Source organism: Burkholderia metallica (assembly GCF_902832845.1).
In the GTDB taxonomy this organism is placed as follows: domain Bacteria; phylum Pseudomonadota; class Gammaproteobacteria; order Burkholderiales; family Burkholderiaceae; genus Burkholderia; species Burkholderia metallica.
Genome location: NZ_CADFDB010000013.1, coordinates 1 through 57,671 on the forward strand (window position 1 = coordinate 1; position 57,671 = coordinate 57,671).

The 57,671-nt window shown below is 67.0% G+C and carries 47 protein-coding genes (1 of these 47 running past the window's edge); 16 read left to right on the forward strand and 31 right to left on the reverse strand.

Going from position 1 to position 57,671, the window contains the following annotated elements; translation table 11 throughout:
• Both HWX08_RS28810 and HWX08_RS28815 read right to left on the reverse strand, forming a co-directional pair.
• Positions 1-94: acyl-CoA dehydrogenase N-terminal domain-containing protein (locus HWX08_RS28810; RefSeq protein WP_175807155.1), on the reverse strand; the 94-nt coding region annotated here is incomplete at its 3' end.
• A gap of 428 nt (positions 95-522) precedes the next feature.
• Positions 523-1,530: an SDR family NAD(P)-dependent oxidoreductase gene (locus HWX08_RS28815; protein WP_174920839.1), complete on the reverse strand. Its 1,008-nt coding sequence runs from the start codon at positions 1,528-1,530 to the stop codon at positions 523-525.
• A 127-nt stretch (positions 1,531-1,657) separates the two neighbouring features.
• Here HWX08_RS28815 and HWX08_RS28820 point away from each other — a divergent pair, with 127 nt between their 5' ends.
• Positions 1,658-2,272: a TetR/AcrR family transcriptional regulator gene (locus HWX08_RS28820; RefSeq protein ID WP_069258301.1), complete on the forward strand. Its 615-nt coding sequence runs from the start codon at positions 1,658-1,660 to the stop codon at positions 2,270-2,272.
• Between the two features lie 395 nt (positions 2,273-2,667).
• Positions 2,668-3,927, forward strand: a complete 1,260-nt coding sequence (locus HWX08_RS28825; protein ID WP_174920838.1) for a tetratricopeptide repeat protein — start codon at positions 2,668-2,670, stop codon at positions 3,925-3,927.
• A gap of 114 nt (positions 3,928-4,041) precedes the next feature.
• On the opposite strand, the gene HWX08_RS28830 is transcribed toward HWX08_RS28825, so the two are convergent.
• The 7 genes from HWX08_RS28830 to HWX08_RS28860 form a co-directional block, all read right to left on the reverse strand.
• Positions 4,042-5,025, reverse strand: a complete 984-nt coding sequence (locus HWX08_RS28830; protein ID WP_174920837.1) for an alpha/beta hydrolase family protein — start codon at positions 5,023-5,025, stop codon at positions 4,042-4,044.
• Positions 5,026-5,140: 115 nt separating this feature from the next.
• Positions 5,141-5,866: a hypothetical protein gene (locus HWX08_RS28835; protein WP_174920836.1), complete on the reverse strand. Its 726-nt coding sequence runs from the start codon at positions 5,864-5,866 to the stop codon at positions 5,141-5,143.
• 249 nt (positions 5,867-6,115) lie between these two features.
• A complete protein-coding gene (locus tag HWX08_RS28840) occupies positions 6,116-7,804 on the reverse strand; it encodes a long-chain fatty acid--CoA ligase (RefSeq protein WP_174920835.1) in 1,689 nt (562 codons plus the stop codon).
• A 107-nt stretch (positions 7,805-7,911) separates the two neighbouring features.
• Positions 7,912-9,582 carry a GMC family oxidoreductase gene (locus tag HWX08_RS28845; protein WP_174920834.1) on the reverse strand — a complete coding sequence of 557 codons (1,671 nt, stop codon included), beginning with the start codon at positions 9,580-9,582 and terminating at the stop codon, positions 7,912-7,914.
• A gap of 29 nt (positions 9,583-9,611) precedes the next feature.
• On the reverse strand, positions 9,612-11,033 hold the full coding sequence (locus HWX08_RS28850; RefSeq protein ID WP_174920833.1) for a coniferyl aldehyde dehydrogenase: 1,422 nt from the start codon (positions 11,031-11,033) through the stop codon (positions 9,612-9,614).
• 166 nt (positions 11,034-11,199) lie between these two features.
• Positions 11,200-12,156, reverse strand: a complete 957-nt coding sequence (locus tag HWX08_RS28855) for an alpha/beta fold hydrolase (RefSeq protein ID WP_174920832.1) — start codon at positions 12,154-12,156, stop codon at positions 11,200-11,202.
• Positions 12,157-12,158: 2 nt separating this feature from the next.
• The gene (locus tag HWX08_RS28860) at positions 12,159-13,685 is read right to left on the reverse strand and encodes a flavin-containing monooxygenase (RefSeq protein WP_174920831.1); all 1,527 of its coding nucleotides are present in this window, start codon (positions 13,683-13,685) and stop codon (positions 12,159-12,161) included.
• Between the two features lie 139 nt (positions 13,686-13,824).
• Between HWX08_RS28860 and HWX08_RS28865 the strand changes: the two genes are divergently transcribed.
• Positions 13,825-15,069: a PucR family transcriptional regulator gene (locus HWX08_RS28865; RefSeq protein WP_208454965.1), complete on the forward strand. Its 1,245-nt coding sequence runs from the start codon at positions 13,825-13,827 to the stop codon at positions 15,067-15,069.
• A 36-nt stretch (positions 15,070-15,105) separates the two neighbouring features.
• On the opposite strand, the gene HWX08_RS28870 is transcribed toward HWX08_RS28865, so the two are convergent.
• From HWX08_RS28870 to HWX08_RS28945, 16 genes are all read right to left on the reverse strand, one after another.
• The gene (locus HWX08_RS28870) at positions 15,106-15,768 is read right to left on the reverse strand and encodes a TetR/AcrR family transcriptional regulator (RefSeq protein ID WP_174920830.1); all 663 of its coding nucleotides are present in this window, start codon (positions 15,766-15,768) and stop codon (positions 15,106-15,108) included.
• 76 nt (positions 15,769-15,844) lie between these two features.
• Entirely contained in the window at positions 15,845-17,227 is a 1,383-nt protein-coding gene (locus tag HWX08_RS28875) for an NAD(P)/FAD-dependent oxidoreductase (protein ID WP_425128478.1), read from the reverse strand.
• Between the two features lie 74 nt (positions 17,228-17,301).
• On the reverse strand, positions 17,302-18,270 hold the full coding sequence (locus HWX08_RS28880) for a WD40/YVTN/BNR-like repeat-containing protein (protein WP_174920828.1): 969 nt from the start codon (positions 18,268-18,270) through the stop codon (positions 17,302-17,304).
• 29 nt (positions 18,271-18,299) lie between these two features.
• Positions 18,300-20,660, reverse strand: a complete 2,361-nt coding sequence (locus HWX08_RS28885; RefSeq protein ID WP_174920827.1) for an efflux RND transporter permease subunit — start codon at positions 20,658-20,660, stop codon at positions 18,300-18,302.
• A gap of 63 nt (positions 20,661-20,723) precedes the next feature.
• The gene (locus HWX08_RS28890; protein ID WP_174920826.1) at positions 20,724-22,565 is read right to left on the reverse strand and encodes a DUF1302 domain-containing protein; all 1,842 of its coding nucleotides are present in this window, start codon (positions 22,563-22,565) and stop codon (positions 20,724-20,726) included.
• A gap of 75 nt (positions 22,566-22,640) precedes the next feature.
• Entirely contained in the window at positions 22,641-24,005 is a 1,365-nt protein-coding gene (locus tag HWX08_RS28895) for a DUF1329 domain-containing protein (RefSeq protein ID WP_174920825.1), read from the reverse strand.
• A 275-nt stretch (positions 24,006-24,280) separates the two neighbouring features.
• Entirely contained in the window at positions 24,281-24,694 is a 414-nt protein-coding gene (locus HWX08_RS28900) for a RidA family protein (RefSeq protein WP_174920824.1), read from the reverse strand.
• A gap of 18 nt (positions 24,695-24,712) precedes the next feature.
• Positions 24,713-25,546: a phytanoyl-CoA dioxygenase family protein gene (locus HWX08_RS28905; RefSeq protein ID WP_174920823.1), complete on the reverse strand. Its 834-nt coding sequence runs from the start codon at positions 25,544-25,546 to the stop codon at positions 24,713-24,715.
• 443 nt (positions 25,547-25,989) lie between these two features.
• Complete coding sequence (locus tag HWX08_RS28910) at positions 25,990-26,679, reverse strand: hypothetical protein (protein WP_107311039.1); 690 nt, start codon at positions 26,677-26,679, stop codon at positions 25,990-25,992.
• A gap of 34 nt (positions 26,680-26,713) precedes the next feature.
• Positions 26,714-27,370, reverse strand: coding sequence for a c-type cytochrome (locus HWX08_RS28915; protein WP_174920822.1), 657 nt, complete (start codon positions 27,368-27,370; stop codon positions 26,714-26,716).
• Positions 27,371-27,380: 10 nt separating this feature from the next.
• A complete protein-coding gene (locus HWX08_RS28920; protein WP_174920821.1) occupies positions 27,381-28,868 on the reverse strand; it encodes a flavin monoamine oxidase family protein in 1,488 nt (495 codons plus the stop codon).
• Positions 28,869-29,576: 708 nt separating this feature from the next.
• On the reverse strand, positions 29,577-30,248 hold the full coding sequence (locus HWX08_RS28925; protein WP_174920820.1) for a TetR/AcrR family transcriptional regulator: 672 nt from the start codon (positions 30,246-30,248) through the stop codon (positions 29,577-29,579).
• 263 nt (positions 30,249-30,511) lie between these two features.
• On the reverse strand, positions 30,512-31,399 hold the full coding sequence (locus tag HWX08_RS28930) for a c-type cytochrome (RefSeq protein WP_174920819.1): 888 nt from the start codon (positions 31,397-31,399) through the stop codon (positions 30,512-30,514).
• A complete protein-coding gene (locus tag HWX08_RS28935) occupies positions 31,400-32,878 on the reverse strand; it encodes a flavin monoamine oxidase family protein (RefSeq protein ID WP_174920818.1) in 1,479 nt (492 codons plus the stop codon).
• Between the two features lie 62 nt (positions 32,879-32,940).
• On the reverse strand, positions 32,941-33,561 hold the full coding sequence (locus HWX08_RS28940) for a TetR/AcrR family transcriptional regulator (RefSeq protein WP_208454966.1): 621 nt from the start codon (positions 33,559-33,561) through the stop codon (positions 32,941-32,943).
• A gap of 67 nt (positions 33,562-33,628) precedes the next feature.
• Positions 33,629-34,324 carry a hypothetical protein gene (locus HWX08_RS28945; protein WP_244122793.1) on the reverse strand — a complete coding sequence of 232 codons (696 nt, stop codon included), beginning with the start codon at positions 34,322-34,324 and terminating at the stop codon, positions 33,629-33,631.
• A gap of 662 nt (positions 34,325-34,986) precedes the next feature.
• On the opposite strand from HWX08_RS28945, the gene HWX08_RS28950 reads away from it, so the two are divergent.
• From HWX08_RS28950 to HWX08_RS29000, 11 genes are all read left to right on the forward strand, one after another.
• Positions 34,987-36,126, forward strand: a complete 1,140-nt coding sequence (locus HWX08_RS28950) for an ATP-binding protein (RefSeq protein WP_174920854.1) — start codon at positions 34,987-34,989, stop codon at positions 36,124-36,126.
• Positions 36,127-36,579: 453 nt separating this feature from the next.
• The gene (locus HWX08_RS28955) at positions 36,580-37,737 is read left to right on the forward strand and encodes an efflux RND transporter periplasmic adaptor subunit (RefSeq protein WP_069258296.1); all 1,158 of its coding nucleotides are present in this window, start codon (positions 36,580-36,582) and stop codon (positions 37,735-37,737) included.
• Positions 37,738-37,757: 20 nt separating this feature from the next.
• The gene (locus HWX08_RS28960) at positions 37,758-40,901 is read left to right on the forward strand and encodes an efflux RND transporter permease subunit (protein WP_174920816.1); all 3,144 of its coding nucleotides are present in this window, start codon (positions 37,758-37,760) and stop codon (positions 40,899-40,901) included.
• 4 nt (positions 40,902-40,905) lie between these two features.
• On the forward strand, positions 40,906-42,348 hold the full coding sequence (locus HWX08_RS28965) for an efflux transporter outer membrane subunit (RefSeq protein WP_174920815.1): 1,443 nt from the start codon (positions 40,906-40,908) through the stop codon (positions 42,346-42,348).
• Positions 42,349-42,461: 113 nt separating this feature from the next.
• Positions 42,462-43,151 (forward strand): response regulator, encoded by a 690-nt coding sequence (locus tag HWX08_RS28970; protein WP_174920814.1) that lies wholly within the window; start codon positions 42,462-42,464, stop codon positions 43,149-43,151.
• Positions 43,148-43,405: a hypothetical protein gene (locus HWX08_RS28975; RefSeq protein WP_069258293.1), complete on the forward strand. Its 258-nt coding sequence runs from the start codon at positions 43,148-43,150 to the stop codon at positions 43,403-43,405. Before HWX08_RS28970 ends, HWX08_RS28975 begins: the two co-directional genes overlap by 4 nt.
• Before the next feature lie 39 nt (positions 43,406-43,444).
• Positions 43,445-43,957: a DUF3331 domain-containing protein gene (locus HWX08_RS28980; RefSeq protein WP_084636054.1), complete on the forward strand. Its 513-nt coding sequence runs from the start codon at positions 43,445-43,447 to the stop codon at positions 43,955-43,957.
• Between the two features lie 239 nt (positions 43,958-44,196).
• Positions 44,197-44,823 (forward strand): paraquat-inducible protein A, encoded by a 627-nt coding sequence (locus HWX08_RS28985; protein ID WP_174920813.1) that lies wholly within the window; start codon positions 44,197-44,199, stop codon positions 44,821-44,823.
• Entirely contained in the window at positions 44,820-45,467 is a 648-nt protein-coding gene (locus HWX08_RS28990) for a paraquat-inducible protein A (RefSeq protein WP_069258291.1), read from the forward strand. Before HWX08_RS28985 ends, HWX08_RS28990 begins: the two co-directional genes overlap by 4 nt.
• A complete protein-coding gene (locus tag HWX08_RS28995) occupies positions 45,464-47,134 on the forward strand; it encodes a PqiB family protein (protein WP_174920812.1) in 1,671 nt (556 codons plus the stop codon). The genes HWX08_RS28990 and HWX08_RS28995 overlap by 4 nt, the downstream gene beginning before the upstream one ends.
• A complete protein-coding gene (locus HWX08_RS29000; protein WP_174920811.1) occupies positions 47,131-47,772 on the forward strand; it encodes a PqiC family protein in 642 nt (213 codons plus the stop codon). Before HWX08_RS28995 ends, HWX08_RS29000 begins: the two co-directional genes overlap by 4 nt.
• Positions 47,773-47,858: 86 nt before the next feature.
• On the opposite strand, the gene HWX08_RS29005 is transcribed toward HWX08_RS29000, so the two are convergent.
• Together HWX08_RS29005 and HWX08_RS29010 are read right to left on the reverse strand one after the other, a co-directional pair.
• Positions 47,859-49,025 (reverse strand): AraC family transcriptional regulator, encoded by a 1,167-nt coding sequence (locus HWX08_RS29005; RefSeq protein WP_174920810.1) that lies wholly within the window; start codon positions 49,023-49,025, stop codon positions 47,859-47,861.
• Positions 49,025-50,659 carry an AMP-binding protein gene (locus tag HWX08_RS29010; protein ID WP_174920809.1) on the reverse strand — a complete coding sequence of 545 codons (1,635 nt, stop codon included), beginning with the start codon at positions 50,657-50,659 and terminating at the stop codon, positions 49,025-49,027. Before HWX08_RS29010 ends, HWX08_RS29005 begins: the two co-directional genes overlap by 1 nt.
• 533 nt (positions 50,660-51,192) lie before the next feature.
• On the opposite strand from HWX08_RS29010, the gene HWX08_RS29015 reads away from it, so the two are divergent.
• Together HWX08_RS29015 and HWX08_RS29020 are read left to right on the forward strand one after the other, a co-directional pair.
• A complete protein-coding gene (locus HWX08_RS29015; RefSeq protein ID WP_174920808.1) occupies positions 51,193-51,648 on the forward strand; it encodes a carboxymuconolactone decarboxylase family protein in 456 nt (151 codons plus the stop codon).
• Between the two features lie 133 nt (positions 51,649-51,781).
• The gene (locus tag HWX08_RS29020) at positions 51,782-52,882 is read left to right on the forward strand and encodes an AraC family transcriptional regulator (protein ID WP_107309980.1); all 1,101 of its coding nucleotides are present in this window, start codon (positions 51,782-51,784) and stop codon (positions 52,880-52,882) included.
• Positions 52,883-52,910: 28 nt separating this feature from the next.
• On the opposite strand, the gene HWX08_RS29025 is transcribed toward HWX08_RS29020, so the two are convergent.
• The 4 genes from HWX08_RS29025 to HWX08_RS29040 form a co-directional block, all read right to left on the reverse strand.
• Positions 52,911-54,416 carry a sensor histidine kinase gene (locus HWX08_RS29025; RefSeq protein ID WP_174920807.1) on the reverse strand — a complete coding sequence of 502 codons (1,506 nt, stop codon included), beginning with the start codon at positions 54,414-54,416 and terminating at the stop codon, positions 52,911-52,913.
• Entirely contained in the window at positions 54,416-55,135 is a 720-nt protein-coding gene (locus HWX08_RS29030) for a response regulator transcription factor (protein ID WP_174920806.1), read from the reverse strand. Before HWX08_RS29030 ends, HWX08_RS29025 begins: the two co-directional genes overlap by 1 nt.
• 429 nt (positions 55,136-55,564) lie before the next feature.
• Complete coding sequence (locus tag HWX08_RS29035; protein ID WP_174920853.1) at positions 55,565-56,680, reverse strand: Rieske 2Fe-2S domain-containing protein; 1,116 nt, start codon at positions 56,678-56,680, stop codon at positions 55,565-55,567.
• 24 nt (positions 56,681-56,704) lie between these two features.
• A protein-coding gene (locus tag HWX08_RS29040; protein WP_069258284.1) for an NAD(P)/FAD-dependent oxidoreductase crosses the window boundary here: on the reverse strand, positions 56,705-57,671 show its 3' portion. The gene runs 734 nt beyond the window's last position; 967 of the gene's 1,701 nt are visible here — the last part of the coding sequence; its start codon lies beyond the right edge, outside the window; its stop codon occupies positions 56,705-56,707.

Consider the following 57,671-nt stretch of genomic DNA (forward strand, 5'->3'; position numbering starts at 1 on the left):
CATCCTCGAAGCCCGGCAACTGCGCAACGGCGTCGATGCCGGCCAACTCCTTCAGCACGAACAGCATGTCCTTGACGGGGGCGTGATAGCTCATGGTCGATGTTCCAATCAGACGGTATATGAGGGGCGCAACAGGGCTCGATGCGGCCAAACCGGCCAGGCCCTGGCGACGACGTGAGCCATCCTAATGCCGGGGCGGTCGATTCTCATTGTCATATCCGGCCCATGTGGTGACAAAATCGGCCACGGGATTGGGGAAAGTGGACGGGGAAAGCCGGCTGGGTGCGGGTTTGCGCGGGGGTGGGTTGGCTGGTTTCGGCGATTGGGCGAGCAATTGGCGTGCCGCGCGGGGCGGGTCAAGGGGGCCAGATTGGGCGATGCCCTTCGGGCCGTCGGGCGCCCTTGCCGCCGCATATGTGCCCCCCATCGACGAGCCTCTTCGCCGTCGCGAGCCCCATGCCGCTCGTCCCGCCGATGATGACCGCTCGTTTTCTCCCTACCGCTCCCTGGTGCTTTCCTCCGTCAGGGTTGTCTTGCCAGTTTTGAACCGCTTTGTACGACGCTTGGCGCAAACGATGCGAGGTTCGACAAGTTGACGCCGGAGACATTGGCGACCGCCTGCCACGCGGCTTCCTGATTCGCGCCATCAAGGAGGTGCGGCTGGCGCTGCGCCTCGATCGGGCCTGTGAATTTCCCTTTGGCCGACGCGAAGAATTGCCCTGAGACGTCGGTTCCGAACGCCGACGCCTGAAGGTACCGACGGGCCGCAGTCTCCGGCGTCTGATTCATGCCGGGGATGAGGTTCACGATCGGGATCATCAGATATTTCACCGCCCAGCCGGCGTTTCGCCCCACGTTGGTGGCGGTCGCCGCACCGGGCGAGACGGCGAACACGGCCATGCCGGAGGGCAGCCGGCGCGCGAGCGCCGCAGCCCACCAGGCAACGATGAGCTTCGCGTCGGCATACGCATTGTTAGGCACATATTTCACGTGAGGCCCGTTGCGCAGCAGCGCTTCCATCGCGGCGGTCAGGTCGCCTCCGTGGTACTTGGCGGCGAGTGCGTCCACGTCGGTGTATCTGAACATGGGTACGCCCCCCCGGGCAGGTTCCGCGCTGGCGATAACGATCCGCGCGTTGGGGCTCAGCAGGTTGGCGCGGAGCAACCCGACCGTGAGCTGATGATGGCCGATGAGCGGCGCCTGAGAAGCCTCGACGCCCGCCGCGGTGATCACCCGCTCCTTACCCGGGACCATCCCGGCATTGAGCAGCAGGAAATCAATCGGCCGACCTCGCTTGACGAGCTCGGCCAGGGCGGATTGAACGCTGGCCGGCTCGTCCAGTTCCAGCTCCAGCGGCGTGAATACCTGCGTCCCGGTCTGAGCCGCGAGCTGAGCGGCCGTTGCTTGAACCCGGGCCAGGCTGCGCCCGGTGACGATGACTTGGCGGTAGCCGTGGGCGGCGAGCAAGCGGGCCGCCTCATAACCGACCCCGGAGGTGGTGCCGGTGACGAGCGCAATTGAATGTTCCATGGGCATCTCCGTGTTAAAGGGTGACGGTCGAGTCGCAAGGCCCCACGAGGCCGAGATCGGCTTGATAATTTAGAACTATTCAGTTATAAATTTGCGCAGCGGACGTTGTCAAGGAGTTTTAAACCAAATGATTCAAAATACCGCCAGGCCGGTGGGCCGACCGCGCAGCTTCGACGAGACGGGGGCGCTGGAAAAGGCGATTCCGGTGTTCTGGTCGAAAGGCTACGACGGCGTGACGATTGACGATCTCGTCGCCGGGATGGGTGTGGGACGACCGAGTCTGTATGCCGTCTTCGGGGACAAGCGGGCGATATTCTTGCGCGCCCTCAAGATGTACGCGGAACGAAAGGGCGCATCGGCCGCGAAGGCACTCCTCTCGCCACCGGGTCTTCGCGACTCGATCACGGGTTTTCTGAGGTATGCCGTCGAAAGTGCGACCGAGAAAGGGTCTGCCCGGGGCTGCCTCATGATATGCGTCGCGCCGCTCGTAAACGACGCTGAGGTTCAGCGGTTCCTGCAGACCGCGGTCGAGGGCGGCGTGGCGCTCGTGGAACGCCGTTTCCGGGACGGTATCAGTGCGGGAGAAATCCCGTCCGACTTCCCCGTCACCGCGCGCGCAACCCAGGTCACCGACTTGGCGCGCGGGCTGACCATGCGTGCACAGATGGGCGCGCCGCGCAAGACGCTACTCAAAGATGCCGAGGAAGCGGCCGACCTGGTTCTCCTGCCTCGGCGCGCCTGACCGGCGATCGGAAACGGTGGGTTGCTCGACGCCGTTCTTGCTGAAAAATCGCCTCAACTTCAACGACGCATTTTTCATGAATGGTGACACCCGACAGGATTTCCGATAATCGACCTGCAACGCAGTGGCTGCCGCCCTGCGTTTGACTTTCATTGACAACGCCGTACTCGATCTCGGGATAGTGTTCGCCATCGAGTGCGTCGCCGCGAAACCGGCCAAAGCTGACCGGTACCGGAATGCGTAGCCATCCGCGATCAGGCGTGGTCGATCGATATATTCCCGTCCGTCGCCGGCTGAGCGGGTCATTTTTTCTCACGTCAGCCGGCGGAACAGACCTACCGGCAACACGCCCGCGCATTGCTTCCAGCTACACGCACAAGAATACGAACCGACGCATGAACCGACCGCTCCTGTCCATTCTTCTGGCAACGTTATTGACTTCGACCTTCGTAACCGGCGCATCGGCCAGTCCAACCGCCGAGTTGACGATCCCGAACACCGTGCCGCCACCGTCGTCGGTTGACTCCACGAACGCACAACGGACATCCATCACGCTCGCTCAGCTTGGGCGAGCCGCGTTCAAGGAAGACAATTATCCGCTCGCCATCGAGTATTACACCGCCGCACTGGACGCCTACCCGCTGCTTGATGCGTTCCTGGGCCGGAACATTGTCTACAGCGCAATGCACGAGCGGGAAAAATCCGCAGATGACGCAGTCGCCGCTGCAACGATCATAAAAAACACCGGCACTCACTATAAATTTGCGACAGACCTCTATCACCTTGCCGGCCTCGGGTACAAGCTCTCCGAGAAATATGACAAGGCGATAACCGCTTTTACGGACGCGATTGACCTCGATCCATCGGATCCTAAAATCTATGCCTCCAGGGCGAGCGCCTACAAACAAAAACTGGATTTCGAGCATGCGCTCGCCGATCTGGAAAAGGCAATGCGCCTCGATCCGAAAAGCATCGAGATAAAGGATAGTTATGCGATGGCGTTCGCGGATATGGGGTTGTACGCAGCCGCGATAGACAAGCTGAATGCGTCGCTCGCGGCGGACAACAGCTCGTCAACCACTTACATGAACCTCGGGCAAGTGTATATGTCGATGGGGAGATATGACGATGCGCGTCGCAATCTGGACAAGTCGTTGCAACTCGATCCGCAAAACTGGGATGCCGTTCAAAACGACATCAAATTGAATTTCTATACGACGCGCTACGCAACTGCATTGCGTGACGCCGACAGATGGCTGGAGAACAACAGGGAATCAAGCAGTTCTCAATCCGTGGAATACATGCTCATCCTGAAGCATCTGATATCGCAGCGACAGAAAACGGATGACCGGCCAAGCCTGGAAAGCGAAACGTCGAAATTACGGGATCAGACCGCATGGCCCCGTCCGATCATCGATTTTTTCCTCTCGAAAATAAACGCAGACCAACTCAGGAAAGCGGCGGCCAGTGGCGACGCGAATACACTCAAAATACGCCAATGTGAAGCCGAAACTTATATTGGCGAGATGAACCTGGCAAACGGCAAAACCGATGACGCAGCGAAAAATTTCGAAACAGCCGTCGCACTGTGCCCGGTATCCTGGGAAGAATACGATTTTTCCCGATTCGAACTAAAGTCGATCAACGCCCGTTGAGCGACACGCGTGGCCCGTTATCGGGAACGTGGGGGGCCGCGCGCAGATCGGCCGCGAACGCTGCAAAAGGCCGGTAGTGCCCCCTCCGACCCGATTCGCCCCCCCCCTCTCGGATCAGCCTCCCTGCTTCACCGCCACCAGCGGCCCGACAAACGCCTCGAAGTGCGGCAACCAGATGGGAATCGCCTCCTTGACCGCGAACATCCCGTGCCCGTTCTTGCCGAACGCCGGCTCGACCACCATCTGCCCGCGCCCACCGGCCGCCTGAAACGCGGCAAACCAGCTCGCCACGACCTCCGGCGCGAAATACTTGTCGTTCTCCACGTAATGCCACAGCACCGGCACACGCGTCGTGCTCGCGAAATGCCCGATCGTGTCGGCCATCTGCTTCGGATCGCACGGCATGCCGGGATGCGTCGTCGGGTTGCCCCCACGCCCACCCGAGAAGTTCACCACCGCGACCACGCCCGGCGGCGCGTAGCTTGCCGCCGCCAGCGACGCGAAGCCGCCCGCCGATTGCCCGACCAGCACGACGCGGTTGCGATCCACCTGCGGCAACGTCTGCGCGTATCGCACCGCCGCGAGCACGTCGCGCGCGGCTTGCTGCCCCGCAGCAAGGTAATCGGGATGCCGGCACGTGCCTGCGTCCTCTGCGTCGACCCCGCCCGTCGCCCCGTACCCGCGACGAATCGGCACGATGACCGCGAAGCCGTGCTGCACGAACGTCCGGATCTGCGGCAGCGCGCGATAGCGGCGCACCTTCGGCCGGTCGCGCGGGTCCGGCGGGCTGCCGTGGCTCAGCACGATCAGCGGGAAAGGCCCGGGGCCGTCCGGCATGTAGGTGGTGGCGACGATGTCCCGCGTGCTCGCCCCTTCGTCGACCGGGATCTTGACGATGGTTTCATGCAGATCGGCGGCGATGGACGTGTCTTCAGCCGCCGGCGCCGCGCAACCGGTGATGGTGGCGATCGAGGCAATCAACACCCCCGAGATCAGCCCCCGGCACAGGTGGATGGCGATCCGGTTTCGACGAACGGCGATGCTCATGAGGGGGCTCTCCGCGATTCCCGAGCCGACGGTCGGCGCTGCGCGACGCATACGGCGAAGGCGTCAGTGTATTCGCCCTAGCGGCGGTGCGGCAATGTGCGCCCCGTGTGGTGCAGTGTCCCTCCCGACGATGTCCGGCCGCCCCCGCATCGCAGCGATCGACCCCTTACCCCGCGACCGTCACACCCGCGTTGACGCTCCGGCCGGCACGCCGCATCAATTGCCAGCCGAACCACAGCATCCACAGCGGCAGCACGAGCACGACGACGATCTCGCTTGCGCCCGTCACGGCTTCGAACTCCGGAAAGAACCCCGAGACGAAGATGATCGCGAAAAACCACGCGACGATCTTCAACAGGAACGACCCTTGCCATCCGGCCTTCTTCAGATGGTTCGCGACGATCGGCGCCCAGAAGAACACCAGCGGGCCTTCGGACCACCATAGCCCGCTTTGCGTACCGTTGGCGACCGTCGCCCACGCGGCAGCGGTGGCAGCCCGGGTTGCGTCGTCTCCGCCCGCATACGCTTGCGCCAGCGGACCGAGCACCGACAGTTGAAGTGCCGCACCGGTCACGCCGAGCACCGCATACAACCCGATGCCGAACGCAACCATGTAGCCAAGCGCGCCGAGTTCCTCGTTGAATACGTGCAGGAAGTACCCGCCGATCACGAGCACCGGCAGGTAGAAGCCGAACACGTCGGCCAGCATCGACAGGCGAAACAGGTCACGCGTGTCGGACGGCAGGCTCAGCATCGTCGCGCCGTGCAGCAACATCCCGGTATCCGTGCCGGCCACCATCGATACCAGCCCCACGTTCGCATAGGCCAGCAAGCCGCCGATGATCGCGCTCCATGCCGTGAAGCGCATGACCTTGTATGAATCGTTCGTCATTCTCTTTCTCCGCATACCATGCCGGTTCTCGCGTGGAGAACCATTCTATGAACCGGGACAGTCCCGCTCGCGCGATACCGAAAACCGGGCCGCCCCAACAGTAGTCCATATTAGTAATGATAGGTCGACATGACAAAAACAAAATCGACCCGAAACACGAGGGAACGCCCTCGTGGCGACTGCATTCATGTCGACGCGCGACGCATGCACCCCGTGTGACCGAGCGCGAAACGACACATCGCACGCACGTCATGTCACTGCGTTTCCTTGAGCGGCAGCAGCCGCTTCTTCCCTTTCCTGAAGTTCGCGCCACATGATCTTTCCGGACCCCGACTTCGGCAGCGACTCGACGAATTCGACGATGCGCGGAACCTTGTAGGACGCCATATGATCGCGCGCCCATGCGATTACGTCGTCGGGTGTCACGCCGTCCGGGTACGCCGGGTCCGGCACGACGAATGCCTTGACGGTCTCGCCGCGATGCGCGCTGCGCGTGCCGATCACGCACACTTCCTTGATCGCCGGATGGCGGTACATCGTCGTCTCGACTTCCGCGGGCCACACCTTGTAGCCCGACGCGTTGATCATCCGTTTCAGCCGGTCGGCCATGAAGAAATAGCCGTCCGCGTCGATGCGGCCGAGATCGCCGGTGCGCAGGAAACGCTTGCCGTCGATCTCGACGAACGCCTGTTTCGTGGCCTCCGGATTGCGCCAGTACCCTTGCATCAGTTGCGGCGCATGCACGACGATCTCGCCCACCTCCCCTTGCGGCACCGGCTGGAACGTGACCGGATCGACGACTCGCGCATCGACGTCGAACACCGGAATGCCGAGGCACTGCGGCTTGGGGCGCGCCGGCGGATTGATGTGCGTCGCGGCGATCGTCTCCGACATCCCGTAGCCTTCGACGTAATCGAGCCCGACCGATTCCTTGAGCTTGCGCGCGATCGCGTCCGGCATCGCCGCACCGCCGCCGCGCATCGAGCGCAGGCTCGACAGGTCGTATTCGTACAGGTTCGGGTTCGACAGGAAATCCACCATCATCGTCGAGATCGACTGCCACACCGACACGCGGTGGCGGCCGATCGCGCGGCCCGCGGCATCGCGATCCCAGCGCGGCAGCACGACCACGGTCGAGCCGCGGTACAACGGGCCGTTCAGCCCGCCCTGCATGCCGGTGACGTGGAACAGCGGCAGCACCGCGAGGTGAATCGCGTCTTCGGGATCGTCGAACCAGTCGACGAAGCCGGCCGCCGTGCACATGACGCTTTGATGCGTGTGCACGCAGCCTTTCGGCTTGCCCGTCGTGCCGGACGTATAGGGCATCAGGCAGATGTCGTCGGGGCCTGCCGTCAGCTCGCCCGGCGCCCGCTTCTCGGCGAGCACGTCGCGCCAGTGGACCACGCCGGGCCCGTCGACGTGGCGTGGCGCGGCCACGAAATCGGGCAACGCGACGGCTGAAGGCTGCGTGACGTAGTCGCCATACGTCGCCACGACGACGTGCGCGAGGCCGCCTGCGGCGCCCGCGAGCGGCGCGATGCGCGGGTACAGGTCCCGCGCGACGAACACCGTGCTCGCGCCGCTGTCCTCGATGTAATGCGCGAGCTCGTCGGTCATGTTCATCGGATTGACCGGCACGACCACCGCGTTCGCGCGCAGGATGCCGTAGTACGCAATCATCCATTGCGGGCTGTTCTGCATGTACAGCAGCACGCGGTCGCCCGCCTTCACCCCGCAACGCTGCTGCAGGAAACCTGCCACGTGCTCGGCTTCGCGCTGAAAGCGCGCGAACGAGACGGGCGTGTCGTAGAACAGGATGAACGGCTTGTCGGGATGGCGCGCCGCCGCGCGCTCCGCGAGACGAAACAGGTGGGTCGCGGGCGGGACCTGATGCGTGGCCAGGTGCGCGGGCCAGAACGGCGATCGGATGGCAGACATGGTTCGGCAACTCTTCGTCAAAACTGCGGGTAATCAAGGGCGTCAGCGTGGCCCGTCTGTGTTGGGTCGAGCGGAAGTCCGGCGCGGGCGGCAGCCGGACTGCCGCCCTATCGACCGGTCTCGATGCCCGACGTCGTCAACGGGTGCGTTTGCGCCGCTGCCCCGTGCGACGCGGACGCCACCCGGCTGACGCCACGCATCATGTCGACCGCCTTCTCCGCGATCATGATGGTGGGCGCGTTGGTGTTGCCGCCGATCAACGTCGGCATCACCGATGCATCGACGATGCGCAGCCCGTCGAGGCCGTGCACGCGCAACTGCGGATCGACCACGGCCAGCGCGTCCTGTCCCATGCGGCAGGTGCCGACCGGGTGATAGACGGTATCCGTGCGTGCGCGCAGCACCGCCCGGATCTCGTCGTCGCTGTGCACGTCGCGCGTGAACATGTCCTTCGTGATCCACTCCGCGAGCGCGGGCGCTTCCATCAGGCCGCGCGTGATCTTGAAGCCCGCCACCATGTCCTCCAGGTCGCGCGGATCGTCGAGGAACGCGGGATCGATCAGCGGCGCGTCGGCCGGATCGCGGCTGAGCAGCGTGACCGAGCCGCGGCTGCGCGGGCGCAGCAGGCACACGTGGCACGACAGCCCGTGGCCGAGATGCATGCGCCGTGCATGGTCGTCGACCAGCGCGATCAGAAAATGCAGCTGGATGTCGGGCGCGGCGAGCCCCGGTTGCGTCTTCAGGAAAGCGCCGCCTTCGGCAAAATTCGACGTCAGCATGCCGCGCCGCTCGCGGCGAAAACGCAGGATCTCGCGCAGCATCCGCACGCTGCCGCCCACCGAGACGCCCATCGTGTCGAGGCTGCGCGTGCGGTAGCTGAGAATGAAGTCGGGGTGATCCTGCAGGTTGCGGCCGACGCCGGGCAGCGCGTGCAGCGTGTCGATGCCGACGCGCGCCAGCTCGTCCGCCGGGCCGACGCCCGACAGCATCAGCAGTTGCGGTGTCTGCAGCGCACCCGCTGCCAGCACCACTTCGCGTCGCGCGCGAAACGTCTTCAGCGTGCCGTTCTGAAGCACTTCCACGCCCACTGCGCGCTTGCCCTCGAACAGGATGCGCCGCACCTGCGCGTGCGTTTCGACGGCAAGATTGGCGCGCTTGCCGATGTGCGGGAGCAGATAGCCGCGCGCCGCGCTCCACCGTTCGCCTTGCTTCTGCGTGACCTGGTAGATGCCGACGCCTTCCTGCTGCGCGCCGTTGAAATCGTCCGTCAGCGGCAGGCCAGCCTGCCGGGCCGCCGCCAGGAAGCGCGCCTGGAACGGGTTGTCGGAGCGCAGATCGCTGACCCACAGCGGGCCGTCCTTGCCGTGCCACGCGTCGTTTATGCGTTCGTTGTGTTCGCTCAGCCGGAAGTACGGCAGCACTTCGTCGTACGACCAGCCGGGATTGCCGAGCGCGGCCCACGTGTCGTAGTCGCTGCGATGGCCGCGAATGTAGACCATCGCGTTGATCGCGGACGAACCGCCCAGCGCCTTGCCGCGCGGCTGGTAGCCGACGCGCCCGTCGAGCCCGCGCTGCGGCACCGTCTTGAACGCCCAGTTGTTCAGGCGGGTCGGCAGCATCGCGACCATGCCCGCCGGAATGTTGATGACGGGCCCGTCGCCACGCCCTCCCGCTTCCAGCAGGCAGACGCTGGTGTTCGGGTCTTCGGTCAGGCGCCCTGCTACCACGCTGCCGCCCGAGCCGCCGCCCACGACGATGTAGTCGAACTGTTGATTCATGGCATTTCTCTCGATACAGGATTCGGAAGTCACGCGAGACGCGACAGCGTGCGCAACAGCAGGTCGAACACGCGGCCGTACGGCGGATGGAACAGCACCGCGCCGTTCCAGCGGGTCTGGTGAAACACCGGCTTGAGCTTGCTGAAGGTATCGAAGCCCCACTGGCCGTGGTACGCGCCCATGCCGCTCTGCCCGACGCCGCCGAACGGCTGGTTCTCCTGCACCAGATGCCACAGGCAGTCGTTGATCGTCACGCCGCCGGACACCGTCTCGCGCAGCACGCGATCGCGGCGCGACGCGTCGTCGCCGAACCAGTACAGCGCCAGCGGGCGCGCGCGGCTTTGAACGTAGGCGAGCGCATCGTCGAGGCTCGCGTATTCGACGATCGGCAGAACCGGGCCGAAGATCTCCTCGTTCATCAGCCGCGTATCGGCCGGTGCGCCGATCACGATCGTGGGCACGAACTTGCGCGACGACGCGCCGAACGATTCGCCGGCCGGATTGACTTCGAGAATGCGCGCGCCCGCGCGCCGCGCTTCGTCGACCATGTCGGCGAGGCGCGCACGGTGGCGTTCGCTGATGATCGCCGTGTAGTCGGGATTGGCCGCGAGCGTCGGATACAGGCGCGCGATGGCGCGCGCCAGTTGCGACGCGATGCTGTCGGCCGTGCCGGCGGGCACCAGCAGGTAGTCGGGGGCGACGCAGGTCTGGCCCGCGTTCAGCAGCTTGCCGAACGCAAGCCGCTGTGCGGCCACCGCGACGTTGCACGACGCATCGACGATCGCCGGCGACTTGCCGCCGAGCTCGAGCGTCACGGGCGTCAGGTTGGCCGCGGCCGCCTGCGCGACGACACGCCCGACCTGGGTCGAGCCGGTGAAGAACAGATGATCGAACGGCAGGCCGGCAAACGCCTTGCCGAGTTCGACGTCGCCGGCCACGACGTCCAGTTCGTCCGGCGCAAAGGTGTCGCGCGCCATCGACACGAGCAGGTCGGACAGCGCGGGCGTGAGCTCGGACGGCTTGATCAGTACGCGATTGCCGGCGGCGAGCGCCGCGAGTGCCGGCCCGAGCGAAAGCTGCAGCGGGTAGTTCCACGGCGAGATGATGCCCGTCACGCCCAGCGGTTGCGGCATCAGCCGGTTGTGGCCGGGCCGGAAATGCAGTGCGGTCGGCACGCGGCGCGCCCGCATCCAGTGCTTCAGGTGCCGGCGTGCATGCCGGATGCCCGCGCGCACGATGAATACCTCCGTCAGCCGCGTTTCGTGCGCGGAGCGCCCCTGGAAATCGGCGTCGATCGCGCGCACGATTTCAGGCTCGTGCGCGTCGAGCCACGCGGCCAGCCGGTCGAGGCGCGCCAGCCGGATGGGGAATGTCGGGTTCGGCTCCAGTGCGAACGCGCGGCGCTGGCGCTCGAAGCGGGCCGCGAGGTCAGTCGGGTAACCTTGGTGCATGGTGTCTCCTCCCGCTCGTCGATCGTGCGATTCCGTCGCGTCACGACAAGCGTCTTGCAAGATGTTTTTTGGTCTTCGCGCGATTCACGCGCCTGAGCGTCTACGCGCCCGGTCTCGACTTCACGCTCGACGTCGCGCGCGAATCGCGTGCCGCGCGCGAACTGGCTCACGCGATGTGCCTGCCTGCGCTCACGGGTTGCGCCGCGGCTCTGGCCGCACGGCGCCGGATGTGGCCGTCGATCAGGCTCGTCAGCAGCGGCACGACGCCGTCGGGGATGTCGTGCCCCATGCCGCGCACCATGACCATGTCCGCGCCCGGGATCGCGGCGGCGGTCGCGACGCCGCCGCTGGGCGCGACCAGCAGGTCGCGATCGCCGTGCACGACCAGCGTCGGCGCCTGAATCCGGCGAATCTCTTCTGTACGGTCTCCTGAATTGATGATCGCGCCGATCTGACGGGTCGTGCTCTCGTGATCGCGCGCCTGCTGGCCGCGATCCCACGCATGGCCCGCGTACGCGCGCCGCGCGGCGTCGTCGGCGGGATACGTCTGCGTGCCGATGTGCGCCATGATGCGGCTGTACTGCTCGACGGCCGCTTCGCGCGTGCGCGGCGGCGGTGCGGTCAGCATCAGCATGCTGGACATCGCCGGCTGGCCGACGTTACGCGCGCCGGTCGTCGAGATGATGGAGACCAGCGACAGCACGCGCTGCGGATAGCGCGCGGCGAGCACCTGCCCGATCATGCCGCCCATCGACATGCCCACGACGTGCACGCGCGCCACCTGCAAGTGGTCGAGCAGGCCGATCGTGTCCTGCGCCATGTCTTCGAGGTCGTAGCCGTCCTTGACCGGCCTGCGGAGAAATTGCCGGAGCACGCTCGGCCCCGGCCGCGGAATCCGCGACGAGCGGCCGACATCGCGATTGTCGAACACGATCACGCGATAGCCGCTTTGAATCAGCGCGTCGATCAGCGCGGGCGGCCAGAAGGTCAGCTGCAGCGTCATGCCCGCGATCATCAGCAACGGCTCGCCGTCGTCGGGCCCGTAGGTGCGGTAGCACAGACGCACGCCGCCCGGCAGGTCGCAGAATGCGTCCTGGTTCGCTTCCATGGTGTGTATCGTCATGATCAGGCTCCGACGGCGCGACGCGACTCGACACGATCCGAGCCGCCTGCGGCCGGCGCCGGCCGGAAGCGCAGGCAGCGGTCTTCGACCGAGCCGTGCCGCAAGATTTCGACATCGAGGTGATAGTCCATCGACATGACCCACGGCACGCCCGGGCCCTGGCGCGGCAGGCTGGCGATCGCGCGCTGCACGTAGCCGGCGCCGAAATCGAGCAGCGGCCGCGTCGGCATGTCGGCGGCCGGCAGCTCAGGCACGCAGGTCGCGAAGCCGCCGCGCTCCATGTGCGCGAGCACGCGGCAGAAATGTTCGGCCAGCAGCCCGACCTTCAGCGTCCACGACGAATTCGTGTAGCCGATGGAGAACGCGAAATTCGGCACGCCGCTGAGCATCATCCCCTTGAAGGCCACCTTGCTGTGGAGATCCACCGGTTCGCCGTCGACCGTCAGCTTGATCCCGCCGAAAAACCGGATGTTGAGCCCCGTCGCCGTGACGATGATGTCGGCCGGCAACGTCTGCCCGGATTCCAGCGCGATGCCCGTTTCCGTGAAGGTCTTGATGCGGTCCGTCACGACCGACGCACGGCCGTCGCGAATCGACTTGAAGAGATCGCCGTCCGGCACCACGCACAAACGCTGGTCCCACGGGTTGTACGGCGGGTTGAAGTGCACGTCGACCGGATAGCCCTTCGGCAGCTGGCGCTTGTTCAGGTAACGGATCAGGCGCCGCGCCGCCTTCGGCCGCGTGCGGCAGAAATGCCAGATGAAGCGGCCGATCGCGATGTTCTTGCGCCGCACGAGCGCATACGCCCACGTATGCGGCATGACCTTGCGCAGCGTATTGGCGATCGGGTCTTCCGACGGCAGGCTCACCACGTAGGTCGGCGTGCGTTGCAGCATCGTGACGTGCCGGGCTTTCTCGGCCATCGCCGGCAACAGCGTGACGGCGGTGGCGCCGCTGCCGATCACCACCACGCGCTTGCCGCTGTAGTCGAGATCTTCCGGCCAGTGCTGCGGGTGAACCACCGGGCCGGCGAAGTGCTCGATCCCGTCGAGCTTCGGCATATGGCCTTCGTCGTGGCGATAGAACCCGGCGGCGCTGAAGAACCACCTGGCCACGATCGTCTTGCGCTCACCGGTATCGACGCGCTCGACTTCGACGCTCCACACCGCTTTCGCGCTCGACCACGACGCCTCGATCACCTTGTGGTTCGTGCGGATGTGACGGTCGATCCCGTATTCGGTCGCGGTCTCTCTCAGGTACGACAGGATCGCGTCGGCACCGGCGATCGCCTTCTTGTCGGCCCACGGCTTGAAACCGTAACCGTAGGTGTGCATGTCCGAGTCGGAACGGATGCCCGGATAGCGGAACAGGTCCCACGTGCCGCCGGTCGCGGCGCGCGCTTCCAGGATGATGTAGGACGTGCCGGGACGGTCCGTTTCGAGTTGACGGGCGACGCCGATCCCGGACAGGCCGGCGCCGACGATGAGCACGTCGACGTGCTCGCTGGACGGAAGGGTATGGACGGTCACGACTTGTCTCCTGTGTGCGTCGAATGCGCTATGTGTCGTCATTTTCATGAACCGGATCGGGTCAAACAAGGTGTCGAATGCACCGGATGCGAATACAATGAGTGCAACTTGCACCTCTTCGCTTCGATAGCACTCCATCATGTCCCAGCCCACCGCCCTGCCGACCTGGCCGTTGCCCTCGCCACGCATCCGGGAACTGATGCGCCAGGGCGCCGAAATCGCGCTGAATGTGCAGACGGAATGGCTGCAGGAGCTGGACAAGGAAAACGTGGCGGCCAGCCCGACGATGAGCGACCCCGTGCTCGCCGCGGCCGTGCGGCGCATCAACCGCAACGGGCTGATTCACTGGGCCACCGCCAACCTGGAGAACCCTTGCGCGCCGGTATCGCGCTTTCTTTCCGCCGACATGCTTAGTAGTGCACAGGAGCTGGTGCGGCGCGGGCTCACCGACCTCGTGTTCGTCGCGGCCCGTTCGTCGCAGAGCGTCGTGTGGCAACGCTGGATGGATCTCGCGTTTACGCTGACGCAGGACCCGGCCGAGCTGCGCGAGCTCCTGGCCGTATCGTCGCGTTCGATCGCGGCCTTCATCGACACCAACATGATCGGCATGGCCGAGTTCATGCGCGCCGAACGCGAGGCACGGCTGCGCGGCACGCACGCCGATCGCCGCGAACTGGTCACGCAGATCGTCGAAGGTACGGCCATCAGCGCGCAGGAGGCCAGCCGGCGGCTGGGCTACACGCTCGAGCAGCGCCATCACGCCGCGATCATCTGGAGCGAGGAGGCCGATATCGAACTGGGGTTGCTGGAGCGGGCGGCCGACGCGCTCACGCAATGCGCGGGTACGCGCAACGCACTGGTCGTCGTCGCCAACACGGCCACGTTGTGGGTCTGGACGTATCACGACGGCAAACCGCTCGACATGGCTTCGCTGCAGCGTGCGGTCGGTGCGCTGCCCGGCGTGCACATGGCCGTCGCGACCGCCGGGAGCGGCATGGAAGGATTCCGGCGCAGCCACCTGGACGCGCTGGCGACACAGCGGCTGCTCGGCAGGCTGCACGCGGGCGTCGGCGTCGTACATGCGGACAGCATGAGCCTGATCGCGTTGATGACCCATCATATGGAATCCCTCCAGCAGTTCGTTACCAATACGCTCGGTGGCCTGGCCACCGCCGACAAGTCGCTGCGCGACGCGCTGCGCGCGTTCCTCGCGGAAGGCTGCAGCGTGACCGACGCGGCCGAGAAAACGCACGTACACCGCAACACGCTGCTGCGCCGGCTCGAGCGCGCCGAGTCGTTGCTGCCGCGCCCGCTCGCGCAGCAGCGCCTGCATGTCGCGGCCGCGCTGGAAGTGCTGCACTGGACCGCCATCGTTCCCGATTGATCGCCATCGTCGCCTCCGTTGGCGGCGGGTTGTTTCCTAATCGCGTGGCCTTTCGTAGATGAGGCAACGGGCTTTCTCCATGAACATCGCGTCGAGCTGCTCCGTCAGTCGCGCGGTTCCGGTTTGCAGCGTCAGCCCGTCGGCCATCGCAATCACCAACGTGGCAACGTGCAGGCTGTCGTCCGCGTCGAACGCCGGATTGACGGCGCGCAACAGCTTCGCGATCTCGCGCGTCAGCGTGACGTACCAGTCGTCGAACAGCTTCAGGCATTCGGGGTCGATCGCGGCGAACGACACGAAATGCCGGAACAACGCGACGTACTGCGCATCCTTCGCATCGCGCAGCGAGCGCGCCAGCACGCGTTCGACGACGTCGTCCGGCGATGCATCGCTGTCGATCAAGCGCTTCAGCTCGCCGAGATACGCATCGATGACCGGCTCGATCACCGCGCGCAGCACGGCCAGCCGGGTCGGGAAGTAATACTGCAGATTGCTCACGCTGATGCCGGCGCCGGCCGCGACCGCCCGCTGCGAGAACGTCAGCGGGCCGCCTTCGAGCAGCAGTTCCCGCGCGACCCGGATGATCGCGTTGCGCGTGCGCAGGCCCTGCGCCCGCAAGCCGTCGAGATCGCTTCCGGGCGAAGCGGTGTTCTGCTCGCGGCGCCTGATGCCGCCGCGGTGCGCTCTGGTATCGGTCATCGTGTTCGTCATCAGCGTGGTGTTTTCGCCATCCGTCCCGGCATGCGTTGCATCGTGGCAATGACAGCGCGCATCCCTACGCGCGCCGCGCGCGACGGTTCACCCTTTCGTCCAGCAGGTTCGCGATGCCCAGCACCGCCTTGATCGCACACCAGCGCAGCGGCTCGGGCGGCATCGCGGGCGTCCGGTGCGTCAGCGCGTCGAGCAGCGGTGAATCCGCTCCGTTGATCCGGTCGGCCAGCACCTGCCCGATCAACGACTGCGTACCGACGCCGTGCCCCGAGCATCCGGCCGTGTAGAACACGTTGCGGTGCGCGCCGGTCGCGCCGACCACCGGCAACGCATCGCCGGCCAACGAGATATAGCCGCTCCAGCACGCACGCACCGGCAAGCTGCCCAGTCGCGGGAAACGCGCGTGCAGCGTCGCCAGCAGCGCGCGATACGCGGCATCGTCCGGCACGTTCGGCGTTCGCGAGCCATAGGCGTAATCCAGCCGCTTGGTCGTCAGCAACAGCGTATTGCGCGCGGTGAGCCGGTGGCTCTCCATCGTCAGATGGGGCGTCACGATCCCTTCCCGATTCGGCCACCCGAGCCCGGCCAGTTGCGCATCGGACAGCGGCGCGGTTTCGAGCGCCGATACGCGCAGCGGCATCACCTGGTTGCCGAGCAGGCCGAGTTGCGGCGTGTACGCATTGGTCGCGAGTACCGCGACCGGCGCGCTCGCGCTGCCGCGCGCCGTCCGCAGCCGCACGGTCTCGCCCGCGTCGAAGTCGAGCAGCGCGGTGCGCTCGTAGAGCCGCACGCCCGCGGCCAGCGCGGCACGCCGCAGGCCCAGCACGTACTTGCCGGGGTCGAGCGTGCCGCCGCCGGGGACGTGGCATCCGAACAGGAACGCCGGCGGAATGCCGCGCGCGCGCATCGCCGCGCCGTCGAGAAACTGCGCGGGCGAGCCGAGCGCGATACCGGCTTCCATGTTCTCGCGCAAGCGCTTCTCCTGCGACCGATGCACGCCGGCGCGAATGATCCCCGACGCGAGGTAGTCGCAGTCGATCCCGTACTCGACGAGCTTGCGCTCGACGTAGGCGACACCCTCGTCGTAGAAGCCGACGATCCGCTTCGCCTGCTCGCGCCCCACGCGCTTCACGAACAGGTCGTATTCGAGCCCCTGCCCGCCCGCGAGATAGCCGGCGTTGCGCCCGCTCGCGCCGAACCCCGCGAACTCGCGTTCAATCACGACGACGCGGGCGCCGCGTGCGGACAGTTCCAGTGCGGTGGACAAACCCGCGAAGCCGGCGCCGACGACGACCACGTCCGCATCCACATCGCCTTCGAGCGGCGGTTGCAGGTCGGCCGGCGGCTCGATCCAGCCGCCGATGGGACGGTACGCTTGCAGCGCACGGTCGGTATCGGTCCGTGTCGCGTCGACTCGCGTTGCATCGCCGGTCGAATCATCGCGCATTCCATACTTCGAATCGATCATCGGGTGCTCCATCAATTCGTGCGGTGAACAGTCGTCCCGCGCACTTCGCGTCGTCATTGAGGCGACGTCAACACGCCGTCCTGCGAGAACAGGATCGGCGTGCCGCGCTTGGCCGGCAGCGCGGCGGTCAGCGTCGCGCGATCCGGGCGCTGCGCGACCTCGACCGTTGCCATAACCGCCCGCTGCTTCAACATCAGGCCGTCCAGCCCGACGCCGATCAGGCCGTCGCCCGTCGCCACCAGGTCGGTAATCGAACTCCGCGTCCGGCTGTCGACGGCCGTCCAGCTCGCGCCGCCGTCGCTGCTCTGGTACAGGCTGCCGAGCAGGCCGCCCACCACCACGCGGCCGTCCGGCATCGCGACGCCGGTCCACAGCGAACCCTTGCCGCCCGTCTGCAGGTAATTCCAGTTCGCGCCGCCGTCGGTCGACTTCAGCACCGTGCCCTGTTCGGCCGAGATGTAGAGCGCGCCCGTGTGATCGGCGAACGCGTGGTAGAGATTGCGGTCCGCCTTGCCGCCGCCCGGCGGCTTCGGCAGCGTCACCTTCACCCAGGTCTTGCCGCCGTCATGGGTTTGCAGCATCAGCGACCACAGGCCGACCGCGAGCCCGTCCTGCGGCGACGTGAACAGCACGGAGAACAGCGGCTGGTCGACCGACGTGTCGATACGCTGCGTCGTCCAGGTTTCGCCGCCGTCGTCGGTCGCGACGATCGTCCCCCACTGGCCCACGGCCCAGCCGTGCCGCGCATCGGCGAACGCGACGGCCGACAGCGTCGCGGCAACCGGCACGCGCCGCGCCTGCCGCCAGGTCTTGCCGTCGTCGTCGGACAGCACCACGACGCCGTGATCGCCGACGGCGACGACCCGCGAGCCGGCACGCGTCGCGTCCGTCAGCATCATGTGTGTCGGCGCGGGCCACGCGTGGGCCGGCTTCGCGGCCCAATCCGCCACGGTTCCGCGGGATTGCGCGAAGGCGGCCATGGCCGCGCACAGCCCGATACAGGCAACGAGCGTCTTGATCATCTGGAGATCTCCATGAGAGTGGGCGGGCGTCAGTGGCTGAAGAGCCCCGGCGCACGGGCCGGCTTGCGGCGCGGGAACCGGCGCTCGAGCACCGAGGCCAGCGCGGGCAGCGCCGTCATCGCCATCAGCAGGTTGACGATGAACATGAACGCCAGCAGCTTGCCCATGTCGGCCTGGAACTTCAGCGCGGAGAAGCTCCACGTCGCCACGCCGATCGCGAGCGTGATCGCCGTGAAGATCGTCGCGACCCCAACTTCGAGCAGCGCGTGCTGCACCGCCTTCACGATCGTCTGCCCGCTCGCGAGATGCACCTGCAGCCGGTTGTAGATGTAGAACGCGTAATCGACGCCGATCCCCACCGCCAGCACCATCACCGGCAGCGTCGCGACCGTCAGCCCGATCTGCAGTTCCTTCATGAACCAGTAGCCGATGAAGGTCGCGACCGACAGCGGCGCGCAGCAGGCGATCATCGCGCGCCAGTCGCGGTACGCGAGGAACACGAGGATCAGGATCGCGCCGTACACGTACAGCATCATCGGCAGCTCGCTGCCCGCGACTTCCTCGTTGGTCGCCGCCAGCACGCCCGCGTTGCCGGCCGCGAGGCGCACGGTGATGCCGGGGAACGGATGCGACGCGCGATACTGCTTCACGTCGTCGAGAATCCGGTTGATCGTCGTCGCCTTGTGGTCGGTCAGGAACAGGTGCACGGCCGACATCGAGCAGTCGGCCTTCATGAAGCCCTTCACGCGGCCGACGTCGACCGACACCGCCCCGTAGTTCTCCGGGTCGATCGGCACCACGTTCATCTTCGGATAGTCTTCGTTGTAGCCCTGGTTGTACGCGCGCAGCATGCCCGAGTACGACTGCACCGACACCACGCCCGGCTCGGTGCGCATCGCGGCCGCGAAATCGTCCTCGTACAGGCCGACTGCCGGGTTGTCGCAGGCCTTGCCGGTCGACTCGATCGCGACCGTCAGCCAGTCGAGGCCCATGTCGTAGTTGCCGGCGATCGCGGTCGCGTCGCGATTGAAACGCGCATCGGCACGCAGTTCCGGTGCGCCCGGCTGCAGCGTGCCGATCACGCGGTCGCGGCTTTGCCACGCGGCCAGCGCGAACACGGCGAGCGTCAGCGCGACGGTCGCGCCCGCATACTTCGGCTGCGCGATGCGCGCAAGCGGGCGCAGCCATCCCGAGCGCCGCTCGCCGCGCTTGAGCGCGCTGTCCGCGTAGCGCTTCGTGAAGTTGAAGCAGGACGCGGCCACCGGCAGCAGGATCAGGTTCGTCACGATCTTGTAGGCCACGCCGAGCGACGCGGTGATCGCCAGCTCGCGCACCATCGGGATCGGAATCAGCAGCAGCGTGATGAACGACACGAACGCGGTGATCAGCGCGAGCACGCCCGGGATCAGCAACCCGCTGAAGCTGCGCCGCGCCGCCTCGTACGAACTGTGCCCGTGCGAAATCTCGCGCACGATGAAGTTCACCTGCTGCACGCCGTGCGACACGCCGATCGCGAACACCAGGAACGGCACCAGCACCGCGAGCGGGTCGAGACCGAAACCGAGCAGCTTCAGCGTGCCGAACTGCCAGACCAGCGACGTCAGCGAGCACGCGATCAGCAGCACCGTGAAGCGCAGCGAATGGCAATACCAGTACACCGCGAGCGCGGTCAGCAGCAGCGCGATCGCGCAGAAGCCGAGCACGGCCTTCGCGCCGTCGGCGATGTCGCCGATCTGCTTCGCGAAGCCGATGATCTGGATTTCATAGCCGGCATCCTCGAACGGCTGGCGGATCTTCGTTTCGAGCAGGTGATTGAACGCGACATAGTCGAGCACCTTGCCCGCGCTGTCGCGCTCGTTCAGCTCGGCCGTGATCATCGCGCTGTCCTCGCCGTGCGACACGAGCGTGCCGACATAGCCGCCGAGCGTGGTCGCGCGGCGGATCTTCTCGACGATTGCCGGCGTCAGTTGATCCGGCGTGATCGTGCCGGAGATGATCGGCTCCGCGCGAAAGCCCTCGTCGGTGATCTCGTTGACGAACGCGTTCGACGTCCACAGCGAGCGCACGCCGATCCGGTCGACGTTCGGCAGGTAGGTCACCGCCTGCGTCACCTTGTACAGCCGCGTCAGGCCGTCCGGCGTCCAGATCGAGCCATGCTTCGCGCGCACGACGACGGTGATCCGGTTCGCGCCGAGCAGATCGTTCCGGTATTGCTGGAACGTGCGGATGTACTCGTGGCCGATCGGCATCTGTTTCTCGAAGCCGGCATCCATGCGCAGTTGCATCGCGAACACGGCCATCGCGACGGTGAACAGGCCGATCGCCGCGAGCACGATCGCGCGATGACCGAAGAAAAGCCTTTCAAGGCGGCTGACCAGACGATTAAGCACTGCATGACCCCTTCATGTTGACCGGCGCTGCCCGACGCGCGCGCTCGCTTCCACCTGCATCCGTCAGAAGTTCCGCGTGGCGAACATACCGACGAAATTGCGGTCCGCATACGGATTGCCGACCGACTTATGACCGCCAAAGAACGCCGCGAAGTTGATGCCCGCCTGCCACGTCGGCGGATTCTGGTTGAACAGCACGTAGACGTTCACCGACTTCGCGCCCTGCATGTAGTTGGCGGTGAAGGTCGGCGTGTAGCCGTACAGGCCCGTGCTGAACGTCACGCCCGGCGTCACCTGCCAGCCGGGAATCAGCGAGCCGTCGTAGGTCCAGTTGAAGTCGATCGTCGCGCCGACCGAACTCGACGTGCCCTGCCCCTGCGTGATCGGGTAGCCGAGGCCCGAGTTGTTGTTCAGCCACGGGAAATAGCCGGTTGCCGGCACCTGCGTGACCGGCTGACCGCCCACCGTGCGCGTGACGTCCGAACCGAGGCCCGGGTAGTAGATCCACGTGAGTTCCCAGGTCAGCGCGGCGGAATCCGCGGCGATCAGCTTCAGGAACGGATACTCGCTGCGCGTCAGCGCGAGGATCCCGTTCACGTCGAGCTGGAGCTTCTTCTTGTCCGCCCACTGCTGGCAGTCGACGCCCTGCACGCCGTTCGTGATCAGGTCGGTCGGGCCGCCCGCGCCGTAGCAGCTCGACAGTGCGACCGCATCGCGCGGCCGGTACGACAGCTCGGTGCCGATCGCCCACGGCCCGACCCCGAAGTTCGCGCTCGCGCCGAACAGCTGCCGGTTCTGCAGATACGACCACTGCGCGGTGCCGTTGGCCAGCGTCGACAGCACCGGCGATTTGTCCGTGTAGTTAAGGTAGTAGAACGCGAAGTTCGCATCGAACGAGCGCGGCGAGTAATTGAACTTCACGCCGAACTGCGGCCGGTATTTCGCAGGCAGCTGCGTCGACGCCGGAATGCCGAGGTCGTTGAACGGCGGCCCGGCGAACGCGCCGTTCACGAGCCCGTTCTTGATCGCGTTCAGCGTGTCCTGGTTGCCCGCCGCGGCCCCGCCGCCGATCGCGTTGGCGATCGTGCCCACGCCCGGGCCGGCCACGTTCGGGTTGTTCGCGTTGATCGTGAACGGTTCGGCGCCGCGGCCGACGACGTTCGCCAGCGACCAGTACGACCCGACCGGCGGGATCCGGTTGCCGTTCCACTGGAACTGGTAATACGCCTCGGTACTGAAGCCATGGGACAGATCGGCCGCCAGGCTCAGCATCGGCGCCGGCAGCAGCGCCTGCTTGAGCTGCGAACCGGGGATCAGCAGCTTCTGCGTATCGAGCGAGTTGGTCGCGTTGATGCCGCTCTGCGCGAACATGCTCTCGCCCCAGTTGATCACCTGGTTGCCGAGCCGGACGTGCGCGCTGTGCCCGTCGATCGTGAAATCCTTCTGCGCCCACAGATCCAGCAGCTGCGCGTTGTACACCACCTGGGCGGCGGCCGTGCTCGACAGCGGCGTCCTGGCGGTTCGTCCCGCAAGGAAGTCGTACATTCCGGTGCCGCGCACCATGAACTTGAGCCCTTCGCCCGGCATCTTCAGCAGCAGCTCGCTGGTCGCACTCACGTACGTGCTGAAAGGCTGCCCCTTGCGGTAGTTCAGGTCGCCTTCGTCGCCATAGCCCCACTGGTTCGTATTGGCGGCCGCGCCGCAACCGTACGCGTTCGGGTCTCCGGTCAGCGAACAGCTCGGACTCTTGGTCCGGATGCCGCCGCCCGCGGTGAGATTGGTCACCCACGATCCCTGGACGCTGCCGTCCCCGAGCGTGAACTCGTACCCGTACGCAGTCGACGTCGCCGCACCCAGCACGGCAACCGACACCGTAGTACATCTAACGATATGGCTTGCTTTCATCGCCCCACCCATCTCCAGACCGGATGCCGACGGCGCGCGCGCACGTCGGACCTGTTTTTTATATGACTACGGCAATCAGCGCTCGCTGACCGATCTCAGCGATTCAGCCGTGAAGAAATCGGACTTGAAGCGCGGATCGTTGATCTCCTGGTACCAGCGGATGTCCTTGCCCTGGCCGATCGTCGACGAATCGAGCAGATAGCGCCCGTTCAGCAGGTCGTATTGCGCCATCGGCTCGTTGTCGCACGCGCCGCCGAGTTCCCAGACCGGAATCGGGTAGCTCTCGCGCACCTTCCACAGCTTGCCCTGCGCGTCGTAGTCTTCGCCGACGAGCGCGAGCCAGCTGTCCTCGTCGAGATAGAACACCTTCTTCGACGCGACGTGGCGTGCACTCGGCTTGACCGTCGCCTCGACGACCCACACGCGATGCATCTCGTAGCGCCGGTTCGCCGACGCGATGCCGTCCGGTGTCGCGACGTCGTGCAGCTTGCTCTTGAACTTGTACATGCCGAACGCGTTGTACGGAACGAGCATGTCGCGCTTGCCGACCAGCTTCCAGTTGAAGCGGTCGATCGAGCCGTTGAACATGTTGGCTTCGTCGATCAGGTACTGGTTCTCGAAACCGATCAGCGGTGCGTCGTGCGTATAGGCCGGCATGCGCCTCACGCGGCGCTGGCCCGGAAAGTAGTAGTAGGTTTCCGAATCCTTGTTGAAATACTGGCGCTGCACGAAGGCCTGCCCGGCGAGCGCGGCCGGCGACGTGGCCGAGAAGTACGCGGCCAGGCTGAGCTGGTCGACGTCCTTCGGCCCGCTCTTGCCCGTCTTGCCCGACGCGATGTAGAAGACCTGCGGGCCGATCCCGTCGATCCAGTCGCCGCCGCCCGGCCGCGGCGAGATGGTGGTGACGTCCAGCGGCCATTCGATGCCGACGCCGCGGTAGCGGTTCTCGTAGTTCAGGATCGCCTCGGCGCCGGTCTTCGGCTGCGGAAACGGCACGCCGGGCAACACGGCCGCCTCGAGCGTCTCGCCGTCCGACGCGAGCTTCGCGGCCGTGAGGTTGGCCTTCGTGTTCTGCTCGGCGAACTCCGGCAGCTGGCACTCGCGGTGCGCCGGATAGACATCCATCCGGTAGCCCTTGCGCTGCTTGATCAACGCAATCTGGCCCGGCGACAGCATGCTCGCGTACTTGTCGACGTTCGCGGCATCGATCGAGTAGAGCGGCTTCTCGCTCCGGTGCTTCCAGAAATCGCCGCGGGTCTTGCCGTATTCCCAGCCCGACTGCGGCTCCTGCCTGCCGGCAAAGGCGGGAATGGACCCGTCCTTGCTCGCGCCGCGTTCGGCCCCCACCGCGGTGAGGTCGTCGGCCATCGCGCTGCCGGCCATCATCAACAACGCGGCCGCGATCGCGGACACGGTTCCGATCGTGTGCTTCTTCATCATGCTCTCCTTCCGAGACTCTGCTTTCATTCACCGGGTGCGCGGCCGGCGGGCGACTGGCGTGTCACTGCGCGTGCTCGCGGCGAACATGCCGCTTGCCGTCCAGCCGCCGCGAGACTTCCGCGGCCGCGAAGCGCTCGACTTGCCGTTCGTCGTTGCGCGCCATGTTGTAAGTAATACGAAATGATTCGAATACCTTTCTGCCGGGTGAGGAGGCTGCGAATCCTTCCTTTCGTCGCAGCCGCCGCGCGGGCCGGGTCGACGGCCCGCCCGCCGGCTCAGGCCGCGCCGGAACCGGCCACCGCCACCGCCCGCACTTCGACGCACAGCTCGGGCAGCGCGAGCTGCGTGACCCCGACCGCCGTCCACGACGGATAGCGATCCGGGAAGTATTCGTCCTTCACGGCCGCGAACGCTTCCACGTCGGCGCGCAGATCCGTATGAAAGGTCGTCAGTTCGACCACGTCGGCCAGACTCGCACCGGCCTCGACGAGAATCGCCTTGAGCGATTCGAACGCGATCCGCGCCTGCGCCTGCACGCCGTTGCCGGCACGCATGTCCGCGCCGATGCCGACCTGGCCGGAGACCCAGATCGTGTCGCCCACCCGCGTGGCCGGGGCGAAATGGTAGGTGTCGTACCACGCCTGGAAGCCGGGTGGAATGATCGCTTGACGCTTGCTGGTTGTTGCCATGACGGAAATGCTCCGGATTCAGACGAGTTGACGGAAACACGGCGCGCGAAACGGGTCGCCCGCCTTCAATGACGCGAGTTCGTCCACGAACAGCACGCCGGCCGGCGTGAAGCCGGATACGCTGTTGTCCGGCAACGGGCTGAAGGTGGCGTCGTCGCCGAAGAAGCGCAGCACGAGCGTGTGGCGATCGGGGAAATCCGGATCGACCACGCCGCCGCCGTGCAGCACGCCGGGGTGCAGCAGCAGCACGTCGCCGGGCTTCGTGGCCCACGACAGGATGTCGTACTTGCCCGGATCGGCGCGGCGCTCTGCTTCGATGTCGGGCATCCGCGGCCACACGCCGCCGCCATGCAGCGGCTCGGTGGGATCGTCGACGTTCTGGAACGTGGTGCCGTCGTGACGCACACCACGATGCGAACCCCGGACGATCTCCAGCGCGTTGCGCTTGGGCACAGCCTCGAAACTGATCCACGCGTTGCCGAAGTGCATCCCCGCCCACGGCAGGTACGAGGTGTCCTGGTGCCACAGCGAGCGCGCGCCCTTGCCGCCTTGCTTCAGGAACAGTTCCTCGGCGAAGTACCACACGTGCTTCGATCCCCACAGGTCGGCGAACAGTCGACCGAGCGGCAGCGTGTCGACCAGCGCGTCGAGACGCTCCTTCGCGTACGGATTCGCGTTGTCGACGTGCGACCGGAATTCGGTGCCGTCGAGGAGGCTCGACGCCATCGGTCCCGGGTTTTCGATCCCCCAGTCGAACGCGAGCCGGCATTGGGCCAGCTGTTCGTCGTTCAGCAGACCTTCGATCAGAACCGCGCCGTCCTCTGCGAAAGCCCTGCGCTTGTCATCGTCCATCTGTCACCTCCTGTTGGTGCGCCGCCGCGCTACTCGCGGGTGCTCCGTACGGTTTCAAAAGTAGATCGGAATAACAATGTTAGGTAATAATGATAAATTTAGAGAAAAATAAAAAGAAAGGGTATTCCCGATACGGATGCAATGCGTGGACAAAACGGGACGACAGCCGCTCTTCCGGCCGACCATGCGAAGCCGTCCGCGAGCCGCCGCACGCCGCCGGCGAGCCGCGCGGCAGGCAAAACGAAAGGTCGGGCGACGGGCAAGCGCGCCTCATTCATGTGACGATTACCTTGACGACCTTGACGTGTCATTGACAGCGCCGTCCCGCCGCCCGTCGATCCAAAAAATAAATTCGGATAACGATGCATTCAGGTTGACGGTGGATCGATGTCGAGACCATCCCATGACGATCCAGGGATACGCCAAGGCCGATGCCCGCGCGCTTACGCGAGGCGACGCCCCCCGTTCCGCGTCGAACGGAACCGGCTCGCGTCGCGCGCCTGACCCGCGCGCTCCAGCGCGCAATAGCCGTAATAGAGCACGACCGTCAGGTACGACCACGTCACCAGCGCGAGCACGTAGAAATTGAGCACGACGTTGTGTGCGTCTCCCGGGATCGGATAGAAATCGTAGATGCATGCGATCGCGAGCGAGGTCACCGCCGCGATGGCCGACGTCATCGCATGGAACCGCTCGCCCGCCGCCAGCAATTTCCGGACGAACCCCGCAAGATAGATCGTCAGCCATCCCCACATCACGACGTAGAAATACGGCAGCTCCCTCGCGAAGATGCCGGACACGAGCACGACGGTGCCGGCAACGGAAAGCCCGAACAGCGCGACGTCCTGCCACCCCGAAGGCTTGTAGCCGCGCGTGACGGCCATCAAGCCCGCGACGGCGACGATCGGCATCCCGAAGCCCCGCGAAAACGCATCGAGAAAATGCGAGATGAGCCCCGACGTCTCGTACTGCGTCGCGAAATAGATCAACGCATTCGACGAAGAAACGGTCACGACGAGCCACTCGATCCCGAGCAGGTAATTGCGCTTCTTGAGAAACTTCCACCCATAGATGGCGGTGGTGGTCGCCAGCAACCCGCTGGCAAGGCAAAGCACGAGCGATCTGCTGTCCATGATCAAACACTCCATTCCGGTTGCATGCGGTTCATCATTCCTTCTCCGGGTTCAAGCTCGCCAGGTACTGAGCGACGGCCTCGCGGTCTTTCGGCGACAAGGCAGCGGTGACGCGCTGCATCGTGCCGGTCGCTTCGGTGCGCGTGCCGGCGGCGAACGCGTCCATCTGTTTCAGCAGGTAGTCGTGCCCCTGGCCTGCCAGACGCGGGAACTGGGCCTGGCCCGTCAGGCCCGCGCCGTGACACGCGGCGCACGCCGCCTTCTCGACCAGTTGCTTGCCGTGCGCGGCGAGTTGCGGATCGGCCTCGAAGTAGCGGTTGCGGCGGGCCGGCTGCCGCGCGTAGTAGTCGGACAGCGACTTGATGTCGGTCGCGCTCAGGCTCATCGCGAGCGGCGCCATGTTCGGGTTCGCGCGCTTGCCGCTCGCGAAGTCGTGAAGCTGGGCCGCAATGTAGGACGCCGGTTGCCCCGCGAGGCTCGGATAGCCCTGCTCGAGCGACGTGCCGTTGACACCGTGACAGCCCAGGCACGTGTCGGTCTGGTGCGGCCACGGGCCGCCGTCCGCGCGGTACGCATCTTCCGACGCGGCGACGTACTGCTGAAGGCGGTACATATCCAGCAGCGATGGCCCGAAGACGACGAGCAACACGGCGACGAGCCCCGCAAGGGCGAGCAGAATGCGTTTTTTCATGATGGCGCTCCTATGCGCGGCGCAGGCCGTTCAGCGCCTGCAATGCGCCCTGGTGGCCCGAGCGCACGGCGCCGTCCATGTAGCCCGCCCAGATGTTCGCGGTTTCGGTCCCCGACCAGATCAGGTTGCCGCACGGCACATGCAGCCCGTCGCCATGCGCGCTCCAGAAGCCCGGCGGAATCGCGGACACGCACGTGATCGTCCACGGGTCGACGCGGCTCCAGTCGTGGTCGTGATACGACACGGGCGACAGCGCGTCGTCGCCCCACGCCTGCGCATAGATTTCGGTGAGCATGCGTTGCGCCGCCTTCCGGTCCGACGGCACCAGCGCGTTCCGGACGAACGCATTGACGATCCCGATCTCGCCGCCGGGCGGGGAGTTGTCGTACGCCCAGATGACCGGGCCGCCCGCCTGGAAGATGTGGCCGTTGAGCCCCTTCTCGCGCCAGAACGGACGGCGATAGACCATCGCGGTCTTGCGCGCCGGCGAGTGAGCGGGCCACGCCCGCTGCAGCGACGCCCGCTTCTCGGGCAGCGGCGGCTCGAACTGCACCTGGTTGCACAGGGCCGGGTGGATGGCCACGATGACCCTGCGCGCACGCACGTCTCCACGATCGGTATGCACCGTGACGACGTCGCGATCCCAATTGGAGATCCGGCGCACCGGGGTCGACAGGTGCACCTTGTCGCCCAGTTGCGCGGCCATCTTCGTGCTGAGGATCTGCGAACCGCCGACGAAGCGCGTTTCCTGCGCGCTGTGCTTGATGGAATCGAGCTGCGTGTAGTCGCAAGACGCCGAATTGATCATCGACAGGAAGTGCAGCAGTCCCATCCTGACCGGCGGAACGCCGCCGGACAGCGTGCACGAGCCGTCCCAGCCGATCCGGTCCTCGGGCTTGATGTCCTGCTTCACCATCCAGTCGGCCACCGACAGCCTGTCCAGTTCGGCGACGCGCGGCGACGTCCACGGCGCGCCCGACGGCACGTCGCGCGACATCGTGCCGAGTTTCGCCGCAATGGCTTCGTCGGTGCCGAACGTGCCTTTCAGGTCGACCGCCACGCGGCCTTCGCCGCCCAGGATGACCGTCTTGCCTTCGTAGTAGCTCGGGAACGTGCCGACCTCCAGCTCGCGGGCAAGATCGGCGACGGCGGTCTGGCCCGGTCCGATCCACTGCCCGCCGACCTCGGTGACGTACCCGCCTCCCACGTCGTAATTCAGGGTCCGGCCGCCGACACGGTCGCGCGCCTCGAGCACCACGAACGATTCGCAACCGGCCCGGCGCAGATCGCGCGCAGCCGTCAGGCCCGCCAGCCCCGCGCCGATGATGACCACGTCGAGCACGTCGCCCGGATTGCCGGACGTGCCGCCTTCGCCTGCGCTCGCCTGTCGTGCGCCGATCGCAAGCGTGCCCACGGCCGCGGCTGACGCACCCGCGTACTTGAGCCACTGCCGCCGATGCTGATCGGCTGCTCCATTGGGGAAAGACTTCTTTGGCATGGTGTGTTGGCTACTGCAATGAAAGTCACTCGGGAGCCGTCCATCAGGATGACGAACGATAGGCGGCCCGTTCGGCACGTCGTTCCGAACCGGTTGGAATGCGGCCGCCTTCCCTGCCCCGCTTGCGGCGCCGGGAAAGTCGACGAACCCTGCAATCCATTTGTAGGAATATGTGACAAACGTAGGTCATGATACATATAAACAAAATAAAAAAAAGACAGGGGATAACCCTGCCTTCGGAGCGTCGCGCACGCTGGCTCACGACGCGGTTCGGTGCAAGCATTCATCGTACGAATACGGGGCGATTCACAAAATAAACTTCAGTGCGGCACGCGCGCTCGTTATGCTTGGCGACACGAATTCACGCGAGAAGTCGCAGACACGGCGCGACCATCGGGGAATTGATTGATATGGATGACGAATTAATTACGACGTTCGACCATCCGGTACGCGTCGAGGGCGAGGCCGCCCCGTCCTTGAGCCAGTCCGCGCACGCTTCCCGACAAAAGAGGTCGATCAGCGCGTGGCGGAATCGCGCCCGCTCGCGCCATTCCACGGAACGCCCGGCAACACGTCGCGGGCCTGCTGAATGACCGCCCTGCGCGTCGTCATCGCCAGACCGCCGGACGACGCGGAATCGCGTGCAGCGTCTGCAAAAAAAAGACAGGGCACGGGCCCTGTCTCGTTGTCACGGGGTCAGGCAGGCCGCTACCGGCTCTTGCCGCCCGGCGCCTTGCCGTCCACCAGGCTGTGCACCGACGCCAGGAACCTCGCATCGAGCCCCTCCGTCTGCCGCCCCATCGTGTACTGGAGCGCCAGCCCGTCGGCCATCGCGACGAGCAGCATCGCCACGTGCTCGCCGTCCGCCGCCTTGAGGCCCGGATTCACGGAGCGGACGAGCGTGGTGATGGCTTGCGTCAGCGACGCATACCATTCGTCGATCAGCCGCGCGCATTCGGGATCGATCGACGCGAACGACATGAAGTGGGTCCACAGGGCCGTGCCCTTGACGTCCTTCGCATTCTCGAGCGCCATCCCGAGCAATGCATCGAGCGTGTCGCGCGGCGATGCGCCGCTTTCGAGCGCGCGCTTCAGCGCGCTCAGGTATGCGTCGATCTCGGGCTCCATGACCGCGCGCAGCACGGCGAGCCGGGTCGGAAAGTAGTACTGGAGGTTGCTGACGCTGATGCCGGCGCGCTGCGCGACCGCGCGCTGGGAAAACTCCAGCGCACCGCCCTCGAGCAGAAGTTTCCGCGCCACGCGCACGATGAGTTTGCGCGTCCGAACGCCCTGGGCCCGCAGGCTTTCAGGCTGTGCGCCGGTGGGTGCAGCACTCGATGTGCGCCGTTTCCTGGTCGATTGCTCAATAGGCACTGTCATCGCTTCCGTCGTGATCCGGGCGTTTCCGCCCTCCTGATGTGATAGGACCGGCATTTCGCCGGTCGCGAACGACTATACCCGATGCCGACACCAATTTCCATCCGGGGCGCCGCCGCAGGGCGGCCAGCGCGACGGCCGGCATTCGCCGCGCCGGATGAGCTGCGAATGGCGTGCGGCGGCAGCCCCGGCCGTCCCGCCCCGAGCCGAGTTGCGCCGCAGTGCGAGCGCCGCCCGCGTCGTCGCAGCCGCGGCGCCCACGCACATTACCTGACGCCGCCGTCGTGCCTCGAGGACACGTTGGCCAGGTAATACGCCACCGCACGGATGTCGTCGCCGGACAACCTCGCAACCGCCGCATGCATCCCACCAGTCGCATCGGCCGCATCGGCACGATTCCCGGCCTTGATGGCCGTGATCTGCTTCACCAGATCCGCCTCGTCGTGATGCGCGAGACGCAGCGCGTGCTCCGCCGCGTCGGCAGTCGCGGCCGCGGCATGCGCGGGCGCGATGCTCGCCAGATAATGCGCGACGGCCCGGATGTCCTCGTCCGACAGCGCGGCGGCCACCCCGTTCATCGCCCCCGTTTCGTCATGCCGCCTGCCAGCGCGGAACGCGACGAGCTGGTCCGCCAGATAGGCCTCGCCCTGCCCCGCGAGGCGCGGCGCGCGTTCGTTGCCCGTCAGCCCCGCACCATGACAGGCGACGCAACTGCGGGCCTGCACCAGCGCCGTGCCGCGCGCCGCGAGCGCCGCGTCGACCCGGATCTTCTCGTTCTGCGCCGGCGCCTGCCGTGCGAAATACGCGGCCAGCAGCTTCATCTGCTGCTCGTCCATGCCGCGCGCAAGCGGCCCCATGTAAGGGTCCGGCCGGCGGTCGCTGGCGAATGCGCGCAACTGGGCCTCGATATAGGCCGCCGGCTGGCCGGACAGCGCCGGATAGCGACCGTTGCCGGACTGCCCGCGCGGGCCGTGACAGATGAAACACGTCTCCTGCGGCTGAGGCCACGGGCCGGCGTCGGCCCTGAGCGCGTCGACTCCGCGATCCAGCGCTTTCCCGAAGCGGTAATAGCCGTACAGATCGCGCCCGAACAGCACGCCCGCCGCCGACACCGCAGCCACCACGACCACACCGATGATCCATGCTCGCTTCACTCAAGCCTCCGTCGTCCGATGCGCGAGCGCACCCAATACCTGCAATGCGGCGCGATGCCCCGAGCGCACCGCGCCATCCATCGCGCCGGCCCAGAGGTCGGCCGTCTCCGTTCCGGACCAGATCAGCCGCCCGAGGGGCGGGTGCAGGTACTCGCCCCACTTCGTCCAGAAGCCGGGCGGAATCGGATGAATGCAGGTGAGCGACCACGGGTCCACTTTGCCCCAGTCGTAATCGTGGAACTGCGTCGGGCGCAGCGCCTTGTCGCCGAGCGCCTGCGCGTAAATCGCGGAAAGCGTCTGCTCGGCCACCTTCGCGTCGCTCGCGAGCGCACCCGGTGCGATGAAACCGTTGATCACGCCGAGCGAGCCGTCCGGCGGCGAATTGTCGTAGGCCCACAGCAGCGGACTGTCGACCGGGATGATCTGCCCGTTGCAGCCGTCGTCCCGCCAGAACGGCCGGTCGTAGACGTGCACCGTCTTGCGCATCGGCGCATACGCGGGCCACCGGCGTTGCAACTGCGTACGCCCGTCCGGCAGCGGCGGGTCGAACACGATCTGGTTGCACAGCGCCGGATTCAACGCGACGATCACACGGCGCGCGCGCACGACGCCGTGGTCGGTCGCCAGCTCGACGACGTCGCGATTCCAGCCGGAAATCCTGCGCACCGGGCACGACAGCTTCACCCGTTCGCCGAGTTCGTTCGCCATCCTGATGCTCAGCACCTGCGATCCGCCGACGAAACGCGATTCCTGCGCACCGCCCTTGATCGACTCGAGCTGGTCGTAATCGCTATTCGCGCTGTTGATCGTCGCCAGGTAGTGCAGTAGCCCCAGCTGCGCGGGCGCCGTGCCGAGCGACAACCGGGCCGCCAGGCTGAACGAGAATTTCTCCTCGTTGGTCAGCCCTTGCTGCGCGAGCCACGCGCCCAGCGACAGTTGGTCGAGCGCCGCCGCATTCGGCGCTTTCCACGGTGCCGCCGACGGCACGTGCTTCGCCATCGCGTTGAGCCGGGCCGCGATCGCGGGGTTGCCGCCCACCGTGCCGTGCGTGTCCTGGGCCACCCGCGCACCGTCCGCAAGGTACACGGTGTTGCCCGCGTAGTAGGTATCGAAGGTGTCCACCTGCAACTCGCGGGCGAGATCGACGATCGCCGTCTGGCCGGGGCCGAACCATTGGCCGCCGGCCTCGGAGATTCGCCCGCCGCCGAGGTCGTGGTTGTAGGTGCGCCCGCCGACGCGATCGCGCGCCTCGAGCACGACGAACGATGCGCATCCGGCGCGCTTCAGGTCGCGCGCGGCAGTCAGCCCCGCGAGCCCCGCGCCGATAATCGCGACGTCGAGCACGCCGTCGCTTCCGGCGACTGCGTCGGCCGCTCGCGCGAGCGACACTTCGCCGGCCGCGAGCGACGCAGCGCCCACCGCCGCGACGCGCAACAGGTTGCGCCGGGTCTGTGAATCCGGCCTGGGTTTGCGATTCATTTCTATGTTCCTTCCGTCCTCGTCAGTGTGTCGTTGCGCCGTCACGCCACGATGGCGCGTGGTCATCCCGTCTGCTCGCCGCACGGGCTGAGCGCGAACACCCGCGTCACCGCCGCGTCGACCCATGCGTCGGTCAGGTGCCATCGTCCGCTCGCGCCGTCGGGCAGCACGTCGTCGCCCAGCCCCGTCAGGCCGAGTGTCAGCAGCTCGACCGGCAACGGCAACCGCACGTCGGCGCGCTCGGCAAGCGCGGAGGCACGCTCGGCCGCCCGTTCCCGCCGCTCGTTCAGAAATGCAGTGAATCGCGCGCGGAACGGCCGGTCGTGCACGGACAGGAGCGCCGCTTCCATCCACATCACGCACGCGTCAGGCTGGCGATAGCGCTGCCTGAAGTACGCGTGCATCGCCCGCTCGGTCGCTTCGCGGTCGTTGCCCGCTTCGACGATGCGCACCAGTTCACGCTCGACGGCTTCGTGATCGCGCTTCAGCAGTTCGAGCAGCACGACGGTCTTGTCGCGGAAATTCGAATAGAACGCGCCGCGCGTGTAGCCCGCCGAAGCGGCGATGCGCTCGATGCTCGCCGCCGCATATCCTCGTTCGGCGAAGATCGTGCGTGCAGCTTGCAGCAAGCGCTCCCGCGTCTGGCCATCGGCTTTCTTTCCGCGCGAAGGCGTCGACTTCACCGCACGCTCCGACCGACCCGCGCCGGGTGTTGCACACACGTCCGCATCCTCATTCATGTCAGGATTCCTATTCGAACGAGGTAAATCGATGCCACCGGAGCAAGCTTGTCGCCCCGCCCCTTTCGACATGACGGCTTCGTTCGAGCGCGCAGTACGCGTAATAGATCGCGACCGAGAAGTACGACCACGTCAGCAACGCCAGCACGGGAAAGCCGAATCCGGCGCCGTACGCATTGCCGGGCATCCCGTACAGGTCGTCGACGTACGCGACGATCAGCGACAGCACGAGCGCCAGCGTCGTCGTGATCGCGTGAAACGCTTTCCCTGCACGCCACAGCCGCACGACGACATAAACCAGGTAGAACGTCAGCGACGCCCACATCGCGACATAGAAATACGGCAGGACGACGTCGACGAATTCGAGTGTCGTCAGCGCGATCGTTCCCACCACGGCAATCCCGAACAACATGACGACCTGCTCGGGAGCCGGCCGGTATTCGTGCGTGACGGCCATCATCCCGGCCGCCGCGATCACCGGGATGCCGAACCCTCTCGTGAACGTGTCCAGGAAATGCGCGACGCCGGATACGCATGACCAGCCCGTCGCCATGAATACCAGCGCATTGACGGACGACGCCGTGACGACCCACCAGGCGACGCCGAGCAACGGATTGCGCTTGCGGACGAACTTCAGCCCATAGGTGCCGCTCGCCCAGGCGAGCAGCGCGACGGACAACCCGATGTCAGGAGACGTGAAATCCATCATCAATCTTCCAGTACCGCTTCGGTTCGATGCTGCATTGCTTTCCCGGGTCCGTGTTCGCCAGCTCGACCTCACGCCGTCCATCGAACCCCGTCCGATCAGGCCGGCCGGGATATTCCTGAAATAGAAAACGTTGACTACTGTAGGTCATGATACATAACAACGGATCGTGAAAAAAAGCAGGGTATTCCCCTGCCTCGAAAGTGCGTGGATCGCTCGACTCATCGGCAACGCGCGCGGCCGATCGAAGACGCTGCGCTGCCGACCACGCACTGTCATGTCGTCCGGCGGCGCGATTTCGTGCGCTAATATTGCGGTTCGATGGCGTGAATAGCCGTATCCGGAGCGGACACCATGAACGAAAAACCCATCCCGTCCCGCGCGAGTCGAGCTGTTCGGCCGCTATCCGCGTCGATCGGGCACGATCCCGTCGATACGAACGCGGCCTGTTCCGGTCTCGGGCGACACTCCGTCTCAAGCACACCGCCAGCCGAAACCACCGACACTCAGGCGCACACCCCGCCCTTTCGCGTCGCTTCGGCCGCCCCCGCCCGGTACACGCCCTCGCCAAACCGTTCACACCACGCCCCTGACGCCACGGCAATCGCACCGCACGACCTTCTCGCGATGAACCGATGCAACGCCATGTTCCGGAGCACGAAATGAAGCTCGGCGGGCTGGGCCGCAAGATCGCGGTGTCGATGGCGGAGCTGGCGCTCGGCATCATGTTGATCGTCGTGCTGATGACCTACGCGTTCTACTACTCGCTGCTCCATCACTGGAGCGACATCTGCAATCAGGTGAGCTGGATTCCGTCGAGCACCGAATTGCTATGGCTGGGCGTCACGCTCCTGATCGGCCTGGTATTCGCGATCGTCATGTCGACGCGGCTCGCGCATCGCATTCTGGTGCCGCTCAACTCGGTCGCGGACAGCATTCGCCGCGTCGCGACGGGCGACCTGACCGCGCGTGCCGTCGCCGGCGATCGATCGATTCGCGAAGCCGCGCTGATCGCGGACGACTTCAATGCGCTCGCCGCCCAGTTGCAGCGCATGACGGACGAACAGGCGTTCTGGAATGCCGCGATCGCGCATGAGCTGCGTACGCCGATCACGGTCCTGCGCGGGCGCTTGCAGGGGCTGGCGGAAGGCGTCTTCCAGCCGGGCGAGACGCTGTTCCGCAGCCTGTTGACGCAGGCGGAGGGACTGACGCGGCTGATCGAGGATCTCCGCGTGATCAGCCTCGCCGAAAGCGGGCACCTGAGCGTCAGCATCCAGGAGACCGACCTGGCCGCGCACGTGAAGGCGGTCGTCGAGATGTTCGACGCGTCGCTGGCCGCGGCCGGGCAACACATGGTGCTCGAACTCGATACGCGGCCCGTGCACTGCGACCCGTTCCGGATGCGCCAGGCGCTGCTCGCGCTGCTGGAAAATGCGCGGCGCTATGCGGTACCCGGCGCGATCCGCATCCACACGCGCGTCGAAAACGGTGCGTGCCGCCTGCTGGTCGAAGACGAGGGGCCGGGCATTCCGGCCGATTGCGCGGCGCATATTTTCGATGCATTCCGGCGCGTGGACGATACGCATTCCAGCCAGAAGGGCGGCAGCGGCCTGGGGCTGGCCGTGGTCGCGGCCATCGCGCAGGCGCACGGCGGCGACGCCTCGTGCCGCCCGACCGCGCGCGGCGGCACGGCGTTCGAATTGCGCTGGCCCGACAACCCCGCATCGCCGCGCATCGCGACACCGAACCGGAAGGACGCGCCGGCCGCCGCGCCGCGCCGCGTCGATTCCGATCCACGCTGACGCACCGGCGCGCGACCGGGGCGCGCGTGCGCCGGCCTGACGCCGCGCCGCCTCGCGCAGACGCCCGCCATCGCTGAACGAGGCGCGCGCCTGCCGCGTCCACGCATGCGGCGCCGTCACGCCACCCGGCATACGGGGTCGACGATGCCCGCAACATGCCCGGCCGCCGCCACTTATTTGATCAGATGATTACGACGGCCCGAGGATGCCGGCGCTGCCCGCCCCGCTTCCCGCCGCCACCTGGCCAGCCCGGCCACCTAGTCCGCTCCAGCCGCCCCGCCCGCGCCGGCACCCCGCCTTCTTCGCCCCCACCCGCCCCCGCATCCCCCGCCCGCGAATCTTTCGCTCCCTCCATCGAACCTCCATCTTTCCGCACAAAAAACTCCATCGGCCGCACGCACACTGCGATCCGAAAATGCGGGCCGTCGGGTGCCTGCGTCCCAAGGAGTCCACATGAAGATTCAGAAACGAGGCTGCTACAGCGCCGTGTGCGCGCTGGTGGCGGCGATGCTGGCGGGCTGCGGGCCCTCCGAACAGCAGGCCGCCGCGCCGGCCACCCCGGTTGCGGCGATGACGCTGGCCGGCGCCCCCCTCGACCTGACCGAAGACCTGCCGGGCCGCGTCGCGGCCGTCCGGATCGCCGAGATCCGGCCGCAGGTCAGCGGCATCGTGCAGCGACGGCTGTTCGAACAGGGCACGGAAGTGCGTGCCGGCCAGCCGCTGTTCCAGATCAACCCGGCGCCGTTCAAGGCCGACATGGACACCGCCGCCGCATCCCTGCAACGCGCGCAAGCCGCGCTCGAACGCGCGAAGGTGCAGACCACGCGACTGAAGCCGTTGGTCGAGGCCGACGCGATCAGCCGCCAGGTCTACGACGATTCGGTGTCGCAACGCGACCAGGCCGCCGCCGACGTCGCGCAGGCGCGCGCGACGCTCGCCCGACGCCAGCTCGACCTGAAGTTCGCGACCGTCGAAGCGCCGATCACGGGCCGCATCGACCAGGCCCTCGTGACCGAAGGTGCGCTGGTCGCGAGCAGCGACAGCCAGCCGATGGCGCGCATCCAGCAGATCGACCAGGTCTACGTGGACGTGCGCCAGCCGGCCGCGTCGCTCGAATCGCTGCGCGGCGCGCTCGCGGCGCAGCCGGACACGGCGGGCAACGGGCTGCCGGTCGACGTGCTGCGCGACGACGATTCGCGCTACGACGTGAAGGGCCGCATGCTGTTCTCGGGCGTCAACGTCGATCCGGGCACCGGCGACGTGCTGCTGCGCGTGCTGGTCGACAACCCTAAGCGCGAGCTGCTGCCGGGGATGTACGTGCGTGCCCGCATCCCGCGCGGACACTTCGACAACGCGCTGACCGTGCCACAGCAGGCGATCGTCCGCGCAGGCGGCAAGCCGCAGGTGTGGGTGCTCGACGCGAAGAGCCAGGCGCACCTGAAGGCCGTCGAACTGGGCGAGCTGACGAACCGCAGCTACCGCATCAAGTCCGGGCTGCAGGCCGGCCAGAAGGTCGTCGTCGAAGGCATGGAGCGCCTGAGCGACGGCGCGACCGTGACGGCGACCGCCTGGAAGGCGCCTGAAGCGGTCAAGACCGCTTCCTCGCACTGAGTCACGGGGAGCCTCCAGTCATGTCCCAATTCTTCATCCGGCGCCCGGTCTTCGCGTGGGTGATCGCCCTCTTCATCATTCTGCTGGGCCTGATCGCCATCCCCGAACTGCCGGTTGCGCGCTATCCGTCGGTCGCGCCGCCGACCGTCACCATTACCGCCACCTACCCGGGCGCCACGCCGCAGACGATGAACGACAGCGTGCTGAGCCTGATCGAGCGCGAGCTGTCCGGCGTGCGGAACCTGCTGTACTTCGAATCGGCATCGGATACGTCCGGCCAGGCGAAGATCACCGCGACCTTCAAGCCCGGCACCGATTCGGCGATGGCACAGGTCGACGTGCAGAACAAGCTCAAGTCGGTCGAGCCGCGCCTGCCGCCCGTCGTGCGTCAGAACGGCGTGATCGTCGAGTCCGCGTCCACCGGCTTCCTGTTGTTCGTCGGCCTGAAGTCGGACAGCGGCCGCTACGACGAAAACGCGCTGGCCGACTACATGGCGCGCAACGTCGTCGAGGACCTGCGACGGGTCGAGGGCGTCGGCAAGGTGCAGCTGTTCGGCTCCGAACAGGCGATGCGCATCTGGGTCGACCCGCAGAAGCTGATCACCTACGGCCTGTCGATGAACGACCTGACGACGGCCGTCAGCCAGCAGAACGTGCAGATCGCGCCGGGCAGCCTCGGCGCGGCGCCCGCGCTGCCGGGCCAGCGCGTGACGGTGCCGCTCACTGCGCAGGGCCAGCTCACGTCGCCTGAGCAGTTCGCGAAGATCGTGCTGCGCGCGAACGCGAACGGCTCGAAGGTCGTGCTCGGCGATGTCGCGCGGGTCGAACTCGGCCCGCAGTCGTTTACGTTCGTCAACAGCGAGAACGGCAAACCGGCCACCTTCGCCGGCGTGCAGCTCGCGCCGGGCGCCAACGCGGTGAAGACCGCCGAGGCCGTGCGCGAACAGCTCGACATGATCGCGAAGACCATGCCGGCCGGCATGACCTACTCGATCCCGTTCGATACCGCGCCGTTCGTGAAGATCTCGATCGAGAAGGTGATTCACACGCTGATCGAAGCGATGGTGCTCGTGTTCCTGGTGATGTACCTGTTCCTGCAGAACGTGCGCTACACGCTGATTCCGGCGATCGTCGCGCCGGTGGCGATGCTCGGCACCTTCACGGTCATGCTGATGACGGGCTTCTCGATCAACGTGCTGACGATGTTCGGCATGGTGCTCGCGATCGGCATCATCGTCGACGATGCGATCGTCGTCGTGGAGAACGTCGAACGCCTGATGGTGGAGGAAGGCCTGTCGCCGAAGGACGCGACGATCAAGGCCATGAAGGAAATCACCGGCGCGATCATCGGGATCACGCTGGTGCTGACGGCCGTGTTCCTGCCGATGGCGATGTCGAGCGGCTCGGTCGGCGTGATCTATCAGCAGTTCACGATGTCGATGGCCGTGTCGATCATGTTCTCGGCGCTGCTCGCGCTGACGCTCACGCCGGCCCTGTGCGCGACGATGCTCAAGCCGGTCGAGCATGGCCATCACGAGAAGCGCGGCTTCTTCGGCTGGTTCAACCGCCGCTTCGAGCGCCTGACGAACTGGTACGAAACGCGCGTCGGCCGGCTGGTCGGCCGCACGGGCCGCGTGATGCTGCTGTTCGTCGCGATCGCCACCGCGCTGGTGTTCGGCTTCCGCATGCTGCCGTCGTCGTTCCTGCCCGAAGAGGATCAGGGCTACTTCATGACAGGCTTCCTGCTGCCGGCGGATGCGACCGTCGAGCGCACGGGCGACGTGGTCAAGACGCTCGAGAAGCATCTCGCGTCGCGTCCGGGCATCGAATCGAGCATCTCGATCATCGGCTACGGCTTCTCCGGCCTCGGCTCCAACGCGGCACTGAACTACGCGGTGCTCAAGGACTGGGACAAGCGCGGCGACGCAAACGCGATGGACGAAGCGATGCGCGCGCAAGCCGCGATGGGCGGCGTGACGGAAGGCACGGTCATGAGCCTGCTGCCGCCCGCGATCGACGGGCTGGGCACCAGCTCGGGCTTCACGATGCGCCTGCAGGATCGCGCGAACCAGGGCTACGCGGCGCTCAAGGCGGCTGAAACCCGGCTGCTCGAACTGGCCGCGCAAAGCAAGGTGGTGACCGGCGTCTATCCGGACAGCCTGCCGCCCGGCACGAGCGTGAAGCTGGACATCGACCGCGACAAGGCCGAAGCGCTCGGCGTGTCGTTCACGACCATCAGCGACACGCTGTCGGCCGCGATGGGCTCGACCTACGTGAACGACTTCCCGAACGCGGGTCGCATGCAGCAGGTGATCATCCAGGCCGATGCGCCGGCGCGCATGCAGATCGAGAACGTGATGAAGCTCTACGTGCGCAACGCGACCGGCGGCATGGTGCCGCTGTCCGAAGTGGTGCGTCCGGTGTGGTCGGAAACCCCGCTGCAACTGGTGCGCTTCCAGGGTTATCCGTCCGCGCGGATCTCCGGCGGCTCGGCGCCCGGCTACTCCAGCGGCGCGGCGATGGCCGAGATGGAGCGGCTGGCCGCGCAGTTGCCGCCGGGCTTCACGGTCGCGTGGACCGGCCAGTCGCTGCAGGAGCGCGAGTCGGCGTCGCAGGCGCCGATGCTGATGGCGCTGTCGATGGTCGTCGTGTTCCTGGTGCTCGCGGCGCTCTACGAGAGCTGGGCGGTGCCGCTGTCGGTGATGCTGGTGGTGCCGCTCGGCCTGATCGGCGCGCTCGCCGCGGTGATGCTCCGCGGGCTGCCGAACGACGTGTTCTTCAAGGTGGGGATGATCACCGTGATCGGCCTGTCGGCGAAGAACGCGATCCTGATCGTGGAAGTCGCGAAGCAGTTGCGCGAGGAAGGCATGGGGCTGATCGAGTCGGCCGTGCAGGCATCGAAGCTGCGTCTGCGCCCGATCCTGATGACCTCGCTCGCGTTCGGCCTCGGCGTCGTGCCGCTGATGATCGCGACCGGCGCGAGCGCCGAAACGCAGCACGCGATCGGCACCGGCGTGTTCGGCGGGATGGTGACCGCCACCGTGCTGGCCATTTTCTTCGTTCCGGTTTTCTACGTGTTCGTGATGAGCATCCAGGAACGCCTCTCGGCATGGCGCGCATCCGGCAAGAAGCCCGCCGCCGTGACCCACGAACATGAAGGTTGATGCCATGCGATTACTCATTCTTTCCGCCGCGGCTTCCGCCGCCCTCGCGCTGTCGGCGTGCTCGATGGCGCCGAAGCTGGTCAGGCCCGAGATGCCGGTGCCGACCGCCTATACGACCGCTGTCGCGGCCGACCAGCACGCGAACGCGGCCGATCTCGGCTGGCGCACGATGTTCGGCGACCGTCGCCTGCAGCGCCTGATCGAGCTCGCGCTCGAGAACAACCGCGACCTGCGCCTGGCCGCGCTGAACGTGCAGGCCGCCGAAGCGCAGTACGGCATCCAGCGTTCCGCGCGCCTGCCGTCGATCGGCGCCGGCGCGAGCTTCACGCGCCAGCGCACGGCGGCCGATTCGCAGTCGAACCCGCCGCTGCTGGAAAACACGCAGAACCAGTACGGCGTGAACGTCGGCGTCAGCGCGTTCGAGATCGACCTGTTCGGCCGCGTGAAGTCGCTGTCCGATGCCGCGTTCGCGCGCTACCTCGCGACCGATCACGGCCGCCGTGCGGTGCAGATCGCGCTCGTCGGCTCGGTGGCCAACGCGTATTTCGCCGAGCGGCTCGCGCAGGAACAGCGCGCGCTGTCCGAGCACACGCTGAACGACTGGCGCCAGTCGCTCGACCTCGCGCGCCGGCTCAAGCTCGCGGATCAGGCCAGCGGCGTGGACATCGCGCAGGCAGAAGGCCAGGTCGCGAGCGCCAGCGCCGATCTCGAAGCGCGTGCGCGCGCCGTCGAGCAGGCGAACAACGCGCTGCGGCTGCTGGTCGGCACCGACCTGCCGAAGAACCTGCCCGACCCGCTGTCGCTGGAACGGCAGCCGGTGATGACCCGCCTGCCGGCCGGGCTGCCGTCGGAGTTGCTGTACCGCCGGCCGGACATCCAGCAAGCGGAACAGAATCTCGTCGCCGCCAACGCCGACATCGGCGCGGCGCGCGCGGCGTTCTTCCCGCGCCTGTCGCTGACGTCGTCGATCGGCTTCCTCAGCCCGGGGCTCGGCAGCCTGTTCGACGGCGGCCAGCGCGTGTGGAGCTTCGCGCCGCAGGTCACGCTGCCGATTTTCCAGGGCGGCCGGCTGCGTTCCGAGCTGAATCTCGCGGAAGTGCGCAAGTCCAGCGCGGTCGTCGAGTACGAACGCTCGATCCAGACCGCGTTCCGCGAAGTGGCCGACGGCCTCGCCGGGCGCGAGACCTTCAGCCGCCAGATCGATGCGCAGACGAAGGTCGTCAAGAGCGCCGAGCGCCGGACCGATCTCGTGAACCTGCGCTATCGCGCCGGCATCGAGGACCGGCTCGAACTGCTCGACTCGCAGCGGCAGCTGTACGCCGCGCGTCAGGCGTTGCTGGATCTGCGCACCGCCGAACTCGACAACGCGGTCGCGCTCTACAAGGCGCTCGGTGGCGGCCTGACCGACACCGACGTGCCTCCCGCCAACAGCGTGGCGAACAACTGAGCCATGAGCCGTCGCCGATCCGTTCGCGACGACTGAAAGCACGGTGAAGTCCGGCGGCGCACGTGCCGCGCCGCCGGCCCGCCGACCGGTCACGCTCACTTTCAGTGAACCCGATGAACCCTCTGATACTCATTGCCGAAGACGATCCGGAGATCGCCGAGATCCTCGACGCGTACCTCGCTCACGACGGCTTTCGCACCTATCGCGTCGGTCACGGCCAGGCCGTGCTCGACGTGCAGCCCGTGCTGAAACCCGACCTGATCCTGCTCGACGTCAGGATGCCGCAGAAGGACGGCTGGGAAGTCCTGGTCGACCTGCGCCGCCGCTGCGACACACCGATTGTCATCATCACCGCGCTCGATCGCGAGATCGATCGCCTGCAGGGGCTGCGCTTCGGCGCGGACGACTACATCACGAAGCCGTTCAATCCGGCCGAGGTGGTCGCACGCATCCGCGCGATCCTGCGCCGCATCGAAGCAGCCGCGTCGGGACGCTTCATCAAGGTCGGCAACCTCGAAATCGACACGCAAAGCTACCTGACCACGATCCGCACGGACACCGGCGAAACCAGCGTCATGCTGACGCTGACCGAATTCCGGCTGCTCGCGCACCTGGCCGGCTCGCCGAACCGCGTGTTCACGCGCAGCGAACTGATCGACGCATGCCTCGCCGATGTGGATGCGCTGGAGCGCACCGTCGACAGCCACATCAGCCGGTTGCGCAAGAAGCTCGAATGCGCGGGCGCATCCGGGACGCCGGAAGTGATGCGCGGCGTCGGCTACCGGTTGCGCAGCGCGCAGTGAACGCGCGTCACGGAACGCGGTGGCGCGCCGCGCGGATCGCCGGCCTCCTGACGGTCGCCGTCGTGCTGGCGATCGCGTCCGGATGGTTCGTCGTCTACGGCCTGATCGTCGCCGTTCTGTCCGCGGCGATCGACCACCCGCTCGCGGTCGTGATACGGCAGACGCCGAGCGATCTGATACTCGCGGCCGTGCTGTTCGCCGCGCTGGTCGCCACGATCGTCGACCTCGTCAGGCTGGCGCGCCGAACGGACTGACCGGAACCGGCAACGGCATGCGCGCATGGGAGGTGCACGATGAGAAATCCTGGACACGTCTTTGCTTCGATCGCCGGCCACGTCGGCGAGCCGGAAAGAAGCGACGATTCACCGATTGGCCGCGCAAGGCCGGTTCCGGTCGACGAGATCGAACCGGCGGAACGCTGGCAGCGCATCATGCACTCGCTCACCGCATGCAGCGACAGTTTGCCGTTCGGCTTGCGGCGCAAGGACTACGCGGCTGACATACGTCAAAAAATGACGTTGACCGTTCGGTCCACGTACAGCGCGACGATCGATTTTCTCGATCGACCGACGTCCGGCACGGTGGTGCTGTCGTGGCGGGATTCGACCGGCGGACATTATGGCTATCAAAGCTGGCATAAAGGATGTGCGAGACGGCCCGGAACATGCGCGGCTAGCGGCATGCCCATCCACCCGGGCGACGAGATTTTCCGGCCCAGCGCGCGAAATGGCCGGCCGACGAACTGGTCCGCGATGATTCTCGCGCTTCACATCGCGCGTATCGACTTTGCGCGAATCACGAAATAGACGAGGCTCGATGCGCGTATGGATACCGCACTGAAATCGGTCGCGGCGTGGCGGTGTCGCCCTCGAAGGGATGCAGCGCATCCACGCACTGCGTCGCAATCCGTCTCCCGGCGAAGCCGATCCGCCGCCCGAAAGCGCGGCTCCATCGTTTCTCCATCAATCCGCACAAAAACGTCCATCGACGCCGAGCACACTGCGCGGCAAGTCATCGAATCCGCATGCACGCGCCACCCGAACCCATGGACACGTTTCCAACCCTGATCGCCTGCGAGCACTGCGACAGCGTCTATCGACGCCGCGCGCTGGCACGGCACGAGGTCGCGCGCTGCGAACGCTGTGCGGCCGTGCTGTTCCGGTCGAGCTGGCTCGATATCGACCGCTGGTTCGCGCTGGCGGTGGCCGCCGGCGTGGTGTTCGCCATCGCCAATCTCTGCCCGATCATGCGGATCAGCGTGCAGGGGCTGCATAGCGAGGCCACGCTGTGGCAATCCGCGCTCGCGCTGGCGCAGGGCTTCGCCGCGCCGATCGCGATTCCGACGGCGCTCGCCATCGTGGTGGTGCCGTTCCTGCAGATCGCCACGCTGATCTGGCTGCTGGCCTTTGCCCGTGCGGGACGGCGCGCGCCCGCGTTCGGCCCGCTGATGCGGCTGCTCGTCGCGCTGCGTCCGTGGAGCATGATCGAGGTCGGCTTGCTCGGCATCCTGATCGCGATCATCAAGCTGTCGAGCATCATGCAGATCATTCCCGGCGCCGGCCTGTGGGCCACGGCCGTGCTGATGGTGCTGATCCCGCTGATCGCGGGTCACGACGCGCGCCAGCTGTGGGACTGGGTCGTGCCGGTGGCACCTGCCGGAGACCGCCCGTGAGCCTGCCCGTGCGCGCCAGCCAGCTGGGCATGGTCGGATGCCATGCGTGCGGCCTCGTCTGCCGCACGCATGCGTTAGCCGCGCAGCATGCACATTCGCATGCGGCCGACGCGCAACGCTGCCCGCGGTGCGGGTCCGCACTGCACGCGCGCCGCCCGGACAGCCTCGTGCGCGCATGGGCGCTCCTGATCGCCGGCCTGATCTTCTACCTCCCGGCGAACCTGCTGCCGGTGATGCGCACCACGCTGCTCGGCAGCCACAGCGAATCGACGATCCTCAGCGGCGTCGTGGTGTTCTGGAAGGCCGGCTCGTACGGCATCGCGGCAGTGATCTTCATCGCGAGCGTCGTCGTGCCGTGCGCGAAGTTTCTCGCGCTCGGCACGTTGCTCGTCACGACCGGCCGGCGCAGCGTGTCGGCCATGCGCGAGCGGGCCGTGCTGTATCGCGCGGTCGAGCTGGTCGGCTACTGGTCGATGCTCGACGTGCTGGTCATCGCGATCATCTGTGCGCTGGTGAAGTTCGGTCCGCTGTCCGAGGCCGAGCCGCGCGCCGGCATTTTGTTTTTCGGGCTGGTCGTCATGCTCACGATGCTGTCCGCGATGAGTTTTGACCCACGCCTCATTTGGGACGCCGAAGAAGCATGAATCCTGCATCCGGCCCGCAAGGCCTCGAACCCCGCGATCCGCCCGTGACCCGCGGCCGCGTGCGCCCGTCGCTCGTCTGGCTCGTGCCGCTCGTCGCGGCGTTGATCGGCCTGTCGATGGTGATCCACGCGTGGTGGTCCGTCGGACCGGAAATCACGATCACGTTCAACACCGCGCAAGGCCTCGAAGCCGGCAAGACGCCCGTCAAGTACAAGGACGTCGTGATCGGCACCGTGACCGCGATTTCGCTGAGCGACGACAGCTCGCACGTGGTCGCGACGGTGTCGTTCGTGAAGAACGCGCGCAACCTCGTTCGCGACGACACGCGGTTCTGGGTCGTGCGGCCACGCGTCGGCATGAGCGGCGTCTCGGGCATCGACACGCTGTTCTCCGGCGCGTACATCGGCATGGACACGGGCCGCTCGGACAAAGCACGCAAAGCCTACACCGGGCTCGAAACGCCGCCGACCGTCATCAACGGCACGCCGGGGACGAGTTTCGCGTTGCGCGCCACCGATCTCGGCTCGCTCGATATCGGCTCGCCGGTCTATTACCGCCATCTGATGGTGGGCCACGTCGCGTCGTACAAGCTCGACATGCAGCGCCGCGACATGAACCTGCAGGTGTTCGTCGATGCGCCGTACGATCGACTGGTGACGACCGATACGCGCTTCTGGAACGCGAGCGGCATGGATCTGTCGCTCGACGCGAACGGCCTGAAGCTGAAGACCCAGTCGGTCGCGACGATCGTGGGCGGCGGCATCGCGTTCGCGACACCGGAAGACAGCGACGCGGCGGCCGCCCGTGCAGGCCATCTGTTTGCGCTCGCCGACACCGAAACCGCCGCGATGGCTGCGCCGGACGGGCCGTCCCAACTCATTCGGCTTCGTTTCGAGCATCCGTTGCGCGGGCTCGCGGTCGGCGCGCCGGTGGAATTCTCCGGCATCGACATCGGCAAGGTCGTGTCGACCCAGCTCGACTTCGACCGCGCCACGCGGCGCTTCCAGTCGATCGTGATGGTCAAGGTGTATCCGTATCGGCTCGGCCCCGTCGTCGAGAAACTGCAGAAGACCGAAGGCAACGGCAATCCGCGCGCGGCCCAGTTTCTCGCGGGCCTGGTCGAGCACGGGCTGCGCGCGCAGGCGCGTACCGGCAACCTGCTGACGGAGCAGCTCTACATCTCGCTCGATTTCGTGAAGAACGCGCCGAAGGTGCCGTTCGATGCGAATGCCACGCCGCTGACCTTGCCCACCCTGCCGAGTACGTTCGACAAGCTGCCGGAGCAAGTCGCCGACATCGTCGACAAGATCAACAGGATGCCGCTCGATTCGATCGGCAAGCATGTCGATTCAAGCCTGACGAACCTGGATGCGACGCTCACGCAGGTCAACGGCCAGTTGCTGCCGTCGACGACGCGCGCGCTCGACCAGGCGAACCAGACGTTCGGCGCGTTGCGCCAGGGCATCGCCGACGACGGCCCGCTCCAGGAGAACCTCGCGAACACGCTGACCGAAGTCCGGCGTACCGCGCGCTCGCTGCGCACGCTGGCCGACATGCTGGGCCGCCGCCCCGAAGCGCTGCTCCGGGGAACCGGGGCCGATCCCGCGCCGATCGCGCCCGTCGACCCTTCCACCTCGCCTGTCCAGCAGGAGCCACGACAACCATGAGTTTCCCGATTCGCGCCACGGCGATCGCCGTGGGCGCCGGCGCCGTGATCGCGCTGACCGGCTGCGCGTCGAACCCGGTGCATTACTACACGCTCGTTACGCCGGCCGCGTCCCTATCCCCATCCGCGACGTCGACAACCGCGCGCGCCGCCGCGCCGCTGGCGATCAACGTGTTGCCGGTCGGCATTCCCGCGCAGCTCGACCAGCAGCAGATGGTCGTGCGCAACGGCACGGGCACCGCGGTGATCCTCGACAACGAACGCTGGGTCGCGCCGCTCGGCGACGAGCTGCGCGCGGCGCTTGCTTCGGCGCTCGTCGCGCAACTGGGTGCGCGCAACGTCACCGGCCTGCCGCGTCCGTCGAACCAGACCGTCATGAGCATTCGCACGCAGGTGCGCCGCTTCGACGCGTGGCCCGGCAGCATGGCGCAGTTCGAAGCCGACTGGGTCGTCGGTGTGCAGCAGGACACGCCGGGCGCGCGCATTTCGTGCAGCACGCGGCTCAACGAAGCCGCCCCCGGCAGCTATGCCGACATGGTGCGCGTGCAGCAACGGATGATCGAGCAGTTTGCCGCGCGCATCGCGAGCACGGTGCGCAGCTTCGGCAGCGGGCGTCCTGCCTGTCCCGCCGATTCGTAAATCCTCCGGCTCGGGGAGCCGTCCATGGGAGCGCGCGAAGGTATCCGGTTATGGGAACCGGCTACCTTGAAACTCGAAGCGACCCGTTATGCCCGCCGCCGGTAGGTACCCGGCGTGCTCCCGGTCCAGTGCCGGAACGCGCGGTGGAACGCGCTCGGATCGTCGAAGCCGATGTCGGCGCCGATTGCCGCGATCGTGTCCGGCGTATCGGTGAGCCGCTGGATCGCGATGTCGCGCCGCAGTTCGTCCTTGAGCACCTGGAACGTCGTGCCTTCGGCGGCCAGGTGGCGGCTCAGCGTGCGCACCGAGCAATGCAGGTGCTCGGCTGCGTGGTCGATCACCGGCAGGTCGGGCAACGCCGCCGACAGGAACTGCCGCACGCGATGGCACACGAGCTGTTCGCTGAACGATTCGAAGATCCAGTCGCCGGGCGCGCGCGCGAGGAACTTGCGCAGGTTGCGCTTGCTCTGCCGGATCGGTGCGTCGAGGTAGTCCGCGCTGAAGCGCATCAGCGTGCGCTCGGAATCGAACTGCACGGCGCCGGTGAAGAAGTACAGGTGGTCGACCGCATGGCGCGGCCGCGGGCACGCGAACTCGATCTGCAGCAGCGGAATCTTCTGCCCGATCAGCCACGAGCACACGCCGTGCACGAGCTTGAGCATCAGCTCCTGGCCGAGCGCGCCGATCGGGCCGATCGCGTCGTTCGGGCGCAGCAGCACCTGCGCGACGAGGCCGTCGCGCTTCGATTCGACGAAGAAATCGTCGAGCAGGATATGGAAGAACTGCCCGAAACGGTGCAGCGCCGTTTCGAGGTTGCGCGCATCGAGCAGGCTCAGGCACAGGTACTTCAGCGTGCCGCCGCGCAGCGGGCGCGAGAAGATGCCGGGCATTTCGTCGTCGAGGTCGATCGCGAGCGTACGGTACAGCGTCGAGAACTGCTCCTCCGTCACGCGCGCATGCGGTTCGCCGAGCAGCTCGACCGGAATGCCGGCCCCGCGCAGGTAGCGCTCGACCACGTCGCGCTGCGCGCCCGCGCTCGCGAGGAAACCGTTGACGAGCGAGATCGGCACCGTCGCGCTCGGCGACGGCAGCGCACGCCGGGGCCGGGGCTCGGGCCCCGGCTGGGCGGAAAGTGAATCTGAAACGGTCATCGCGTCCCCGTCGAACGAACCGCTCGCATTGTACTTGAGCGGTTCGCGCGGAGCCTTCCTGGCCCTCGGCGCGCGGGGCCCTGCGCGGCGCGCCGACGCCATCAGTCGGTGCGGCTGAGTTCCCGGCGCAGGATCTTGCCGACGGTCGACTTCGGCAGCCGGTCGACGAAGCGAACGAGCTTCGGCACCTTGTAGCCCGCGAGGCTCGCACGGCAATGCGCGACGAGTTCCGCTTCCGTGACGGCGGCATCCTGCGCGAGCACCACGAACAGCTTGACGGCCTCGCCCGTGCGCGCGTCCGGCACGCCGATGCACGCGCATTCGGCGACGCCCGGCACGGCGGTCGCGACCGCTTCCACCTCGTTCGGGTACACGTTGAAGCCCGACACGATGATCATGTCCTTCTTGCGGTCGACGATCCGCAGGAAACCGGCCTCGTCGAACACGCCGACGTCGCCGGTGCGGAAATAGCCGTCGGCCGTGAACGCGGCCGCGTTCGCGTCCGGTTTCTGCCAGTAGCCGCCCATCACCTGCGGCCCCTTCACGCAGATCTCGCCCGCGCCGCCGATCGCCACCTCGTTGTCCTGGTCGTCGAGCAGCTTCACGTCGGTCGACGGCAGCGGCACGCCCGTGGTGCCCGTGAACGAGTCGATCGACTGCGGGTTGAACGACACGACCGGCGACGTTTCCGACAGCCCGTAACCCTCGCGGATGAAGTTGCCCGTCACCGCCTTCCAGCGCGACGAGATCACGTCGATCACGGCCGCGCCGCCGCCGGCCGACAGCTTCAGCCGCGACCAGTCGACTTCCGGCAGGCGCGGATGCGCGGCGAGCCCCGCGTACAGCGTGTTCACGCCGACGAACACCGTCGGGCGCGCGGCCTTCAGCACGTCGATGAAGCCGTCCATGTCGCGCGGGTTCGCGACCAGCCAGTTCTGCGCGCCGATCGCGAAGTAGGACAGGAAGTTCACCGTCAGCGCGAAGATGTGATACAGCGGGATCGCCGTGACCACGACCTCCTCGCCCGGCGCGCGCGCGGCCGGCACGATCGCGCCGAACTGCTCGATGTTCGCGACGAGGTTGCGGTGCGACAGCGCGGCGCCTTTCGACAGTCCGGTCGTGCCGCCCGTGTACTGCAGCAGCAGCAAGTCCGCGCCGTCGAGCGCGACCGGTTCGAGCGCAAGCGACTCGCCGGCGGCCACCGCGTCCGCGAGCGCGATCGAACCGGGCGGCAGCGCGTCGCATGCGCCGGCCGGCGCGTCGACCACGCCGAGATCGCCGCGCCCGACGCTCAGCACGGTGCGCACGCGCGTGCCGCCGACCACTTCCGCGAACGTGCCCATCGACCCGCCGCACACCACGGCGACCTCGACGCCCGAGTCGTTCAGCTGATGTTCGAGCTCGCGCGCGGTGTAGAGCGGGTTCACGTTGACCTGGATCGCGCCGATCTTCGCGACTGCGACGAACGCGACCGGGAACGCAAGCACGTTGGGCAGCATCACGGCCACGCGATCGCCCTTGCGTACGCCCACGACCTGCTGCAGATACGCGGCCAGCGCGGTCGACAGGCGGTCGACGTCCGCATAGCTGAGCGTGCGGCCATACGAGTGGAACGCCGGGCGATCGGCGAAACGACGCATCGCGTCGCCCAGCAGCGCGGTTACGGAAGGAAAGCGATCGGGATCGATCTCGGCGGGGATCGAGCCGTACGACCCGATCCAGTGTCTGTTCGTCATGTCTCACTCCACGGGGGACGGCGCGCCGGCCGCGCCGTTCGCACGACGGCCTGCACGCCGGAGAAGCGCGGACCATCGCCTGACCGGCGACTATCGCCCGCGCGGCGCAGTTTGAAAATGATCCGGGCGGCCGAAAGATGATCGAAACGGACAGGCGGGGGGCGTTCTTGTCTAGACAAAAACGCACGAAACCATCGGTTCGGGCTGTGTCGACCGCCCCACTATCGGCTCATCAGCATGAGCACCATACGGGATCGGGCGATTCCTGTCGCCGCTCGCGCCTGATACGATCGCTTCGCTTCCGGTTCGCCACGGCCGAACGGGCCGCGCGCCGCAGCCGATGCCGCCGATACGCATCATCCGCACAACGGGTCGTGCGCGCATCGTCACCTTGTCTCGCCGCTCGGTCCCGCCACCTGACAATCAGGATTCCTGCGTATATCGCGCAGCGTTCTGACACACGCGATGCCGGCGCAAGCAACACGGCCGGTTCCCCCAACGATCCTGCCCCGCACATTCAAAGGTCAATCGCCATGCCAGAACGCATCTCGTTTGGACAACTCCCCGCCCGGCTGCTCGACGTCGTGCTCAACGTCGAGGACTATACGAACCGCACCGGCCACGATGTCAGGCTCGTGGAACTGGTGCGCGCACGCGTGTCGCAGCTCAACGGCTGCGCGTACTGTCTCGATCGCCACGTCAAGGAAGGCGTCCACGCCGGCGACGATCCGCTGCGCTACCATCTGCTGGCCGTGTGGCGCGAGACGCCCGATCTCTACAGCCCGAAGGAGCAGGCCGCGCTGCGCTGGGCGGAAGCGCTGACGCTGATCAGCGAACACACGATCGACGACGCGCTCGTCGACGCGACGCGCGCGCACTTCGATCGAGACGAATTGGCCACGCTCACGCTGATCGTCGCGCAGATCAACACGTGGAACCGGCTCGCGAAGCCGTTCGCGTGGCAGGCCGGCGTGTTCCAGGCCGGCTGACGCGGGCCGATGCCGGCGGCCGCCGCGCCGGGTGGCGCCGGCGCGCATCAGGGTGAACCCTGTGGCGGATGGGACCGATCCCGCGCAGAATTGCGTGCCGCAAACGATATCGATTCGGACGCAGGATGCTCCCATGCCGCGCAATGCGCCCTTGAACCCGCCCCCCGTCCGCGCAGCGCGCCTGCCGGACATCGAGACGACCCACGCGTTGCGCGAGCAGCGCTTCACGCCGGCCAAGCTCGCCGTGCTGCTCGACGTGGCCGCGCAAGCCGGCCTCGACCCGGCCGCCGTGCTCGACGGCACCGGCCTCACGCCGGCCGCCGTCGCGGACCCGTTCACGCTCACGTCGCCGCTGCAGTTCCTCACGGCCGCGCGCAACGCGCTCGCCCGCTACGACGGCACCGATCTCGGCGTGCGCGTCGGCCAGCGGCTGCACGCGTCGAGCTACGGGATGTACGGCTACGCGATGCTGTGTTCGGAATCGCTCGCGCATGCGTTCGACTCGGCCGTCAAATATCATCGGCTCGCGAACGGCATGCTCGCGATCCGCTGGGTCGAACAGGGCGACACCGCGTCGTGGCTGTTTCCCGACCGGCACGAAGTCGCGCTGCCCGATCTCGACGAGCCGCTGTACCGGTTCCTGATCGACATGCAGTTCGCGCTGCACGTGACGATCATCAAGGACGTGATGGGTGCGTGGTGCGTGCCGGCGCGCGCGCAGTACGCGCAGCCGCAGCCCGCGCACGTGGCGCGGCTGGCCGACGCGCTCGAATGCCCGATCGCGTTCGACCAGCCGCATCATGTGCTCAGCTACCCGGCCGCATGGCTCGCGCGCGCGCCGCAGCTCGCGAATCCGATCACTGCCGCGCAGGTGTCGTCGCATTGCGCGAGCCTGCTCGACGAGCTGCGCAGCCAGGCCGGCGTCACGCGGCGCGTGTACCAGGAACTCACGCGCACGCCCGGGCAGTTTCCGGACCTCGACGCAATCGCGGCGATCCTGTGCATCACGTCGCGCACGCTGCGCCGCAAGCTCGAGGCCGAAGGCACGTCGTACAGCGAACTGCTGGCGAGCGTGCGCAAGGCGCTCGCGATCGACTATCTGAGCACGACCACGCTCAGCACCGAAGACATCGCGCTGACGCTCGGCTTCAGCGACGCGGTGGGGTTTCGCCACGCGTTCAAGCGCTGGACCGGCATGACGCCGAGTGACGTGCGGCGCAAGCGCGGCGCGTGAACCCCGCGGGTACGGGCGTGGGCGGCGCTCAGCGGCCGTCGCCCGCCGCGGGCGTGGCCACCGCCAGCGCGAACTCGAACACGGCCCCGCGCCCGGGCCGGTCGACCAGCCGGATGTTGCTGCCGTTGAGCGCCAGCATCCGGTGCACGATCAGCAGCCCGAGCCCGCCGCGCGTCATCGCGGCGCCGCTCGTCGGCCGCTGCGGCCGCTCGAACAGCCCTTCGCGGCGCGCCGCCGGAATCCCTTCCCCGGTATCGGCAACGGTCACGACCACCCGGTCGCCGTGCGGCGCGAGCGTGACCTCGACCTCGCCGTGCGCGGGCGTGTGCCGCAGCGCGTTGTCGAGCAGGTTGGTCAGCACGCGCTCGATCATCCCGAGATCGGCCGACACGACCGGCACGCGCGGCGGAATCCGCGCATGCAGCGCGACGCCGCGCGCCTGCGCGGTCAGCTCGAACTTCTGGAACACGTCCTGCACGAGATCGACGAGCGAGAACGGCTCGCGCTCGGCCTGCACGCCGCCCGATTCGAGCCGCGCGAGCTCGAACAGCGCCTGCGCGAGCCGGCCGACCTTCGCGCTCTGCGCGAGCGCGATCGACAGGTAGCGCCGCCGCTCGGTGTCGGCGAGCGTGTCGGCCTTCAGCGACAGCGTTTCCAGATAGCCGTGCAGCGACGTGAGCGGCGTGCGCAGGTCGTGCGAAATGTTGGTGATCAGTTCGCGCCGCTGCTGGTCCTGGTGCGTCAGCGCGCGCCACTGTTCGCCGATCCGGTCGGCCATCTGCGCGAACGCGGATTCGAGCACGACGATGTCGTCGCCGCGCCGGCCCGGCGGCGAGCGCGGCACCGGCGGCTGCGTGTCGGGCGTGCCGTTCGCGTCGAAGCGGCGCATCGCATCGGTCAGCCGGCGCAGCGGCCGCGTGATGAAGCTGAACGCGGTGAGCCCCGCGAGCAGGCCGAGCAGCGCGACGAGCGCCATCGACCACAGCGTCGTGCGCAGCACGTTGCCGGCGTCGACGCGCGCGGCCAGCCGGTCGTGCGCCTCGCCGAGCAGCACCACGTAGATGTAGCCCGACGGCGGCTGCCCCGGGCGCTGCAGCGGCGCGGCGCTGAACACCTTGCGCGCGTCGGGGCTGCGCGGATCGTCGCCGAGAATCGGCAGCGGGTCGCCCGCGATGAAGCGCTGCACCGGCGCGAGATCGACGCGGTCGCGCTTCACGTGGCCGGGCGGCGCATCGTCGCCCTTGATGCGCCCCGCGTTGTCGAGCAGGTACACCTCGACGCTCGGGTTCACGCCCATCAACTGGCCGAACAGCGTGCGCACGGCGTCCGGTCGCAGCCCGTTCGCATCCATCAGCGGCGCGCTGTGGGTCACGCTGTCGACGATATTGGCGGCCAGGTCGCGCGACAGCCCCTGCACGACTTCCTGCTCGCGCATGTCGTTCGCGCGGATCTGCAGCCACGCGGACGCGCCCGAGCACGCAAGCAGCAGCACCGAGAACACGAGCGACAGCCGCTGGGTGAGCGTGAGCTTCATCATGCGTCCCGCTGGCCCGGCGCCGCGAGCTTGTAGCCGCGGCCCCACACGGTGAGGATCCGCACCGGCTCGGCCGGATCGGTCTCGATCTTCGCGCGCAGCCGGTTGATGTGGGTATTGACCGTGTGCTCGTAGCCTTCGTGCTGGTAGCCCCATACCGCATTGAGCAGGTCCATCCGCGAAAACACCTTGCCCGGGTGGCGCGCGAAGAAATACAGCAGGTCGAATTCGCGCGGCGTGAGGTCGATGCGCGCGCCGTCCACGCTCGCTTCGCGCGCGATCGGGTCGATCGCCAGCCCCGCGACGTCGAGCGTGCCCGCGTCGATCCGCGAATCGCGCGCGAGCGCATCGACGCGCCGCAGCAGCGCCTTCACGCGGGCGACGAGTTCGAGCACCGAGAACGGCTTGGCCAGGTAGTCGTCGGCGCCGAGTTCGAGCCCGAGGATCCGGTGCACCTCGCTCGAACGCGCGCTCGTGATGATGATCGGCGTGTAGCGCGTCATCGCACGCGCGCGCCGGCAGATCTCGAGGCCGTCGACGCCCGGCAGCATCAGGTCGAGGATCAGCGCATCCCAGCCGCCCTGTTCGAGCAGGCGCAGCCCTTCGGCCCCGTCCGCGCTGTGCACGACTTCGTAGCGCTCGTCGCGCAGGTGCAGGCTCAGCACGTCGGCGATGTCGGCATCGTCCTCGACGATCAGGATGCGTTTCGGTTGTTCCATGGCAGCGGGCGGCGGCACATCGGTGCCGGGGTCGGGTTTCGGGTCGGGCCGGCCCCGGTCCGGCAGGCCGGGTTCACGGGGGGGGAATCGCGGCAACCGGCCGCGCTGCCGCCATTGTGCAAAATTTTGCGGCGGGCAGGGATCACATTTCATTTAACTTTGGAGTGTGATCCGGAGGCGAGGTAATGATGGCGGGGCTCTGCGGTCTGGCCCCTGAAATTAAAACGCGGGCTCGTGCGGGGAGCGTGCGGGCGCGCGGGCGCCAGGCTCGGGCGCGCGCCGGGCACCGGGCACCCGCCGCATCGAAGAATCGCGTCGTGTTTCCCGCCGATGCGTTGAATGCCGAGCAGGCACGCACCTCGGCAGACCCGCACGCGTCTCCCCCTCTCCGGCCCGCGAGCGTCCGACGGAACGACGCGGCCCGGCCGGCTACGGCCGCCGATTCACGCCGGGCCGCTCGCTTGCGGCGACGCGATCGACCCAGCCGCGATAGAACGCGCGGTACTTGAGCACGAGCTTGTCGTACTTGCTGTACGCGCCGCCGCCGTCCGGTTTCATCGCGTTCCAGATCTTGACGTCGTAGCCTGCGGCCTGCCTGGTCTGGAGTCCGAACAGCACGAAGTCGAGCGCGCGCCGCAACGGGCCGCCCCTCTTCTCGATTGAGATGAGCATGTGCATGACGTTCCTGCCGTCGCTCACCGGCGTCACGCACTGGAGCAGCTTGTACTTGGCGACGCCGTCCAGCGCGACGGTCATCACGCACCCGCCGGGATAGCCGTCGAAGTGCAGGTTCATCTGCGACATGTTCAGGCCGAGCGCGCGCGACAGCATGCCGAGCGGCCCGAAGTACCGATCCACGGTGAAGTCGATCCCGGCTCCGAACCACGCGCCCGCCCGGGCCAGCGGCTCGACCTCCGGCCACGGGCGCCAGTCGTCGAACAGCTTCAGCTCGAAGGCCGAGATCGGGAGCGCGTGGACGGGGTGCGCGTGCTGCGCGTCGTAGAAGTTCTCGACGATCCGCAAGACCGCCGTGGTCGTCTCGAACGCGATGTGCAGGTGCATGAAGTCGCCGTTGTCGACGTCGGCCGCGGCGATGTCGGGCAGCGGGTGCTGCGGCTGCGGGGAGCCGTACCAGACCCACACGTAACCGTACCGCTCGGCCGTGACCAGTGTCGGCTGGCGCGCCCCGCGCGGAACGGGCTCCAGCCGGTGCACCGTCTGGCTGTGGCCGGGAATGTGCGCGCACTGGCCCTGCTCGTCGTACCGCCAGTGGTGGAACGGGCACTGGATGCACCCGTCCTTGACCTGCCCGTCGGCCAGGTTCGCGCCCAGGTGCGCGCAGTGGCGGTCCATCACCACCGCCCGCCCCGTCGCGCCGCGCCACGCGACGCACGGCCGGCCGAAGAGCGTCAACGCCACCGGCTTGTCCTTGAGGCGGTCCGAACGCATCGCGACGTACCAGCTAGCCGCCACGCGCGTGGTCGCGTCGTACATCCCCGCGGGATGCACGGCGGCCTCCGCTTGCTTCAATTGAACGTCTTCGATCATGTTCGTTCCGGGGTCGGTCGACTACTTCAGCGCCAGGCCGATGCGGGTCGTGACGTACGCCCTGAGCAGCGCGAACATCGGGTTGTAGTCGAAATACCGTTTCACCTCGGCCGGCGCGCTGGTCTGCGTCCAGTGCAGCAGCTTCATCGCCGGCACCAGGCTGTACTTCGAGTTGTTGAGCTGCGGCCGCGCCCCGGTGATGCAGTACCCGAAGCCGAACATCGGCTTCGCGAACTCCCGTTCGTTGATGAGCACGTGAATCCGCGCCGCGGCGTCCCCCGCCGACTTGCGCCCGGCGCTCACGGCCTCGACCTCGGCTTTGGCGTCGTTGAACAACTGGTAGTAGCCCTCCATGTCCGCGCACAGGAACCCGAGGTACGGGGCGTTGTTGTCGAGGTGATCGAGGTCGGCCTCGTCGCGCGACGCACGGAACCGCGCGTGGGCCTGCACGAGCCGGAACTGCCCGAGGATCGTGCCGACCGCCCATAGCCGGTGAAACGCGTCCCACAGGCGGAAGTCCGAGAACGCCGTGTAGCAGCAACTGACGAAGTCGTCGTTGTGGTCCAGCAGCTTCTGCTGCAGGCGCTCGATGTACTCGAAGCGCTCGGGGGAGAAATCGTCGTCGCGCAGCGCCTTGATGAGTCGCGCCGCAAGCGCGTGGATGGTCACCGCGGTGTTCTCGAGCCCCCGCGAGAACAGCGGGTCGATGAACCCGTTCGCGTGCAGCATCAGGCAGTAGCGGTCGCCGACGCAGGCGCGCGACGAGAACTGCAGGCGGTCGGTCTTGACCCAGTCGCGCACCGGCACGGCGTCGCGGAACTGCGCCGCGATGCTGGGGAACCGCGCGAGAAACTCGTCGAATTCCTGCTGCGCGGGAATGTCCGTTTTCGGGTAGACGCGTGGGTCGAGCTGCAGACCGACGCTCACCAGGTTGTTGGTCGAACGCGGGTGATTGTTGAACGGAATCACCCACAGCCAGCCGCCCTCG

Bases quoted from the DNA above. Each gene is read 5' to 3' on its own strand.
- HWX08_RS28950 (WP_174920854.1), top strand. From the start codon at position 34,987: ATGAAGCTCGGCGGGCTGGGCCGCAAGATCGCGGTGTCGATGGCGGAG.
- HWX08_RS28960 (WP_174920816.1), top strand. From the start codon at position 37,758: ATGTCCCAATTCTTCATCCGGCGCCCGGTCTTCGCGTGGGTGATCGCC.
- HWX08_RS28850 (WP_174920833.1), bottom strand. From the start codon at position 11,033: ATGCACCAAGGTTACCCGACTGACCTCGCGGCCCGCTTCGAGCGCCAG.
- HWX08_RS28965 (WP_174920815.1), top strand. From the start codon at position 40,906: ATGCGATTACTCATTCTTTCCGCCGCGGCTTCCGCCGCCCTCGCGCTG.
- HWX08_RS29005 (WP_174920810.1), bottom strand. From the start codon at position 49,025: ATGGCGTCGGCGCGCCGCGCAGGGCCCCGCGCGCCGAGGGCCAGGAAG.
- HWX08_RS29000 (WP_174920811.1), top strand. From the start codon at position 47,131: ATGAGTTTCCCGATTCGCGCCACGGCGATCGCCGTGGGCGCCGGCGCC.
- HWX08_RS28955 (WP_069258296.1), top strand. From the start codon at position 36,580: ATGAAGATTCAGAAACGAGGCTGCTACAGCGCCGTGTGCGCGCTGGTG.
- HWX08_RS28835 (WP_174920836.1), bottom strand. From the start codon at position 5,866: ATGACGAACGATTCATACAAGGTCATGCGCTTCACGGCATGGAGCGCG.
- HWX08_RS28925 (WP_174920820.1), bottom strand. From the start codon at position 30,248: ATGACAGTGCCTATTGAGCAATCGACCAGGAAACGGCGCACATCGAGT.
- HWX08_RS29020 (WP_107309980.1), top strand. From the start codon at position 51,782: ATGCCGCGCAATGCGCCCTTGAACCCGCCCCCCGTCCGCGCAGCGCGC.
- HWX08_RS29010 (WP_174920809.1), bottom strand. From the start codon at position 50,659: ATGACGAACAGACACTGGATCGGGTCGTACGGCTCGATCCCCGCCGAG.
- HWX08_RS28875 (WP_425128478.1), bottom strand. From the start codon at position 17,227: ATGCGCGATGATTCGACCGGCGATGCAACGCGAGTCGACGCGACACGG.
- HWX08_RS28880 (WP_174920828.1), bottom strand. From the start codon at position 18,270: ATGATCAAGACGCTCGTTGCCTGTATCGGGCTGTGCGCGGCCATGGCC.
- HWX08_RS28855 (WP_174920832.1), bottom strand. From the start codon at position 12,156: ATGACGATACACACCATGGAAGCGAACCAGGACGCATTCTGCGACCTG.
- HWX08_RS28900 (WP_174920824.1), bottom strand. From the start codon at position 24,694: ATGGCAACAACCAGCAAGCGTCAAGCGATCATTCCACCCGGCTTCCAG.
- HWX08_RS28815 (WP_174920839.1), bottom strand. From the start codon at position 1,530: ATGGAACATTCAATTGCGCTCGTCACCGGCACCACCTCCGGGGTCGGT.
- HWX08_RS29015 (WP_174920808.1), top strand. From the start codon at position 51,193: ATGCCAGAACGCATCTCGTTTGGACAACTCCCCGCCCGGCTGCTCGAC.
- HWX08_RS29030 (WP_174920806.1), bottom strand. From the start codon at position 55,135: ATGGAACAACCGAAACGCATCCTGATCGTCGAGGACGATGCCGACATC.
- HWX08_RS28995 (WP_174920812.1), top strand. From the start codon at position 45,464: ATGAATCCTGCATCCGGCCCGCAAGGCCTCGAACCCCGCGATCCGCCC.
- HWX08_RS28945 (WP_244122793.1), bottom strand. From the start codon at position 34,324: ATGGATTTCACGTCTCCTGACATCGGGTTGTCCGTCGCGCTGCTCGCC.
- HWX08_RS28895 (WP_174920825.1), bottom strand. From the start codon at position 24,005: ATGATGAAGAAGCACACGATCGGAACCGTGTCCGCGATCGCGGCCGCG.
- HWX08_RS28920 (WP_174920821.1), bottom strand. From the start codon at position 28,868: ATGCCAAAGAAGTCTTTCCCCAATGGAGCAGCCGATCAGCATCGGCGG.
- HWX08_RS28865 (WP_208454965.1), top strand. From the start codon at position 13,825: ATGTCCCAGCCCACCGCCCTGCCGACCTGGCCGTTGCCCTCGCCACGC.
- HWX08_RS28985 (WP_174920813.1), top strand. From the start codon at position 44,197: ATGGACACGTTTCCAACCCTGATCGCCTGCGAGCACTGCGACAGCGTC.
- HWX08_RS28905 (WP_174920823.1), bottom strand. From the start codon at position 25,546: ATGGACGATGACAAGCGCAGGGCTTTCGCAGAGGACGGCGCGGTTCTG.
- HWX08_RS28910 (WP_107311039.1), bottom strand. From the start codon at position 26,679: ATGGACAGCAGATCGCTCGTGCTTTGCCTTGCCAGCGGGTTGCTGGCG.
- HWX08_RS28820 (WP_069258301.1), top strand. From the start codon at position 1,658: ATGATTCAAAATACCGCCAGGCCGGTGGGCCGACCGCGCAGCTTCGAC.
- HWX08_RS28870 (WP_174920830.1), bottom strand. From the start codon at position 15,768: ATGACCGATACCAGAGCGCACCGCGGCGGCATCAGGCGCCGCGAGCAG.
- HWX08_RS28830 (WP_174920837.1), bottom strand. From the start codon at position 5,025: ATGCGTCGCGCAGCGCCGACCGTCGGCTCGGGAATCGCGGAGAGCCCC.
- HWX08_RS29025 (WP_174920807.1), bottom strand. From the start codon at position 54,416: ATGAAGCTCACGCTCACCCAGCGGCTGTCGCTCGTGTTCTCGGTGCTG.
- HWX08_RS28825 (WP_174920838.1), top strand. From the start codon at position 2,668: ATGAACCGACCGCTCCTGTCCATTCTTCTGGCAACGTTATTGACTTCG.
- HWX08_RS28840 (WP_174920835.1), bottom strand. From the start codon at position 7,804: ATGTCTGCCATCCGATCGCCGTTCTGGCCCGCGCACCTGGCCACGCAT.
- HWX08_RS28935 (WP_174920818.1), bottom strand. From the start codon at position 32,878: ATGAATCGCAAACCCAGGCCGGATTCACAGACCCGGCGCAACCTGTTG.
- HWX08_RS28970 (WP_174920814.1), top strand. From the start codon at position 42,462: ATGAACCCTCTGATACTCATTGCCGAAGACGATCCGGAGATCGCCGAG.
- HWX08_RS28845 (WP_174920834.1), bottom strand. From the start codon at position 9,582: ATGAATCAACAGTTCGACTACATCGTCGTGGGCGGCGGCTCGGGCGGC.
- HWX08_RS28980 (WP_084636054.1), top strand. From the start codon at position 43,445: ATGAGAAATCCTGGACACGTCTTTGCTTCGATCGCCGGCCACGTCGGC.
- HWX08_RS28915 (WP_174920822.1), bottom strand. From the start codon at position 27,370: ATGAAAAAACGCATTCTGCTCGCCCTTGCGGGGCTCGTCGCCGTGTTG.
- HWX08_RS28890 (WP_174920826.1), bottom strand. From the start codon at position 22,565: ATGAAAGCAAGCCATATCGTTAGATGTACTACGGTGTCGGTTGCCGTG.